The organism is Nostoc sp. DedQUE09 (assembly GCF_034530915.1).
Classification (GTDB): domain Bacteria; phylum Cyanobacteriota; class Cyanobacteriia; order Cyanobacteriales; family Nostocaceae; genus Nostoc.
In genome coordinates this window covers 57,672-115,342 of sequence record NZ_JAVRCE010000010.1, presented here as the reverse complement: position 1 = coordinate 115,342, position 57,671 = coordinate 57,672, and the positions used below count along the sequence as shown (strand labels likewise).

40 protein-coding genes and 1 pseudogene (2 of these 41 cut by a window edge) are annotated in these 57,671 nt (G+C 42.2%); 24 read left to right on the top strand and 17 right to left on the bottom strand.

The features are described from left to right. The 5 genes from RMY27_RS35485 to ssuD form a co-directional block, all read right to left on the bottom strand. Window positions 1–67 carry the 5' end (the start) of a GNAT family N-acetyltransferase gene (locus tag RMY27_RS35485; RefSeq protein WP_416212321.1) on the bottom strand. 116 nt of this gene lie to the left of the window's left edge, so 67 of the gene's 183 nt are visible here — the first part of the coding sequence; the start codon lies at window positions 65–67; the stop codon falls past the left edge of the window. A 3-nt stretch (window positions 68–70) separates the two neighbouring features. Further along, entirely contained in the window at window positions 71–388 is a 318-nt protein-coding gene (locus tag RMY27_RS09130; RefSeq protein ID WP_322662419.1) for a GNAT family N-acetyltransferase, read from the bottom strand. 246 nt (window positions 389–634) lie between these two features. Beyond that, the gene (locus RMY27_RS09125) at window positions 635–1,405 is read right to left on the bottom strand and encodes an ATP-binding cassette domain-containing protein (protein WP_322662417.1); all 771 of its coding nucleotides are present in this window, start codon (window positions 1,403–1,405) and stop codon (window positions 635–637) included. Window positions 1,406–1,685: 280 nt separating this feature from the next. After that, a complete protein-coding gene (gene ssuC / locus RMY27_RS09120) occupies window positions 1,686–2,516 on the bottom strand; it encodes an aliphatic sulfonate ABC transporter permease SsuC (protein WP_322662415.1) in 831 nt (276 codons plus the stop codon). Between the two features lie 91 nt (window positions 2,517–2,607). Beyond that, a complete protein-coding gene (ssuD, locus tag RMY27_RS09115; RefSeq protein ID WP_322662413.1) occupies window positions 2,608–3,756 on the bottom strand; it encodes an FMNH2-dependent alkanesulfonate monooxygenase in 1,149 nt (382 codons plus the stop codon). A 1,281-nt stretch (window positions 3,757–5,037) separates the two neighbouring features. Between ssuD and RMY27_RS09110 the strand changes: the two genes are divergently transcribed. The 13 genes from RMY27_RS09110 to RMY27_RS09050 all read left to right on the top strand — a co-directional run bounded on the left by RMY27_RS09110 (window position 5,038) and on the right by RMY27_RS09050 (window position 23,107). Further along, window positions 5,038–6,858: an iron uptake porin gene (locus tag RMY27_RS09110; protein ID WP_322662411.1), complete on the top strand. Its 1,821-nt coding sequence runs from the start codon at window positions 5,038–5,040 to the stop codon at window positions 6,856–6,858. Window positions 6,859–7,601: 743 nt separating this feature from the next. Beyond that, window positions 7,602–9,227: an FAD-binding protein gene (locus tag RMY27_RS09105; RefSeq protein ID WP_322662409.1), complete on the top strand. Its 1,626-nt coding sequence runs from the start codon at window positions 7,602–7,604 to the stop codon at window positions 9,225–9,227. Next, entirely contained in the window at window positions 9,224–9,553 is a 330-nt protein-coding gene (locus tag RMY27_RS09100) for a 4Fe-4S binding protein (protein WP_322662407.1), read from the top strand. The genes RMY27_RS09105 and RMY27_RS09100 overlap by 4 nt, the downstream gene beginning before the upstream one ends. A gap of 19 nt (window positions 9,554–9,572) precedes the next feature. Then, window positions 9,573–10,631 (top strand): ABC transporter substrate-binding protein, encoded by a 1,059-nt coding sequence (locus RMY27_RS09095; protein ID WP_322662405.1) that lies wholly within the window; start codon window positions 9,573–9,575, stop codon window positions 10,629–10,631. A gap of 240 nt (window positions 10,632–10,871) precedes the next feature. Then, window positions 10,872–12,356 (top strand): amidohydrolase family protein, encoded by a 1,485-nt coding sequence (locus RMY27_RS09090; protein ID WP_322662403.1) that lies wholly within the window; start codon window positions 10,872–10,874, stop codon window positions 12,354–12,356. Between the two features lie 328 nt (window positions 12,357–12,684). Further along, window positions 12,685–14,166 carry an amidohydrolase family protein gene (locus RMY27_RS09085; RefSeq protein ID WP_322662401.1) on the top strand — a complete coding sequence of 494 codons (1,482 nt, stop codon included), beginning with the start codon at window positions 12,685–12,687 and terminating at the stop codon, window positions 14,164–14,166. 183 nt (window positions 14,167–14,349) lie between these two features. Continuing rightward, the gene (locus RMY27_RS09080) at window positions 14,350–15,552 is read left to right on the top strand and encodes an acyl-CoA dehydrogenase family protein (RefSeq protein ID WP_322662400.1); all 1,203 of its coding nucleotides are present in this window, start codon (window positions 14,350–14,352) and stop codon (window positions 15,550–15,552) included. Between the two features lie 83 nt (window positions 15,553–15,635). Beyond that, window positions 15,636–16,457 carry a class I SAM-dependent methyltransferase gene (locus RMY27_RS09075; protein ID WP_322662398.1) on the top strand — a complete coding sequence of 274 codons (822 nt, stop codon included), beginning with the start codon at window positions 15,636–15,638 and terminating at the stop codon, window positions 16,455–16,457. 460 nt (window positions 16,458–16,917) lie between these two features. Further along, window positions 16,918–17,946: an aliphatic sulfonate ABC transporter substrate-binding protein gene (locus RMY27_RS09070; protein WP_322662396.1), complete on the top strand. Its 1,029-nt coding sequence runs from the start codon at window positions 16,918–16,920 to the stop codon at window positions 17,944–17,946. Window positions 17,947–18,289: 343 nt separating this feature from the next. Next, window positions 18,290–19,396 (top strand): aliphatic sulfonate ABC transporter substrate-binding protein, encoded by a 1,107-nt coding sequence (locus tag RMY27_RS09065; protein WP_322662393.1) that lies wholly within the window; start codon window positions 18,290–18,292, stop codon window positions 19,394–19,396. Window positions 19,397–19,433: 37 nt separating this feature from the next. Next, entirely contained in the window at window positions 19,434–20,297 is an 864-nt protein-coding gene (locus RMY27_RS09060; RefSeq protein WP_322662391.1) for a TauD/TfdA family dioxygenase, read from the top strand. A gap of 289 nt (window positions 20,298–20,586) precedes the next feature. Further along, on the top strand, window positions 20,587–21,777 hold the full coding sequence (locus RMY27_RS09055; protein ID WP_322662389.1) for an aliphatic sulfonate ABC transporter substrate-binding protein: 1,191 nt from the start codon (window positions 20,587–20,589) through the stop codon (window positions 21,775–21,777). A gap of 241 nt (window positions 21,778–22,018) precedes the next feature. Next, complete coding sequence (locus RMY27_RS09050; protein ID WP_322662386.1) at window positions 22,019–23,107, top strand: sulfonate ABC transporter substrate-binding protein; 1,089 nt, start codon at window positions 22,019–22,021, stop codon at window positions 23,105–23,107. 22 nt (window positions 23,108–23,129) lie between these two features. Here RMY27_RS09050 and RMY27_RS09045 read toward each other — a convergent pair whose 3' ends face one another. Then, complete coding sequence (locus RMY27_RS09045; RefSeq protein ID WP_322662384.1) at window positions 23,130–27,917, bottom strand: PAS domain S-box protein; 4,788 nt, start codon at window positions 27,915–27,917, stop codon at window positions 23,130–23,132. Between the two features lie 503 nt (window positions 27,918–28,420). Here RMY27_RS09045 and RMY27_RS09040 point away from each other — a divergent pair. Continuing rightward, window positions 28,421–28,705 (top strand): hypothetical protein, encoded by a 285-nt coding sequence (locus RMY27_RS09040; protein ID WP_322662382.1) that lies wholly within the window; start codon window positions 28,421–28,423, stop codon window positions 28,703–28,705. A 191-nt stretch (window positions 28,706–28,896) separates the two neighbouring features. Beyond that, complete coding sequence (locus tag RMY27_RS09035; protein ID WP_322662380.1) at window positions 28,897–31,104, top strand: CHASE2 domain-containing serine/threonine-protein kinase; 2,208 nt, start codon at window positions 28,897–28,899, stop codon at window positions 31,102–31,104. 129 nt (window positions 31,105–31,233) lie between these two features. Here RMY27_RS09035 and RMY27_RS09030 read toward each other — a convergent pair whose 3' ends face one another. After that, entirely contained in the window at window positions 31,234–32,877 is a 1,644-nt protein-coding gene (locus RMY27_RS09030) for an NB-ARC domain-containing protein (protein WP_322662378.1), read from the bottom strand. A gap of 202 nt (window positions 32,878–33,079) precedes the next feature. Here RMY27_RS09030 and RMY27_RS09025 point away from each other — a divergent pair, with 202 nt between their 5' ends. After that, complete coding sequence (locus tag RMY27_RS09025) at window positions 33,080–33,637, top strand: hypothetical protein (RefSeq protein WP_322662376.1); 558 nt, start codon at window positions 33,080–33,082, stop codon at window positions 33,635–33,637. Window positions 33,638–34,079: 442 nt separating this feature from the next. Here the strand turns inward: RMY27_RS09025 and RMY27_RS09020 are convergent, their stop codons facing one another. Next, window positions 34,080–37,664, bottom strand: a complete 3,585-nt coding sequence (locus RMY27_RS09020; protein ID WP_322662375.1) for an NB-ARC domain-containing protein — start codon at window positions 37,662–37,664, stop codon at window positions 34,080–34,082. Between the two features lie 988 nt (window positions 37,665–38,652). Further along, a complete protein-coding gene (locus tag RMY27_RS09015) occupies window positions 38,653–38,868 on the bottom strand; it encodes a hypothetical protein (RefSeq protein ID WP_322662373.1) in 216 nt (71 codons plus the stop codon). A 343-nt stretch (window positions 38,869–39,211) separates the two neighbouring features. Between RMY27_RS09015 and RMY27_RS09010 the strand changes: the two genes are divergently transcribed. The 4 genes from RMY27_RS09010 to RMY27_RS08995 all read left to right on the top strand — a co-directional run bounded on the left by RMY27_RS09010 (window position 39,212) and on the right by RMY27_RS08995 (window position 43,413). Beyond that, complete coding sequence (locus tag RMY27_RS09010) at window positions 39,212–40,000, top strand: COP23 domain-containing protein (RefSeq protein WP_322662371.1); 789 nt, start codon at window positions 39,212–39,214, stop codon at window positions 39,998–40,000. Window positions 40,001–40,151: 151 nt separating this feature from the next. Then, window positions 40,152–40,994, top strand: a complete 843-nt coding sequence (locus tag RMY27_RS09005) for a serine protease (protein ID WP_322662368.1) — start codon at window positions 40,152–40,154, stop codon at window positions 40,992–40,994. A 34-nt stretch (window positions 40,995–41,028) separates the two neighbouring features. Next, entirely contained in the window at window positions 41,029–42,741 is a 1,713-nt protein-coding gene (locus RMY27_RS09000) for a tetratricopeptide repeat-containing serine protease family protein (RefSeq protein ID WP_322662366.1), read from the top strand. Window positions 42,742–42,762: 21 nt separating this feature from the next. Continuing rightward, window positions 42,763–43,413 (top strand): hypothetical protein, encoded by a 651-nt coding sequence (locus RMY27_RS08995; RefSeq protein WP_322662364.1) that lies wholly within the window; start codon window positions 42,763–42,765, stop codon window positions 43,411–43,413. Window positions 43,414–43,652: 239 nt separating this feature from the next. Here the strand turns inward: RMY27_RS08995 and RMY27_RS08990 are convergent, their stop codons facing one another. From RMY27_RS08990 to RMY27_RS08980, 3 genes are all read right to left on the bottom strand, one after another. Then, the gene (locus tag RMY27_RS08990; RefSeq protein ID WP_322639107.1) at window positions 43,653–44,636 is read right to left on the bottom strand and encodes an RNA polymerase sigma factor, RpoD/SigA family; all 984 of its coding nucleotides are present in this window, start codon (window positions 44,634–44,636) and stop codon (window positions 43,653–43,655) included. A gap of 717 nt (window positions 44,637–45,353) precedes the next feature. Next, window positions 45,354–47,084: an ATP-binding protein gene (locus RMY27_RS08985; RefSeq protein WP_322662477.1), complete on the bottom strand. Its 1,731-nt coding sequence runs from the start codon at window positions 47,082–47,084 to the stop codon at window positions 45,354–45,356. Between the two features lie 93 nt (window positions 47,085–47,177). Continuing rightward, a complete protein-coding gene (locus RMY27_RS08980) occupies window positions 47,178–47,972 on the bottom strand; it encodes a glutathione S-transferase family protein (RefSeq protein WP_322662362.1) in 795 nt (264 codons plus the stop codon). A 741-nt stretch (window positions 47,973–48,713) separates the two neighbouring features. Here RMY27_RS08980 and RMY27_RS08975 point away from each other — a divergent pair. Then, complete coding sequence (locus RMY27_RS08975; RefSeq protein ID WP_322662360.1) at window positions 48,714–49,538, top strand: fasciclin domain-containing protein; 825 nt, start codon at window positions 48,714–48,716, stop codon at window positions 49,536–49,538. Window positions 49,539–49,955: 417 nt separating this feature from the next. Here RMY27_RS08975 and hemL read toward each other — a convergent pair whose 3' ends face one another. Beyond that, entirely contained in the window at window positions 49,956–51,254 is a 1,299-nt protein-coding gene (gene hemL, locus RMY27_RS08970; RefSeq protein ID WP_322662358.1) for a glutamate-1-semialdehyde 2,1-aminomutase, read from the bottom strand. Between the two features lie 229 nt (window positions 51,255–51,483). Between hemL and hisIE the strand changes: the two genes are divergently transcribed. Continuing rightward, on the top strand, window positions 51,484–52,134 hold the full coding sequence (hisIE, locus tag RMY27_RS08965; RefSeq protein WP_322662356.1) for a bifunctional phosphoribosyl-AMP cyclohydrolase/phosphoribosyl-ATP diphosphatase HisIE: 651 nt from the start codon (window positions 51,484–51,486) through the stop codon (window positions 52,132–52,134). A 36-nt stretch (window positions 52,135–52,170) separates the two neighbouring features. Here the strand turns inward: hisIE and RMY27_RS08960 are convergent, their stop codons facing one another. Continuing rightward, on the bottom strand, window positions 52,171–53,442 hold the full coding sequence (locus RMY27_RS08960; RefSeq protein ID WP_322662353.1) for an MFS transporter: 1,272 nt from the start codon (window positions 53,440–53,442) through the stop codon (window positions 52,171–52,173). A 471-nt stretch (window positions 53,443–53,913) separates the two neighbouring features. Between RMY27_RS08960 and RMY27_RS08955 the strand changes: the two are divergent. Continuing rightward, window positions 53,914–54,105 (top strand): annotated as a pseudogene (locus RMY27_RS08955) (DUF2811 domain-containing protein); the annotation flags it as partial. 654 nt (window positions 54,106–54,759) lie between these two features. On the opposite strand, the gene RMY27_RS08950 reads toward RMY27_RS08955, so the two are convergent. Beyond that, complete coding sequence (locus RMY27_RS08950; RefSeq protein WP_194040360.1) at window positions 54,760–55,479, bottom strand: response regulator transcription factor; 720 nt, start codon at window positions 55,477–55,479, stop codon at window positions 54,760–54,762. Between the two features lie 646 nt (window positions 55,480–56,125). Between RMY27_RS08950 and RMY27_RS08945 the strand changes: the two genes are divergently transcribed. Next, window positions 56,126–56,752, top strand: a complete 627-nt coding sequence (locus RMY27_RS08945) for a CPP1-like family protein (RefSeq protein WP_322662351.1) — start codon at window positions 56,126–56,128, stop codon at window positions 56,750–56,752. A 136-nt stretch (window positions 56,753–56,888) separates the two neighbouring features. Here the strand turns inward: RMY27_RS08945 and RMY27_RS08940 are convergent, their stop codons facing one another. Together RMY27_RS08940 and RMY27_RS08935 are read right to left on the bottom strand one after the other, a co-directional pair. Further along, on the bottom strand, window positions 56,889–57,581 hold the full coding sequence (locus tag RMY27_RS08940) for an HAD family hydrolase (RefSeq protein ID WP_322662349.1): 693 nt from the start codon (window positions 57,579–57,581) through the stop codon (window positions 56,889–56,891). 67 nt (window positions 57,582–57,648) lie between these two features. After that, on the bottom strand, window positions 57,649–57,671 hold the final stretch of the coding sequence (locus tag RMY27_RS08935) for a GNAT family N-acetyltransferase (RefSeq protein WP_322662347.1). The gene runs 418 nt beyond the window's last position; 23 of the gene's 441 nt are visible here — the last part of the coding sequence; the start codon falls outside the window, past its right edge; its stop codon occupies window positions 57,649–57,651.

Here is a 57,671-nt window from a genome sequence, read left to right as displayed (position 1 = left end):
AAAAGTTATTTTTAACAATATCAAGTAATAATATTTCTACATTGTTAATAGTTCTTGCCCTTTCAATTAATTAATTTAGTAATAATTTACCTATGCCTTTTCTCCTATACTCTTGTTGAACATACATGCTACTGATATATGCTTTATGTCGGAGTTTTATTCTTAATTCTTGGTTAAATGCAACTATTGCAATTAAATGTTTATCCTCAAAACATCCCAAAATAAAGTTATTATTATCTATTGGAATTCTAGCCCGAAATTCTTCTATCGTCTTAATTACTTCTTCTTGATATGTTGTGCCAAATGAATCTGGATTTTTATCTAAAGCTTCTAATCTGATCCTTCTATAATCTTCTGCATCATACTTGGTTAATTTTTTGACAATCATTAAGATATTTTTTATTTATTTCAATCAAACAATCTAGATTATTATATTTTAGTTTATCTAGATTGTGAATATAGAAAAAATCACCTAGAATAGCAAAGAGGAGATTTAAGAGGTATTTTGATTGTTCATCAATAATTTTTTATTGCTATAAATATCTACTTTTAAAGAGCAAGTTTGAATCTCGAAGTAGCCTATTTACCGCAGCTACCTCAAGTTTAACATTGATTGACTACAAAAAGCTTAATTTCAACTACTCAGCTGTAATAATTGGTTGTTTACCTGAGTACTTTCATTGCTCATTACTCGCTCTAAAACTGCTTCTCTGATATTGATAAATACTTCGCTACTTCTATCCCGCGGGCGTGAAAGTCTCACAGGTAAATCCATAGAAATCTTTCCTTGATCAATCACGATCACTCGGTCTGCCAACGCCACAGCTTCTTCCACATCGTGAGTAACCAAAAACGCAGTAAATCTTCGCTCTTGCCACAAGTTTTCAATCAAATGCTGCATTTCTTGACGAGTTAGAGCATCCAATGCTCCCAAAGGTTCATCTAGCAACAACAAACGGGGCTGACTGGCTAACGCTCTGGCTAATGATACCCGTTGTCGTTGTCCTCCAGACAAAACATAAGGCCACTCATCAGCTCTATCTTTGAGTCCGACTTTATTAAGTACCCATAAAGCTTTTTCACGCCAATTACCTTCTAAGCCCAACCCCACGTTCTGAATAACGCGCTTCCACGGCAGCAAGCGGGGATCTTGAAACATCACTGTTACAGAGCGGCTGAGTCTATGTAATGGTTCTCCATCCAGTAGTATTCCACCTGAAGTTGCTCTATCTAATCCTGACACCAGACGCAATAAAGTACTCTTACCACAACCACTTCGTCCGACAATGGCGACAAATTCACCTGCTTCAACTTCTAAATTCAGCGAGTTTAAAACAGTTTTCTTGTCAAAAGATTTCGTCAAATCCAAAATACTTAGTTGTGTACCCTGTACATTTGAACTCACTTGCAAAACCCCCTTTTGAGAACAATTGGAATGTAATTATTTGATGAAACCTTGAAGAACGCAAACCACACTCAAAATTAATAGAAGTCACCGATTTTAGATTTTGAACCTTGGATTTCTTTCACCCATAAAGGTCAGCCACTTAGGTAGATGGGTTCCTCAGCATAAAGCAAGTGGTATTTATGTGTGAAGCAAAAAAAGATAAAATCGGCAATCTAAAATTGTTAGGCAAAAGTTAAAATCAAGATTTTTTAACCTTTGATTATGGCGAGTTTAGTATTTATGACTTTTGATAATTGGGGTTCCAAGCCAAGAATTTTGTTTCTAATCCTCTGGCGACAGCATCTGCTAATTTACCCAGCAGTGCATAGATTACAATACTCAAAACCACAACATCGGTTTGCATAAACTCACGGGCATTCATTGCCATATAACCAAGACCAGAATCTGCTGCGATCGTTTCTGCGACAATTAGTGTCAACCACATAATCCCCAAGGAAAAGCGGACACCAACGAGAATCGAAGACAAAGCTCCTGGGAAAATTATTTGCCACAGAAGTTGTGGTGTTTTTAATCCGTAGACTTTTCCCATTTCAATCAGTCCAGGGTCAACGCTGCGGATGCCATGAAATGTATTGAGATATAACGGAAAAAATACCCCCATAGACACTAGAAATAATCTAGCTTGATCGCCAATACCAAACCAGAGAATCACTAGCGGAATTAATGCCAAATTAGGGATAGTACGGAGCATTTGCAAGGAACTATCCAATAACTTTTCTGCTACACGGGAAAAGCCATTGAGCAATCCCAAACTGAAGCCAATACTGCCACCAACGATAAAACCAGATATCGCCCGCCCAGCACTAATTCCTATATGTTGGAACAATTCTCCAGTTGATCCTAGTTTAATCGCTGTAGTGATTACACCACTTGGTGCTGGCAAAATCCTGCTGGAAAGTAGACCAGTTCTGGAAGCAAATTCCCAAAGAACTAATACGGTAACAGGCACAATCCAAGGAACTAATTTCTGGAATTGTTGGTTTTCCCACAATCCGTTCAGAAATATTGTATTGTTTTTGCTTTTAGTCTGTTTAAGAGAAATAGTCATGGGATTTGAGATTTTAGATTGTCCACAAGGATAAATCTAGAAGCATCGGTCGCATAATTCGTAATTAAATAGCAAATTACGAATTATTAAGTCATGAAGCACTTGTTAATTGTTTCGCAAATTTTTCATTGGCGAAATTGCCGCCAATGGGGCTCAAAACTGCTGGCGTTAAAGGTGCAGGTTCATTCTGCAAAGGTAAACGTGGAAATAATAATTCAGCGGTGCGATACGCTTCTTCCAAATGGGGATATCCAGAGAAAACGAATGTTTCTATCCCCAAATTGCGATATTCCAGCATCCTAGCGGCAACGGTGTCAGGATCTCCAACTAAGGCCGTACCTGCACCACCCCGCACCAATCCAATCCCTGTCCACAGGTTGGGGCTAATCTCTAAGACTTCTCGACTACCACTATGTAGTTGACTCATACGCCGCTGTCCTTCAGAATCAGAATGAGCTAAGTCTTTCTGAGCTTTAGCGATCGCATCGTCATCGACATACTTAATTAGCTCATTGGCTGCATCCCAAGCAGCTGACTCGGTTTCTCGCACAATTACATGCAAGCGAATCCCAAAACGGACTGTTCTACCTTGTTCAGCCGCCAATTTCCTAACTTCAGCAATCTTTTGGGCCACTTGTTGTGGAGGTTCGCCCCAAGTCAGGTAAACATCTATATGTTTAGCAGCAACCCGCTTGGCAGCAGCAGATGAACCACCAAACCACAAAGGTGGATAGGGTTTTTGAACTGGTGGGAATAGGAGTTTACCACCTTTAATATCCAGGTAATTTCCTTTAAAATCGACTGTTTCCCCACTGACGATACCCCGCCAAACTCTGAGAAATTCATCGGTTAAATCATAGCGATCGTCATGACTAAGATGCAAGCCATCCCCAGCCAGCTGCACCGGATCTCCACCTGTCACTACATTAATTAACAATCTTCCTTTAGAAATTCGGTCAAATGTTGCTGCCATCCGTGCAGCAACACTTGGGGAAGTAATTCCTGGACGAATTGCCACCAGAAATTTCATCTGCTTGGTGACAGAGATGAAAGCGGCGGCGGTTATCCAAGCATCTTCACAAGAACTCCCTGTGGGTAACAATGCGCCCGTGTAGCCTAAACTATCTACAGCTTGGGCAATTTGTTGCAAATAATCAGGTGTGACAACACGAGAGCCAATATCTGTGCCTAAATAGCGTCCGTCATGAGATCCAGTAGGAATAAACCAAAGAATTTGCATTTGTGTCAGGCAGGGTACAAGTATATTTCCTACGGTAGACCGATCGAATTGCCGTAGTTTATAGTCAGCATTTTACAGGAAATTATTTAAAACGCCAGTGATAGATTAACGATTCATAAAGAAAATTGCCTACAAAATTGACGTTTTCACGCACAATCCCGATAATCATGACACTTTTTTTGCAACAATGGCTGTCGTGACGAATACAAGTTTTATGTCAATTAGCCACATTTTTGCGAATTTGAAGTGTTCACTTCTGGTTTCGTGGCTTTATTAAGGGTAAGAACTTCAAACCCTCTCCCCCTGCTTTGAATGGCACGCTTGTTAAGCGTAAATCCCTGGTATTCCTGGATGAAAGGGTGTGGGGTGTAGGGTTGCAGGTTCGGGTGTGGGGAATTAAGAAGATGTTGAACTCCTTGACGCACTCGCATTCAATTGTCTGGAACACCCTACCCCCAACAACCTGCCCTCATGAGGTTTCACATGAATCTTAGTGCCATTCCCGCCTGCTTTCCTGCTCCCCTGCGATCTCAACGTGTAAATTAAGTACTTAACAGCTTAGTCTTGATCGGCATCTTTTTGCCTCCCATTCGCCTTTAACCGGATTGACGATTATTGTGATGGCAATTTTCTGCTTCCGATTTGTGCAATTAGTCAGTGTTGGCATCTTAGGCGAATATATAGGGCGCATCTACAAAGAAAAAGTACTAGGTCTTGCATTGTAACAAGCTCTATGCAAAGATAATTTTACTAAAGTACGGTAAGTCGATAGAATTATCGTGTTTAGATGGTGATTAATGCTGTCAAAATATAGCTGATTAGAAAATAGTGTTTTCAATTAATATTAATTGGTAAATAATCAGTTGAATCTAAATCAAGCTTGAGTCGATGTCAGTAGCCATTGATGAACTTTGTACAGCATAACCCAAAAAACGGATTTTAGGATGTCTCAGAAGTATTAGTTCATGTAGTGTGTGGTTGAGTTTCCCTTGTTGAAAATAGAGAAATCTTTGCTAAAGCAGTTATTGTCTGAATTTAGACGTTTTTAGGATTATTTATAACGTCAGGTTCTTTATTAATTGCGAATTTTGGATTGAAAATTCCAATATTAGTATCGATTTCAATCCCGATCATAATTTTGTGATTTTTTCAGCGGCTAAAGGTTTGCTAAATCTATGTTCTAACTGTTTGCTAGAAATATTAGAGCAATGATTTATCTTGTCTTTTATACCAAATCAAGGGCTAATTTATTCATCTTTAAGGTTGAGGAGTTAAGGAGTAATGTCGAAATTGGGCTGGAATTATAGATCCATAGCGTTGGTACTTTTAGTGCTAGATATTCTAGCTATCCTGGTTTTTCATCCAGCCAAAAGTCAGGCTGAATTACCTAAATCTGATGTATCTACTATTGAAATAGAAAAGAACAAAGAACCAGAAGTAGTTGTCAATCAAACAGTAGACACTTCAATTGCACCAGTCACTGTTAAAAAAGCTCCAAACGAGATCCAAGATCGAGTGATACCTGTATCACAATTGTTGCAAGTTGCACCGCCAACTAAGCAAAAGGCTCCAAATAATGCAGCAGGGCAAGTGACATCCGTCTCGCAACTATCAGATATTAAGCCGACAGATTGGGCATTTCAAGCATTACAGTCTCTAGTTGAGCGCTACGGTGTAATTGCCGGATATACAGATGGTACATTTAAAGGCGATCGCTCCCTAACGCGCTATGAATTTGCAGCTGGGTTAAATGCAGCCTTAGATCGCCTCAATGAACTAATAGCGACTTCGACAACAGATTTAGTCAAACGCGAAGACTTGGATACCATCAAAAAATTACAAGAACAATTTTCTCCAGAACTCGCCCAACTTCGGGGACGCGTAGATACCCTAGAAGCACGAAATGCGCAGTTAGAAGCAACTCAATTTTCCACCACAACCAAACTTATAGGTCGTGCCCAGATTGTTCTTGGTTCACTTCTGGCTGGCAATAACGTCGTTACCAAGAGACAAGCACCTCGCAATCCCACACTTCAAGGCTCAACATCTTTACGACTAAACACCAGTTTTAACGGTAAAGATTCACTAAGCTTGTCACTATCAGGTGGAAATATTGAGTCGTTGGGACAAACAAGAGCTGAAGCCACATTATTAGGAACTTATGAGGGGAGGACTGCTGATAACTCCAGTATTACTTTTGCACGTAACACTATTACCCTCGGTGGTGTTCGCTATCGGTTTCTACCTAATCCAGATACCCAAGTCAACATTTATGCCCTGTCTGATGGAGCTAGTGAGATAGGTCTTTCTGGCCCCGTTAACCCATATTTTGAATCCTCTTCTGCAACTGGTGCTAATGGGATTTCACGATTTTCACGGCGGTCTTTGGTCTATAACTATGGAGATAGCGGCCCAGGAATTGCCATACTCCAGCGATTAGGCAAACAGGTTCAATTCGGGATAGCGTACAGCGCACCAAACGGCGGTAATCCCACACCCAATAATGGCTTTTTTTCAGGCAGGTATTTAGCTCTAGCACAGTTAATTTACTACTCCTCTAATCGAAATTTTCGGGTGGCTGCAACTTATGTCAATACTTATAGCCCAGCGAATACCCGAGGACTAAGTGGAACAAACTTCGGCCCAGCAGTCGGGAGTAACCTGGTAAATAGCACCGTAGCTGGAACAGGAACTGTGGGTAATCTTTATGGTCTACAGGCGTTTTATCAAGTTAGTCCCAAGTTCGCAATTAATGGGTGGATAAGTTATGCATCACACCGCTATTTGGGACGCGGAGATGGTAATGCTATGGATTGGGCAGTAGGGCTAGCATTCCCCGATCTTTTTAGTGAAGGTGCTCTAGGTGGGGTTTTAGTTGGTATGGAGCCGAAACTCACCAGGCTTAGTCAAAATGTAGATTTGGGAGCAGGTGCAGGACAGGCAGACAAAGATACTTCCCTGCACGTTGAGGCATTTTACCAATATAAAATCGGAGATAATATTGAGGTGACGCCAGGTTTGATCTGGATTACTGCACCAGACTCTGATTCCAACAATCCGGATAGTATATATGCTTGGGTTCGTACTGTCTTTAGGTTTTAACCAAGCCCCGTTGGAGCGGGGTGTGGGGTGTAGGCTGCATAGACAGCCCCAACAACCTTCTTCATTCAAGCCCCGTTTTTCACTCTAGTTTGCATTGCTGGGGTTACAAGCCCCTACCAATGCCGTCTTCCCTACACCCTACCCCCTACACCCTGTTTTTAACCTTTGGCACTCCCCGGACTGAATAAAAATTTGCTGACGTTTACAGCAGTTTTCATGTATTTGAACCACACCTGGCGCAAGGCCTTGCACCCCTGCTGCGTGGTCTATTTACCTGAAAATAGCTGTAATCAAAAGTCTGGGGATTCTTGAGTCTTAAGGGAGGCAATGTTAGCGTCACAAGACAAAGCCCAATCCAATTTCGCGTCTTTACTATCTAGACAAAACTGTTTAGAAAAATTTATTAAAATACGGTAAATTTATCGAATTTAAGTATTTTGCAAAAAAAATTGCACAAAAGACGGTACAAAGCAAGTTATTGAGAAAGATAACTCAGTTGATTTTACATAAATTTACGTTTGAAGTTGTTTGGTCAAATACTTGCTTTTTGTCGAAAACTGTGAAAAACTTTATTATGCTAAAAACTACGGTTTATCGATCAAGATAATGTATTTAAACGATATCAAGCTAGTGAGAACCTGTATTAAGGAATTACAATTTCTAGATTTTTAAATATTTATTTTGCAGCATGGATGGGGTGAAGACTTAATGCTTAAGACTTTATAGATGGGGGGAAATGGTAGATGCTGAAGACGTTAACAACCGATTTTGAACTCGCTCTCCAAGCAGATGTGCTTGTGATCGGAGGTGGTCCGGCTGGAACTTGGGCGGCATGGAGTGCTGCATCAAGTGGAGCTAAAGTTGTCCTCGTGGATAAAGGATATTGCGGCACAACTGGATGCGCTGCTGCATCTGGGAATGGTGTGTGGTATGTGCCACCAGATCCAGAAGCACGGGAAACAGCAAAGGCGAGCCGAGAATCGTTGGGTGGGTTTTTAGCCGATCGCAATTGGATGGATCGAGTACTGAATCAGACTTATGAAAACGTCAATCAGTTAGCAGAGTGGGGTTATCCCTTCCCTACCGATGATGAAGGTAAACCCTACCGGCGATCGCTGCAAGGGCCGGAGTATATGCGGCTGATGCGGCGGCAAATTCAACGCGCTGGAGTCAAGATTTTAGACAACAGCCCCGCCTTAGAATTACTGGTTGATAACGATGGTGCTGTTGCTGGTGCAACAGGTGTGAACCGTCAGACTGGTGAGAAATGGAGAGTGCGATCGCAGTCCACAATTATCGCAACTGGTGGCTGTGCGTTTCTCAGTAAAGCGTTAGGATGCAACGTCCTGACGGGGGATGGTTATCTAATGGCGGCAGAAGCAGGAGCCGAGATGTCGGGTATGGAATTTTCTAATGCTTATGGCATCTCTCCCGCCTTTTCTTCAGTCACCAAAACCCTGTTTTATAATTGGGCAACTTTCACCTACGAAGACGGTACTGTAATTCCAGGGGCAAGTTCTCATAGACGTTCAGTAATAGCCCAGACATTACTGCAACAGCCAGTTTACGCCATCATAGACAAAGCGGCGGAATCAATGCAGCCATCTATGCGTTTAGCACAGCCCAACTTCTTTTTACCCTTTGATCGTGCAGGTATCGATCCCTTTACCCAACGTTTTCCTGTTACCCTACGCTTAGAAGGAACTGTACGCGGTACGGGGGGAATTCGGATTGTAGATGAAAGTTGTGCCAGTTCTGTACGGGGACTCTACGCTGCTGGAGATGCAGCTACACGGGAATTGATTTGTGGCGGATTTACTGGCGGTGGTAGTCATAATGCGGCTTGGGCAATATCTTCTGGCTATTGGTCAGGGAAATCGGCTGCTGAATATAGCCGCAGTTTGGGGGAACAGAAAACTCAACGACAAGTTAAGGGTGTTGGAGAAGTAGGATTACAAAGTGGGAGCAATCGCTCTCAAACCTTGGCAACTAATGAAGTGATTCAAGCAGTCCAAGCTGAAGTATTCCCTTACGAAAAGAACTATTTCCGTACAGAACAAGGCTTAACCGAGTCTTTGAGTAAGCTAAATCATCTTTGGCAAGAACTCCGCAATAGCCAGGTAACATCAGATAAAGAGCTAATCCGGGCGCGAGAAGCTACGGCAATGGTAGCCACAGCACGATGGATGTACAGCAGTGCCATTGAACGTAAAGAAACTCGTGGTATGCACAAACATCAAGACTATCCAGAACAAGATGCTAACCAGCAACATCACCTGATTAGTGGCGGATTAGATCGAGTCTGGGTAAAGAGTCAGCCTTTACAGAGTACAGAAAAGTCTTTATCCAAAATAGGAGCAGCAGTGTGATTGAGTTGGTCAGCGAGTCGCGGTGCATAGAATGTAATATCTGCGTGAATATTTGTCCAACCAACGTATTTGACCGTGTACCTGATGCACCGCCAACTATTGCTCGACAGAGCGACTGCCAAACCTGTTATATGTGCGAGTTGTATTGTCCAGTTGATGCTCTTTATGTTGCACCAGAAAGCGATATGAAGACTTTAGTCAACGAAGCAGAATTAGTAGAAGTTGGGCTACTAGGTAGTTATCGTGAAAACGTTGGTTGGGGACATAAACGCACTTCAACAGCCAAAACGGATCAAACATTCCAAATTTTGAAGCAGATGAAATAGTGCGGCGGAGAAAATAGTCATGCTGTTATTTTCAGTAGGAACAGGTTATCTCAGTAAAAATAAATTTACTTCCAGATTATCAACCTCAGTGGCTTGTGTCCTACTGTTAGTAACTACAGGATGTAGCCAAGGCGAAAATAAATCTGCTCAATCCATTGAGGCTGTTAATGTCAATAACACTGTTGCTGCATCCAATAATATTTCTACACTACGTATAGGTTATGTAGGTAGTTTAGAACCTACAGGGCCACTTGGTTGGGCAAAGAAAAAAGGAATTTTAGATCGGGAGTTGCAAAAAGCAGGATTTAAAAATATTACTTTTGCACGATTTCCTAACGGGCCGGATCTAAATGAGGCGCTTGTCGCCGGACAATTAGATGTTGGTTCTTTAGGGGATACACCAGCCATAGTTTTGAGAGCGAGAGGTCAGGAAACGCGACTGCTGCGGATTACTCAATTTAATACAACCGCTTGGTTAGTAGCGAAAAAGAATGGTGCGCGATCGCTTGCTGAACTTAAGGGTCAAAAAATAGCTACCCAAAAAGGTTCCTATATGCATAGATACCTGCTGGGTCTATTAGCTGAAGCTAAAATTGCCAAAGATGTAAAAGTTGTTCACTTAATGACTACTGAGGCAAAAGCAGCTTTAGAACGTGGTGATATAGCGGCTTATGCAACTTCCAGCGATCTAGGGCCTTTTCTGAAATCACAAGGATTTCCAGTGATTGATTCTTCAGCAAATCATCAGGGTTTATCAGGGACATCATTAGTTGTGGCAACCGAGAACTTTTTGGCGAAACAACCTGATTTTCCCCAAAAATTTAACGAAATTCTGACAGAAGCAGCCAAGGATTTAAAAGCTAATTCTGACGAATATTATCAATATCACGCACAAACTACTAAATATCCCCTCGATATCATCAAAATATCGTACCCACTGAAACAAATCTCAGAAGAACCATTACCAGCCGAGGGTGTGAAGCTTTTAGAAGGAACAAAGAAATTTTTAGTCTCGCAGGGTTTAGCAAAGTCAGACTTTAAATTAACAGATTGGGTTGCTAAAGAACAGCCTCGTTAATTTCATCTACGGTTTGCAGGAAGGTTTTATGACTATTGCTGTTGCAGCTAATGTCTACAAGTTTGTGAAGAGGAAGATGATTAGCAAAGCTGATTATCGAGATTTTATCTTTACTAATCTCGCCACATTATATGTAAAGAAAAATTCCAACTCTTCAAAAAAATGCTGTTAAGAAGAAAGTAGACAACCTTCTTAATCAGTACTATCTACCCAATCCAATTGAAAAATCAGGTAGAACCTATGACTATTGCGTTAGAACGTCCCAGAAAAACCAAGTCTGCTCAAATTCGGGAAAAACTTGGTTATCCGATCATCGACACCGATGTACATACCCAAGAGTTTCCCCCAGCATTCTTGGACTATTTAGAGCAAGTTGCTGGAACTGCGATCGCAGAGCGTTTTCAAGAACACTTACCCGGTGCATCTCGCTCTAAATGGTTTAAGGAATCTTGGGATGAACGCCGCACTTACCGCACCGCCCGCCCTCCTTTCTGGACTCGTCCCACTAACGATCCCCTAAATTTAGCTACTGTTAGCTTGCCAAAGTTGTTGCACGAACGCCTGCAAGAAGCAGGGACAGACTTTGCCGTTGTGTACCCCAACTTGGCAACGATGGCTCCACACATCGGGAATGAAGAAATGCGGCGGGCTGTTTGCCGTGCGGCTAATACTTACCACGCTGATATTTTCCGTCCTTATAGCGATCGCTTAACACCAATTGCTGCTATTCCCATGAATACGCCCGACGAGGCGATCGCAGAATTGGAATATGCGGTGAAAGTGCTGGGACTCAAAGCAATTCAAATCCCCGGACATATCCGCCGCCCGATTCCCGCCTTTGAGAAGTATGGCGAAGAAGTAGCCAACGAAGCCATCTGGATTGATACCTTTGGCTTGGATAGTAAGTATGATTACGATCCCTTCTGGGCGAAGTGCGTAGAACTGAAAGTTGTTCCCACCACCCACTCTTCCGGTATGGGCTGGATCAATCGGCGTTCGATTAGCAATTACCAATACAACCATATTGGTCACTTTGCATCGGCTGCGGAAGCACTATGTAAATCTCTGTTTTTTGGTGGTGTAACTCACCGCTTCCCCACACTCAAGTTTGCCTTTTTAGAAGGAGGTGCAGCTTGGGGTGCTAGTTTGTACACCGATTTGATTTGGCATTGGGATACTCGCAATAAAGACCATTTGGTGGAAAATAACAATCCCGCCAATATTGATCGCGAAGAACTGTTAGAACTATATACCCGTTACGGTGGCGAATTAGTACATGGTCGTTTGGATCAACTAGGTAGCGGTTTAGGTTTCCACGCTGAGTTAGTAGCACCGTTAGAACCAGGTGATTTGGATGAATTCGCCGTTGCAGGAGTTACCAAGCCAGAGGATATCCGCGATCGCTTCTTGAATCACTTCTACTTCGGTACAGAATCAGATGATACCCGTGTAGCTCAAGCTTTTAACCGCAAAGCTAATCCTTATGGCGATCGCGTTAAAGCCTTCTTGGGTTCCGATTCTGGTCATTGGGACGTACCTGATATTACTGCGATCGCGGCTAATACATATTCAATGGTAGAACGCAAGATTATCACCGAAGAAGATTTGCAATACTTCCTGTCAATTCATCCCTTGGAGTTGTACACCAGCTTGAATCGTGACTTCTTTAAAGGTACGGCTGTGGAGAAAACAGCAGATGAGTTTTTGGCTAAAGCCGGCCGGTAATTCCATTTTCTCGTTATGTCCCTCAATCTTGATGATCCCCCAGCCCCCCTTAAAAAGCTACCGTGCATACACAAGTCAAATTACCCCCCTTAATCCCCCCGATATATTGGGGGGAAACCGGAAAATCTAGTTCCCTCACGCCACATGCTTCAAGTCGGCAAAGCCGCCCAACGCAGTGGCTCCCCTTTATAAGGGGAGGGTTAGGGTGGGGTAAAACATTGATTAATCAGCTATTTCAGACTTGTGTGTACACCGTAGCCTTAAAAATGGGGGCTAGGGGGGATCTCAAAGATACACAAATCTTTTGAATAATTTAGGGTAAAATATCATGACGATCGCTCTAGACCGCCCACAAAAAACCAGGTCTGCTCAAATTCGAGAAAAACTTGGTTATCCCATCATTGACACCGATGTACATACCCAAGAATTTGAACCGGCAGTCTTGGATTATTTAGAGCAAGTTGGTGGAACTGAAATTGTCGAACGTTTCAAAGAAAATTTACCAGGAGCTTCCCGCTTTAAGTGGTATAAGCAAAGTTGGGAAGAACGTTTTGCTTATCGTACCAATCGCCCTAACTGGTGGGGTCGTCCAACCAAAAATACTTTGAATTTGGCTACCATTAGCTTACCCAAGTTGCTGCACGAACGCTTACAAGAAGCAGGTACAGACTTTGCCGTTGTGTACCCCAACTTGGCAACAATGGCCCCGAATATCGGCAACGAAGAAATGCGGCGGGCTGTTTGTCGGGCAGTTAACACCTACCATGCTGATATTTTCCGCCCTTATAGCGATCGCTTAACACCCATCGCCGCTATCCCACTACACACTCCCGAAGAAGGGATTGAAGAGTTGGAATATGCAGTAAATGTTCTCGGACTCAAAGCAATTCAAATCCCCGGTTACGTCCGTCGTCCAATTCCTGCCTTTGAGAAGTATGGCAAAGAAGTCGCTAACGAAGTGGTTTGGATTGATAACTTTGGTTTAGATAGCCAGTATGATTACGATCCATTCTGGGCGAAGTGCGTAGAACTGAAAGTTGTACCCACAACTCACGCTTCTAGCCAAGGTTGGACAACTCAGCGTTCTGTCACCAACGCCCAGTACAATCACATTAATCACTTCGCCTTTGCAGCCGAAGCATTATGCAAATCGCTGTTCTTTGGTGGAGTTACCCGCCGCTTCCCGCAATTAAAGTTTGCCTTCTTAGAAGGTGGTTCGGCTTGGGGTGCTAGTCTCTACGCTGATATTATTTGGCACTGGGAAACCCGGAACAAACAACATTTGTTGTCAAATAACAATCCTGCGATCATCGATAAAGAAGCACTAGTAGAGTTGTACACCCGCTACGGTGGCGAACTCGTAGATGGACGCTTAGATAAAATTGGTGATGGTTTAGGATTCCACCATCAACTATTAGCTCCAGAAGATCCAGGTGAACTCGACGAATTTGAACTAGCAGGAATAGAGAAGCCAGAAGATGTGCGCGATCGCTTCTTGAATCATTTCTACTTCGGTACAGAATCAGACGATACCCGTGTAAGCCAAGCTTTTAATCGTGCAGCTAATCCCTTTGGGGACAGAGTTAAAGCCTTCTTAGGTTCAGATTCCGGTCACTGGGATGTGCCAGATATCACCGCCGTTACTGCCAACGCCTACTCAATGGCAGAACGCGAAATCATTACCGAAGAAGACCTCCGCTACTTCCTCTCAATCCATCCTTTAGAGTTGTACACCAGTCTCAATCAAGACTTCTTCAAAGGTACAGGTGTTGAGAAAGCCGCAAACGAATATCTGGCGGCTAAGAAATAACTTTCATTAGTCATTAGTCCTTTGCAAATGACCAATGACTAATGACTAACGACAATTGCAACGTTCCATGTTCCATTTCCTCTGTTCACTTGTAGCGTGGGCCTGGCCCACTCTACATTTCTCTTCTAAATTCTGTGTCTGATTGCTGCCTACTGCCGAAACAATACCAAGGATGATTTGATTATGGTGCTAGATATTACAAAACCGAAGGATTACATTGACCTAGCAGCTTCTCTATCCAAGGAACTTGCTCAATCCGCAGTTGAACGCGATGCCAAAGCTGGAGTTCCAGAAGAGGAAATTAATAAACTGCGTGAAAGTGGTTTGTTGTCACTGATTGTACCTAAGCAATATGGTGGAATTGGTGCAACTTGGATTGATGCTTTAAAAATTGTCAGAAAACTGTCAAAAGCAGATGGTTCAATTGGTCAGTTATATGGGAATCACCTAAATTTAACGGCTTTGGGTCACGTTTCTGGTACACCAGCCCAAAAGGAAAAATACTATAGAGAAACTGCTAAGAATAACTTATTTTGGGCAAATGCAATTAATACAAAGGATACTAGGCTGAAAATTAACCCAGAAGGCGAGAATTTTCGGGTTAATGGTGTTAAAAGTTTTGGTACAGGTATTTCTGTTGCAGATTATCGGGTATTCTCTGCTTTAGAAGATGGTGTAGAATTGCCTTTCATATTCATAATTCCCAAAGACAGAGAAGGGTTAGTTTCTAATCAAGATTGGGATAATATTGGGCAACGTCGCACTGATAGCGGCAGTTATACATTTAACAATGTCTTAGTAGAAAAAGATGAGATTTTGGGGCCACCAAATCCCCATGATAGTGCCTTCTCAACTTTTCTTGGGATTATTGCCCAGCTAACAAAAACCAACGTTTATCTAGGAATTACTAAAGGAGCCTTTGCAGCTGCTCGTGAATATACTAAAACTACTACTCAACCGTGGATTACCTCAGGAGTAGATAGTGCAACTCAAGACCCATATATTCTGCATCATTACGGAGACTTTTGGGTTGAAATTCAAGCTGCGATCGCTCTAGCTGACCAAGCAGCCGAGAAGGTGCAAGCAGCATGGGACAAAGATGTAGAACTGACTCATCAAGAAAGAGGAGAAGTTGCGATGCCTGCGGCGAGCTTCGCTAACGCAGTTTCCGCATCTAAGGCATTAGCGACCCGTGTAGGTATAGATATTACCAACCGCATCTTTGAAGTTACAGGAACACGCGCCACAGCAACCAAATATGGATTTGACCGTTACTGGCGGGATTTGCGAACCTTTACCCTGCACGATCCTGTGGATTACAAATTGCGTGCGATCGGTGATTGGGTACTTAACGAGCAGCTACCGATTATCACCCAATATTCTTAGGGCATTGGTTATTTCTCTCTTCACCTTTATCCCCAAAGACGCGATTCATCGCGTCTCTACAAAATCTAAAATCCAAAATTGATATGACTCAACTCAAAACACTTCCTACCTACGACCCAAGTTTATTTGAGGGAGCTGCTGAAGGCTACGCTCAATATAGAACCAAATACCCACCGATTGTATTCGACAAACTAGCCGAAATATTTAATCTCAATGGTCAAGGACGACTCCTTGATTTGGGTACTGGCCCAGGGTTAATTTCCATTCCTCTGCGAACCAAATTTGAAGAAGTTGTGGCGATCGATCCCGATCCAGAAATGATTGCAGAAGCTAAACGGCAAGCAGCAGCAGTCGGAGCAAATAATATTACTTGGTTAGAACAAGGAGCAGAGTTAATCGACTCTAGTTTAGGGAAATTTAAGTTAACCACTATTGGTAGAGCCTTCCACTGGATGGAACGCGAACTAGTGCTTGAACGCCTTTATGAATTGCTAACTGATGATGGTGGACTAGCACTGCTTCAGACTGGTGATAACCCTTGGGAAAGCAATTTACCTTGGAAACAAGCTGCTGTTGGAGTAGTGAAAAAATGGTTAGGTGAAGAACGCCGGACTGGACAACGAGGACAAGGCACTCGTAAGCCAGTCGATCCTCCTCATGAAGTTGTAATTGGCAATTCGGCTTTTGCTCGTCAAGAAAACTATGAAGTGCTATTTGAAAAATCTTGGACTGTCGATAGTTATCTCGGCTACTTATACACAACAGCCTTCTCTTTGAAAATTTTCTATGGCAATAACGCCCCAGCATTTGAAAAGGATCTTAGAGAAGCGCTACTAGCAGTTGAGCCATCTGGACATTTTACAGAAGAACTCAAAGCTACAATTTTAGTCGCTTGGAAGCACTAGCAAAATTGAACATGATTGAAAAATAATTCAGAATCAAAACGCCACAAATTTAAATCTTCCACTAGCACCCTCCTGGAGTGGGGCCTTCTCACTCCACTTCCTAAATTTTTCCCTCTCAATTCTTAAATTCTCAGTTCCTCGAGTCGTTATAGGGTGGGTAATACCCACTCTCTTTTCTATTTTATAAATTCCCAAAAATTATTTTTATTTATTAAAAAAATCTTCTCTATGACACGTAAACATGATAAAAATGATTTTTATAAAACTGGTCAGAGTATCTATAACCAAATCCATTCATACAAGCCCAATCCCCTTGTAGAGACGCGATAAATCACGTCTTAGATTTATCGCATTTTGAAAACCCAATTGTCTAATTTTTAAATCTGAATTACCAATAAAATTCAGCCCAACAAAATAAAAAATAAAAATATCCACTTACTTCGATAAATTACATTGAATCATGTTCATAAGCTACAGAAAGTCATGGTTGCCTGCGAATATAGCTCGTTATTTTTTGCTGGCGTTTACGACCTTCCTGTTAGTTACAGGCTGTAGCTCTCCAAGCACTCAAAGCAATACTCCCCAAGTTGAGCCAACTACTGCAAGCTCAAAAAAACTAGAGGTTATCAATATTGGCCATCAGAGTGGTACACCAGGTCTGAACCTACTCAAAGCTCAGGGCTATTTGGAAAAGCGCTTTGCTGCTGACGGTATTGCTATCAAGTGGATAGAATTTCGAGGCGGCCCGCCAATGATGGAAGCAATGGCTGCAAATAGTGTTGATATTGGCAACGTTGGGAATCTACCACCAATTTTTGCTCAAGCTGGTGATAACCCCATTGTTTATGTTGCTGCAACCGGCTCCAACGCAGGCGCTCAAGCAGTTATTGTTCGTAAGGATTCACCAATCAAAACTCTTACTGAACTCAAGGGTAAGAAAGTTGCTATCCAAAAAGGAACAGCTCTACAATATTTGCTTTTAAAAGCTATAGCAAGTGCTGGATTAACTCTCAATGATATTCAACCTGTTTATTTGACTATTCCAGAAAGTCAGGTTGCTTTTGAAAGCGCTAGGGTTGATGTTTTACCTACTAGCGATCCGTTTTATGCTCGAAAAGAGCGAGCAAATGAAATACGAGTTCTAGCCAAAGGTTCTGATGTCGCTCCCCAAAGAGCCTACTATATCGCTACACGCAATTTTGCTGAAAATCACCCCGACTTAGTAAAGATAATTTTAGAAGAACAAAGAAAAGTAGAAGAATGGGCTAAAGCTAACCCCAATGAAGTTGCTAATTTGTTAGCAGCGCAAACTAGACAAGAACCGGGAGTCTGGAAATGGGCTTTAGAAAGGCGACCTATCTTAGGGGTGTTTGATATAACTGATGAATTTGTCGCTGAACAACAGCAGGTAGTTGAACTTTTTTACAGTCAAAAGCTGATTCCTAAAACTTTTCAAATTAAAGATGCAGTATGGAAACATAAGAGTTAATTTATTACAAGATAAGTCATAATGCAGAATGCAATCAGTTGGGATTTTAGACCCAGCACTGGATTATTTCTTCGATGTAGTTGAGAAGGATTTTACAGGTTGCTATAGCTGTTTATAATCAACAGTGTCGTGCAAAATTATTATTTACTTATAATAGCTTCGCATAATTAAGGGTAATCATGATAATAGCTTGATGTAAATTAATGGCATTATTTTATAGTAGAAAAGTATTTAATTAGTCTAATTTTCAACTATATTAATAAACAAGAGTTTTTTTGGTTATTTAGACCGCAATTAATCATAATTGTTCTGACCACCGATCAAGGAATAAATAAAACAACCCATGCCAGCTTCAAAAGGAAAGTTTGAATTCAGGAAAAACCAGAGAGCAACGCGTCGTTCGTTGTTGTTTGCTTTGGGCTACTGCTTAATGCTATCGACAGTCTTATCGAGTTGTGGCGAAGCCAAAAATAACACTCAGCAGTCATCAGCTTCCCCTGAGTCTGTAGGTGCATCTAGCACTACACAGAAGTCAACTGAGAAGCAAGTAGTACGGATTGTACGTTCAAAACAACTTTCAGCTTTAGCAGTTTTAGAAAAACAGGGTTCCTTGGAAAAGCGATTAGAGCCTCTGGGTTTTAAAGTACAGTGGGCTGAGTTTGCGGCTGGGCCACAACAGCTAGAAGCCCTAAATGCCAATGGACTGGATATCGCATCCACAGCCGAATCGCCTCCTATCTTTTCACAAGCAGCCGGAGCGCCTCTTGTTTATCTAGCTACTACACGCCCTAGTGGTAAAGCTATTTCACTTTTAGTTCCTGTAAACTCTCCGGTTAAAAGTGTTACTGATTTGAAGGGTAAAAAAGTAGCTTTTCAGAAAGCTTCTATCGGTCACTACTTATTAGTTAAAGCGTTAGAAGATGCAGGACTAAAACTGAGCGATGTCCAATCAGTTTTTTTAGCGCCACCAGATGCAAATGCGGCATTTAGTCAGAACAAGGTAGATGCTTGGTATATTTGGGAGCCATTCGCTACCAGAAATGTACAAAAGAAAATAGCTCGTGTTTTAGCAGATGGTGGGAAGTTGCGGGATACTGGCAACTTTTATTCAACTTCACGCCAATTTTATCAGGCTCATCCTGATGTTATCAAAGTGTTTCTAGAGGAGTTAGAAAAGGCGGAAATTTGGACTAAGGATCATCCCAAAGAAGTTGCACAATTACTTGCTCCTGTAACTCAGTTAGATCCACCAACTCTAGAAATAATGCATAAGAAATATGACTATGGACTACGGCCAATCACTGATAAAACTATTACCAAGCAACAGGAAGTTGCAGACAAGTGGTACAGCTTAGGACTTATTCCCAAGAAGGTAAATGTTAGAGACGGTTTTTTGACACCTGAAGAGTACGCCAAAATTACTCCTTCAGAGGTTTTAGCGAATAAGTAGTTATCCCCAAGAAGAAACTAAAATTCAGGAGAATATTATGCCTAGCTCGACTTTGACAAAGGTTAAAATTAGGTCTATTGATGCCCCTTTGGGAGCTATAGTTACCGATCTGGATGCCAGTCAACCGATCGCACCTGAAGTCATATTACAACTTAAGGAAGCTCTACGCGATCGCCACATCTTGATCTTCAAAGACCAAAAGCTCTCCGATGAACAACTTTTGAGCTTTTCTTTATACTTTGGCGCACTCTTTGTACCATCTGATGAAACTCCAGTATTGGCTTCTAAACCAGGAGAAACTCCGGTAGTGATTCCGATTTCCAATGTCGATGGTGGCTATACCGGTACTGGAGAACTCACTTTCCATTCCGATCACAAATGGACTCCTACCCCGTCTAGTGGTTCGCTTCTTTATGCGTTGGAAATACCAACTCATGGTGGAGATACCTATTGGTTAAACACCAATTTAGCCTATGAGGCATTAGATGAAGCCACCAAAGAACGGATTGCAGATTTACAGTTGATTACCTACAACCCATTTTTGCGAGATCGGAATGCACCCCGCTCTTTGTATCGTTTGGACAAAACTATTCCTTTAATCAGTCCGATCTTTCCCCATCCTTTAGTTAGAACACATCCAGAGAGTGGTAAAAAGCATCTTTACTTAGATGCTGCTACAGAAGTGGAAATTGTCGGGTTAGAGCCGGAAGAAGGATCTAAACTGATTGAACAGTTAAGACAACATCTAACTCAACCCAAGTTCTACTACGAACACAAATGGTCTGTAGGTGATATTGTCTACTGGGATAATCAAGCTACCTTACATTACCGTCAAGCATTCAATCCAAATGAGCGACGAGTATTAAAGCGGGTTAGCCTTGCAGGTAGTCGTCCCTTTTAGAATTTATAGCTCAGAAGATTAAGCTAATGGGCATTTGATTCTATATATTTTTAAGGCAGTCAAGAGCCAAGAGTTATTCTGGATTCTTGACTGATTAAACTTGTCTAAATATCACAGTATATGCTTATAAATATAAATCGTAAAAACCTTAGTTTTTTATTTAAAACAAGTGTTTATGAATACTTTATCTCAAAACTAACTTTGATAATATCTAAACTGAAGTTGAGAGTTATTAGCACTCGTTAAAACCGCTACAACGGTAATTATTAAATTTAAATAAAAAAGTATTATGGCACTTTTCAAACTTTTGCAAAGTCTCAATTTGTCTATCAATAAGCCGCAACAATCAAAAACAAGCAAGACAAAGACGGTGCGTGAGTATAGCTTAAATACTAAATCTATAGAAGCAAAATATAAAATTGAGCATAAACCTATATCTTTACTGATAGCTGCTTGCTCCCTCACAATACCAATGAGCATAGTTGGTTGCAGCCAAGAAACTAAAACTACTCAAAACGAAGCATCCGCAATTAGTACACAATCTCAAAATAAAACAGTTTCTAATACTCCCCAAAAGCAAGAACTACGAGTTGTTTATTCTAAGCTTGGTTCTCTTGCAGTTATGAGAAAGCAAGGAACTCTAGAAAAAAGTTTGGCAGCAAAGAATTTTACTGTCAAGTGGCTAGAGTTTGCTGCTGGCCCACAAGCTTTAGAAGCGTTAAATGCTGGTTCCCTTGACATTGCAGCTACAGCTGAATCACCACCTATATTTGCTCAAGCCGCAGGTACACCTCTTGTGTATATTGCAACAACTCGATTTAATGGTAGAGCAGTTTCTTTTTTAGTACCAAAAAACTCTCCAATTAAAAGTGTTGCTGACTTTAAGGGCAAAAAAATCTCCTTTCAAAAAGCCTCTATTGCCCATTATGTCTTACTAAAAGCGTTACAGAAAGAGGGACTAAAACTGAGTGATGTAAAATCTCTGTTTTTGCCACCTCCAGATGCAAATGTGGCTTTTAGTCAGGGAGGAATTGATGTTTGGGTAATTTGGGAACCTTACATTACTAGAAATGTCCAAGCAAATCTTGGTCGTGTATTAATAGATGGACAAGGACTTCAAGATATTGGTAGCTTTTATACTACCTCACGGAAATTTGCTAAAGAGCATCCTGAGATTCTCAAAGTTTTTCTAGAGGAGTTTATCAAAGCTGAAGATTGGTCGCAGAAAAATATTGATAAGTTAGCAGAACTTGAGACTGGTGAAGTTGGTATTGATGTACCTACTCTCAAAACAATTCATAGTAAAGCAGTATATGGTCTGTTACCTATCACCGATAAAGTTGTTAACAAACAACAACAAATAGCTGATTTATGGTATGCACAAGGACTTTTACCAAAAAAGGTTAATGTCAAAGATGGAGTACTTACTCCAGAAGAATATGCAGCATTCACACCTGATTCAATTAAATCTAATAAGTAATTGAAGAAGAAGTCAGGAGTCAGAATCAAGATGCTCTCTAAGAGAGGCTGCGCGTAGTTTGCTTCTGCTTGCGAGTACGCATACTTGTTAATGTTGGGCTATCCACCAATATTACAGGATTCAGAATTACTCCTGGCTCCTATTTCGATAATTGGAATCAACTTTAAAAAACTGGAAAATTTAAGTTGTTAGCTGATGTTTTTATATCAGTAGTTCATTACAAACTGAGGTGCAAAAAAAAATGTTTAATGATTTCGTGAAAACTCAGACAACAGTAATCAGTAAGATAGCATTATTTGTAATTCCTGGTTTTGTGGCTTTATCTACTACTTTAATAAGTTGTACATCAACTGTATCTAACACAAATACAGGAAGTGATCCGAAAGCAGAGCCAGCAGGGGCTAAGACTATAACTTTTAAAACAAGGGTACTGCGAATAGGGTATCAAAGTTCTGGTGATTTAGTTAGAGTCAGAGGAGTTTTAGAAAAACGTTTGGAGCCTTTGGGCTTGAAAGTCGAGTGGTCACAATTTGCTCAAGGGCCACAACTTATGGAAGCGATGAATGTAGGCAAAATTGACATTGGCTCAGTTGGAGAAACGCCTCCGATCTTTGCCCAAGCTGCGGGTGCAAGAATTATCTATTTGGCTGGGAGAAGACTTGGCCCTAATTCTGGTAAAGGTAGTGCGATCGCAGTTCCGAAAGATTCTCCAATTAAAAAGTTAGCTGATATCAAAGGTCAAAAAGTAGTCTTTCAAAAAGGTTCTGCTTCTCACTATTTTATCATCCAAGCCTTAAAAGAAGTAGGTTTAAAATATAGTGATATTCAAGTTTTGAGTATGCCCAATGTCGAAGCTCGTGGTGCATTTATTCAGGGTACTATTCCAGTTTGGGTAACTGGCGATCCTCATTTAGCTTTGGTAGAAAAACTCCACGGTGCGCGTGTGCTGAGAGATGCAACAAATATCGGTACTCCAGGCGGATACTATGTAGGAACACGAGAATTTGCTAAGGAAAATCCCGAATTAGTTCGGATCATTTTAGAAGAAATTGATAAAAATGGTCAATGGGCAGAAGCGAATCGTAAAGAAGTAGCTAAACTCATAGCGCCTGTACTCAAAATCGATTTACCCATTCAGGAAGTAATTTCTAGCCGTGCTACTTATCGCTTAAGAGGAATTACTCCAGAACTAATGCAAGCACAGCAAAGTGTTGCTGATTTGTTCTATAACGAAAAAATCTTACCAAAAAAAATTGATGTTAAAGAAGCATTACTCACGCCTCAAGAATATGCAGCTATTACTCCCGAAACACTCGTTAGTGAAAAATAAATTTTGAATTCTGACTCTTTTTTTATTCAGCGATTAAGTTAGCGATCGCATCTACTAACTCGCTTGGCTCTACTGGTTTGGCAATATGCTTGTTAAATCCGGCTCTTAGTACCTGTTGGGCGTTCATTTCTCCAGCATAGGCGGTAAGTGCGATCGCGCGAATTTTTCCTCCCTGTTCTGCTGGCAGTGTTCTCAACTGTCGCATGAACATACATCCATCCACTTCTGGCATTCCAATATCACTTAAAAGTATATCTGGCAAGGATTGGGCTAAAGTGGCTAAGGCTTCATTGGCTGATGTTACTGCTGTCACATTTGCCTCATACTGCTCTAGTAAGAAGACAATAAATTCTCGCGTATCTGTATCATCATCCACTACTAAAATTTTGACCCCATTCAAATTTGAAGATGGCTCAGAATTGCTACTATCTTGTTTAATCTCTAATTGATTTTGAATTAACGGTAATCTTACAGTAAAAGTTGCCCCCCGATCTTCGCCCTCACTTTCTACTTGGACTGTTCCACCATGCAGTTCGACTAAGTGACGGACGATCGCTAATCCTAACCCCAACCCACCAAATTTTCTGGTGGTGCTGCTGTTCTCTTGGCGAAAATATTCAAACACGTAAGGCAGAAAATTGGGGTCGATACCTTTGCCTGTGTCGCTAACTTGAATCAGTGCTGAGTTATGAGTGCTGAGTGCTGAGTTGAAATTAGAACATGATGATAGTCGAATATCAACCCGTCCGCCTTCTGGTGTAAATTTAACTGCATTTGAGAGCAGGTTCCAAACGATTTGCTGCAATCGGTTGGAGTCTCCCAAAACTTGTCCCAAATTTGGTTCCAGGCTGATGTGCATCTCAATTGACTTAGCTTCTGCTGATAGCCGCACTGTCTCCATTGCTGCGGAAATCACAGATGTTAGATCGACTGGGTAAATATTCAAGCTGATTTTACCTTGTAAAATCCGGGAAATATCCAGTAAGTCTTCAATCAGTTGAGCCTGTAACTTCGCATTTCGCTCAATAGTCTTCAGCGCTTGAGGAATTGTCTTTTCATCAAGCTTTTTGGTCTGGAGTAGCTTTGACCAACCTAAAATTGGGTTGAGTGGCGATCGCAATTCATGAGAAAGTACTGCCAGGAACTCGTCTTTAATCCGGTTGGCGTTTTCTGCTGCTTTCCGGGCGGTTTGCTCTGCCTCGTATAAACGGGCACGTTCCATAGCTTGAGCGCACTGCTGTGCTAGGGCCAGCATAAAGGCTTGGTCATCTTGATTAAACTGCTGAATTTCGGTAAAAGCTAGAGACATTCCACCTATAGCTCGTCCCTCGATGAGCAATGGAATCGAAATCCAAGCGCCGTAGTTGGACTGAGCATATTCCTTGGCAAGATTTGAGTAACGAGCAATTCTTGTTTCGGTTGGCTCTTGCCAAATAGGCTGTTTAGTTCTTACTGCTTCTGCCAGTGGCGCGGATGCATTAATCGAGAATCGACGCCATGAATCTACTATTTCTTGTTGCCCGCCAACAGTTCGGACAAGTTCTAATTCAGTGCCGCTTTGAGTCAGTAGTGCGACAAAAACAGAACTAGCTCCCAAAGCTGCTATACCTTGCTCTACAATTACTTCAACAACTTGTGTCGCAGTTAAAGATTCAGAAAGGGCAGCGGTAATTGCTTGCAGACGGGTAGTGCGAGATGCTGCGTGTAAAGCCGCCTGTTGAGATTGCTGTGCTTCTCTGTAGAGTCGGGCATTATCAACTGCGATCGCCGCTCGGCTAGCTAACTCTTCAGCTAACATCAGGCTTTTGGTATCGTAGAAACGACCTGAAGAAGATACCAAAGTCATCGCTCCCAACACCCGTCCCCGAACGATTAGCGGTACGCTCATACCAGATGTTGGATTTAGTTCTTGCAGGACTTTGAAGTGACTGGCGTTGTGGGTTAACCCTTGCATCTGTTCATCAGAAATAAAATGAGTAATTTGTGATTTGCCTGTCCGTATTACCTTCGCAACACCTGCTGTTTGTGCCAAATCAGGCGGATAATTTTGTAACTGTTCTACCAATTCTTGTTTCTCTGGATTGGCATGGGCTGTTGCAACCCGACGGACTAATTGATTGTCACAAATAATATCAACTAAGCACCAATCAGCAATTTCCGGCACTGCCAAACGCGCCAAACCTGCTAGGGTTATTTCGTAGTCTAATGATGCAGCCAAAATCCCACTAGCTTCTGCTAAGAAACGCTGCTCCTCTTCCACTTGTTTACGCTTAGTGATATCTCGCGAAGACGCTTGCATCTCTAAAATTTCTTGAGTTTGGCGATCGCGAATAGCTCGAATAGTTGCTTCCAACCAGATATAATGTCCGTCTTTGTGACGAGCGCGGTGAGTAACGGTATAAATATCTGGTAAATCGGCATTGACTGGGTAATTCTTGGCAATTTCTGCCAAATCGTCTGGGTGAACTAACTCCTGGCTGTGATGACCTACTAGTTCCTCTGGTTGATATCCCAGTACTGTGTAACAAGCTGGTGAAATGTACAGAAGAGTTCCATCTACTGTGTGGCGGGAAATAATATCAGTTGAATTCTCAGCCAGCAGCCGAAAACACGCTTCACTCTCGCGCAGTTTTGCCTCTGCCTGCTTGCGTACATTAATGTTACGGAAATAAAGTGATAACCCTGTGGCTGAAGGATAGGCGCGAACCGCAAACCATGCATCAAAGGGTGGGTAATAATCTTCAAGCTCAAGCGGCATTCCTAGAGCAACTGCGCTTTGATAAAGTTGACCAAAGCTAGTATTAGCCAGTTCTGGAAACTCTGACCATAAATTTTTTCCCAGCAGATCCTCGCAGGAACGCCCTAAAGTTCTGCTTCCCTCATGATTGAGATATGTGAAGCGCCATTCACTATCAAAGGCAAGAAAACCGTCAGTGATGCTCTCTAAAATTTGGGTAACTTGCTCTTTGGCAGTTTCAGCCTCAACACGAGCCGCTTGCTCCCGCTCAAATAACTGTTCGCGCTCGGCTTCTGCTTGCTTGCGCTCCGTGATTTCTTGGCAGATTGCGCCCACCCAAGTAATATCACCTGGTAGTTTAATCGGATAATAATTTACCGACCAGTGCCGCTGCTTTCCAGGTGCGGCGGGTGTCTCTCCACTGGCCTCTTGGGCAATAGATTCTCCCGTGTTGATCGCATGGTGTAAAGCTTCCATCACCGCAGGATCTACCCCTGGTAGCACTTGAGCAACGGTCTTACCGATATGCGCTGCTTGGGGAAGACCGTTCATCTCAGCTAAAGCGTCATTCAAGCGAACGTATCTCAATTTCTCATCCCATAGACCAATACCTACAGGGGCGTTATTGAAGAGGGTATCAAGCAGAACGTTAGCTTCAACCAAGCGAGTCTGTTCGGTTTTCAGTAGCGCCAGCAATTGTTCGCGTTCCGCCTCAGCTTGCTTGCGTTCGCTGATATCCATGCACATTCCTACCCATTCCTGGACTTCGCCTATTTCGTCAAGTATAGGCACACCGCGTATAGCCATGTCACGGTATTCCCCGTCATGCCGCAGAACGCGATATTCGGCAACTGCAACGCTACGTCCAAAAAAGGCTTGTCTCCAAATAGCAGCTACAGATGTCCGGTCATCTGGGTGTAATGCATCAACCCAACCCCATCCTTTGTATTGTTCGAGACTTTGCCCAGTGAACGCCTCCCAAGTCGGAATCTCGTCAACAACGTTGCCCCAAGGCCCGGCGCTCCAAACGATGGATGCGCTTGCTTCTGCCAGTGAGCGGTAGCGTGCTTCACTATGACGAAGATTTTCTTCTACTTGCTGCTGTCCATCTAAATATTGCCGCAAATCTGTAACCTCTCGAACTTTTAGGTTATCAATTAAATCTTTAACAATGGTAGAATTTTCCTCTCCAATCGAGACACCTGGAATTTCAAAAATCTGACGATATTTTTTCTCACTTTCTTGCAGTAATGATGAACTTCGCTGCTGCTCGATGAACTGACCAATTTGAGTGGCGATCGCACTCATCATTTGGAGTAAATTGGTGTCAGGTTCTAAAATTTGAGCGCTGAAAAATTCGATCGCGCCTAAGATTTTATTACCCAGGCGAATCGGAAATCCGATGGCGGCGGCAAAAAAATTCTCGTTTTGGGCGGGTTCTGAAATCCAAACAGGTTGAGCACTTGCCCAAATCCGATCGGCTAAACCTTCACTAAAAGCAATTGTCTGCTGGTTAAATGGTTCTTTCTCCAAATCAGATGAATACCAAGTACTCATGCGGTGTAGAACATTAGCTTCATCGTCTACACTCCAGATTATTCCAGCTTGCCATCCTAAACTTTCGCACAAGGATTGTAGAATAGCTGGAACCGCATTCACAAGCGTAGTTGCCTCAGAGAGGACATGAGCGATCGCATACTGTGCACTTAGAAGCTGTTGGCTGCGTTTGCGCTCAGTAATATCTGTAATTAAGATTGATACACCACTTTCTGAGGGATAAACGCGGTTTTCCAACCAGCGATGCCATTTTGGATAGAAATACTCAAAATTTACTGTAACTTGTTCAGTAACAGCCCGGTGCAGTTGAGTGTAAAGTAAATTATTAACTGTGTCAGGAAACTCCCAAATACTCTTGCCTAAAAAATCTTCCTTATTTATGTTAGCTAATTCAGCTAGCTTGCCATTAACGTAGGTGTAGCGCCATTCACGATCCAATATGACAAAAGCATCGCTGATCTTAGCTAAGACCTGTTCAACGTCTTGGGTGATAGTTGCTGGAACTTCAGCAGTCACAGTTTCTGCTCCTCATTTTGAAAGTATTTGGCTAAAAGCACCTTACCTGGTTCTCTCATTTGGTATAGTAGCTTTTCAATTTGTTTTATAACCAGTGGCGAAGGTCGTGTCCGTCCGTTTTACCATCGGTTTATAGTGTGGAACGAAACCCCTAACATCGTTACCAGTTTTACTTGTGATAGTTTGAGGCACTACCGAGTCTCACGAACCAACTGTGCAATCCTTGGCTGTTTGATTAGATATAGCAGATGCTATAACTTTGACTCCATCTGTCTACAGCTATAGACCTTAGACTTCTTGGCATTTGTCGGGAAAAGGGAAAGGGGGAAAGGGTAAAGGTTTTGTATTTTCCCTTCCCCTTTAACCTTTAGCCTTTTCCCACAAGAGTGCAAAAAGTACTTTTACAAGAAGTCTCTTGTAAATTGGTGATTATGTACTACATCAACTATCATGCAAGCTATTTAAGCTAGTAATAGAATTGTTTTAATTCAGGGGATAAGAATATGAAGGTTTGGCTTGCCTGTTTTTTAGTGCTGTTTGCCTTAGCGGAACTGTTTGATTGGTTGCAAGAATTTAATCTGCCATTACCTATCTATATTTTGGGTGGCGCTTTTTTAGCTGTTGCTTCTAACTATGATAAGATTGTTGGCTCCTATTTTGCCGATTCCAGCATTGAAGCATCACTTGAACAACCTCAGTTAGATTCACTAACTCCATCTACTAATCCGATTTCTTTCCCAGTTACCAGTTCTGTTGAAGATGTTCAAACATCTCAAACAGATGATTAGTACTTGTCTGATTCTATGGTTGACGCTGGGCGTAAGCTTGCTTTCAAAGTAGGAATACGTCAAAGCATTTAAATAGCAAGTTAATTGCTACATTAATAGGAGCTTCAGGTTAACTAGCTTTTAACCTAGATTCCAAAAATTGACTTCTGCGCCTGCAACATCTACCCAATTCAGGCTACCGCCTCAACGCCGTGATTAGTGGACTATTAGAAAAACTCCGTATACCTTTTGTGAAAGTTCAGGATTCCCGTGAAACTTCTAAGAGCAAAAGCTGGCTGCAAATTATTTTTGTTACCAGTGTAGGAGTGACCGCCTTTATCTGGGGAGTTCGGGAACTCAAATGGTTACAGCCTTGGGAGTTAAGAGTTTATGACCAGATGTTGCGATCGCGTCCGGCAGAAGCACCCGATCGACGGATTTTGCTAGTTAAAATTACTGATAAAGATATCAAACGTGAGAAATGGCCTCTATCAGATCGGAGAATCAATCAGCTATTAAAGAAAATAGAGTCTTATCAACCGCGAATTGTTGGTTTATATCTTTTCCGGCCAGAAGACAATAATTTGGCGGCTAATCTCCAAAATCAAGATAACATTGTCACTACCTGTTTGTTCAGCAGCTTGGATAGAGATGAAATTCCCCCGCCGCCGAATGTCCCTATAGATAATGTTGGGTTTAGCGATGTAGTTGCTGATCATGAAAACGACCAAATTCTCCGCCGTACCTTATTATTTGCCAACTCTACAGACAAGAAATGTACAACATCATTTGCATTCGGTGCATTAATTGCAATTAATTATCTCGATAAACAAGGCATTAAATACGATTTCACTCAAAAAGGAGATTTTCTGTTAGGTAAAACCTTATTTGTGCCTTTACAACCTAATTCTGCTGGCTATCAACATTTGGATGCTGCTGGCTATCAAATATTATTAAATTATCGTCACCCCAATAGCCTCGCCGACCAAGTAACCCTTACAGATGTTCTTAGTGACCAAGTTAACCCCAGTTTATTCAAAGACCGTCTGGTAATTATTGGTACCACAGCGGCTAATATCCCTCCAGGTGGCTTTTATACACCCTACAGCACTTTGCCAGATCAACCAGCTAGAATGCCTGCTCTGTTTATTCATGCACAGATAGCAAGTCAACTCATCAGTACAGTGTTGGATGGGCGACCCTTGATTTGGTATTGGCCCGACTGGGCGGAATTTATTTGGGTATGGGGCTGGTCGCTATTAGGTGGTGTTTTAGCATGGCGGTGGCAAAATCCGCTGCTTTTGCTAGTGGTGGGAACGATAACTCTATTTGGCTTAGTAGTAATCTGCGTTGCTTTATTTTTACAAGCTGGATGGGTGCCATTAATCCCTCCTGCTCTTGCTTTGGTGATTAGTAGTATCTGTGTGATTGCTTATACTAGCTACCAAAATCAGCGGCAAACTCAGGTGATTGTTCTGCAAGTTGAAAAACAACAAGAAGCGATCGCTCAATTAAATGTACTCTTAGAAGATAAAACAGCAATTCCCGACTCGTCTGTTGACTTTCTTCCCCCAATTGATTCACCAGAAACAAAATCAGGTGATTTGCTTTTGAGTGGACGCTACAAAATCTCTAAAACTCTTGGTGCAGGTGGATTTGGTCGCACTTATTTAGCACAGGATACTCAACGACCGGGTAATCCTACTTGTGTAGTTAAAAAGTTAATGCCAGCCCGCCAAGATGCACGATTTTTGCAAGTCGCCCGCAGATTGTTTCATAGTGAAGCTGAAATTTTAGAAATTTTGGGTAAACATCATCAGATTCCTGAACTACTTGCTTATTTTGAAGATAACCAAGAATTTTATTTAATCCAACAATATATTGAGGGACATACCCTAAGCGAAGAATTACCACCCGTACAAAATGTCCAAAACGAATCATTTGTGATGGAAATGCTCAAACAAGTTTTAGAAGTTCTAGAATTTGTTCATCAACATCGAGTGATTCATCGGGATCTTAAACCGACTAATATTATTAGATGCGCTCAAAATAATCGCTTGGTATTGATTGACTTTGGTGCTGTCAAATTGATGCAACCGCCGAGTAGTGAGCAAACAGAATTAGCCACAGTAGCCATTGGGACACGGGGTTATGCACCTCCAGAACAATTTGCCGGTCATCCCCGCTTATGCAGTGATATTTATGCTTTAGGAATGATTGCTATTCAAGCCATCACTGGGATACCACCGCAAGAACTTCATCCAGATCCAGAAACGGGTAATGTGATGTGGCAGCAAACAGTGCAAGTGAGTGAAGAATTAGCGGCAATTTTAGATAAAATGGTTTGCTATCATTTTAGCGATCGCTATCAATCAGCCACCGCAGTTTTACAAGATTTAAAACGTTTTTCAACTAAGTAATTATGATGTCCGGCTAATTAGTTATAATTCCCTTTCTCTATGCAGAAAGCCCAAAAACCCCTCCCCTCTGCACCTCTGCCCCTCTGCCCCTCTACGGTCTTAATGATAAATCTTTAACCGGACATGATATTATCTGGGCGAAGCCAGAATGGGATGGGATTGCTTCTGACTGTTTGAGCCTGCCTTGTTCCTGCGCCATCTTATCTGCTTATCCCATTCCCCATGCCTAAAAACTTCATCCTCTTGTAGATAGGGTTTTTCATTTTGGAGCTTTCTAACTAGTCTGCCAAGTTTATCCTCAAGCCGATCAGCAGAGCCAAGGGTTATTCGGAGTTGATTTAGAATAGGTCTTACAATCAGATGAATTTGACTATCGTGGATGTAGTCTTTTGCCTGGGCTTGCATCGAAGCATAGGTCAGCAGATATTGCGGTGATTCTGTGACGATTTCCTCGCAGACTTGCTCAATCAAGCACTTTATCACATATTCCATTACCATAGGTTGCTGTGTGAATCCTCCAGTATTGCTTTCTATCAAGCTACGCCAGCGTAAAGATTCGAGGACTGAGATTAACTTAGGCTTAGGCAATATTGGTGTAAAAGCTGTCTGCAATTCTGTCGATGAAAGCTTGCCCCGATTAATTGCCAGCCAGTACATCACTTGCTGCTCAGACGTGGAGAGTCTTTTGAATTGTTGTTCTAGAAGATTGCCAATGCCCTGAAATACGGTTGTGCCTTCAGCAAAGAAGCAGGCGATGTTACCTTCATGTAAGTCCCGAATGGAAGTGGCGGCAATTTTCAAAGCTAGGGGATTACCACCGTAACATTCAACCAGTTGGCGGGTTTCGTCCTCAGAGCCTGATAGCCCTTTGAGTTTCAGAATTGTTTGCCCGGCTGCAACTTCTAATCCTGATAAAGCAAGGGTACGGACTGGCAAAGCATCACCTTCCAAGGCGGCGATTTCATTAGGTTTTTCTCGGCTGGTGAGCAGGACACAGCTTTGATGCCCAGTCTCTCCCAATCGCCATAGGAGTTCACCGTAGGATTCGTAGCCCTCACGGTAACAGCCTGTACCTTGCTGCAATAATGTGTCGAAATTATCCAGAATCAGCAAGCATCGAGATTTGCGGAAATACTCGATTAAACAAGTAATTTGCTCATGGGGGGAAGCAGGCAATGTGGTAACTTGTTGATGAGAAAGGATTTTGATGCACTCCGTCACCTTGTCGTCAAAACAAGGTGCGTGTCGGAGCGATCGCCAAATCACATATTCAAATTCTCCCTGCAATTGTTCTGCTAGCTTCACCGATAGCGCGGTTTTGCCCACACCACCCATACCTAATAGTGTGACTACACGAGCGCGTTGTTTACCGCCGCAGGCATCTCTCACAATCCATTGGCTGAGGGTTTCTAATTCTGTAGTACGTCCATAGAACTGGGAAACGTCGATTGCTTCACCCCAATTTGTATAGTTCGTAAAGGGTTGAAAGTTTAAGGTTGAGGAGGTGTTTATGTCCTTTTGTCGCTGTGCAATACGCATCAACACTCCTTGCAGGTTATTTTTGGTAACTTTTTCGCCCAAAGCTTGAGAGAGCGATCGCCATAATTCCGAGCCAACATCTTTGATGTGACCGGGGTCATAAGTGACTGCTCGCGCCATTTCGAGATAAGTTTTTCCTTCCCAAGCGTAGCGAAATACAATCTCTTGCGCTCTCGTTAAGCGTCCTCGTTCCAATAATTGCTCAACTATCGCGATCGCTTCTTCAACCGTCATTTCTTTCGGTAGTAATACAGGCTCACTACAATATTCACACCAGAAACTTGATTTTTGGTCAAAAGTTTACGTAAATCTACGAAAAAGAACCCGACCTTTTCCCGACCTTTTCCGACCGACAAGCTTGATACTAGCCCTTTAGAATCTATGTAAGATCAAAGCGATCGAGAATCTAACTAAATTATTTGTTGAGGTCAAAGACATGGCTTATTACTATTACGGCACAAGCGGAAATGATTATCTAAACTACACTGGTTCAGACAGTGTTTTTGCCTATGCTTATGAGGGAAATGATACTATCTATGGCAATACTAACGACGATTACCTCTATGGCTATAGTGGCAATGACTACCTATATGGTTGGACAGGTAATGATGTCTTATACGGAGACTCTGGTAGTGACAACTTATATGGTGGAGGTGGTAACGATACTTTATACGGTTCTAGCTCAACTGCCTACGACGGTTATGAATATGATACCTTAAATGGTGGCGATGGCTACGATAGGTTTGTTTTAGGTACATCCTATGATGGAAACTATTATCAGGGAGGTGGCTACGCTACGATACAAGACTACAATCCTACGAATGACTATATCCAACTGAAAGGAAGTGCAAGTTCTTTTTATCTTGGTACTGCAAATTATGAAGGAACTAGTGACCTTGATACACTCATATATCAGAATGATGGTGACTTGTTAGCAGTAGTTCAAGATCGGACTGATATACAGTTAACCAGCTATTATGTCAGCTTTGTTTAGTCCTACTACAGTTGGGAAATAACTCTACAGTTCCAAATCTTTGATGACTTTAGAGCAACGCAATTTCAGCTCGCTCCTCAGCTTTATTTATCTGAATTTACACTCTTGTATTTACAACCAAGGAAGTTAAAACTCCACTTGTGAGAGGAGCATTTAAATTGCGGAAATTTGATAACTCTCATTCTCTAACCCAGTTTTTTAAGAGGTTATTTGAAAAGCATTATTGCTTACATCTGAACCTCAAAAACCTAACCCCCATTCACTAGTAAGGAATGGGGGTTTCAAATTCAAAGGCTTTTGAATACAAAGCAATACAGTTCAGTTAAGGATAATTGGTCTTTCAAGACGCGATAAATCACATCTCTACATGAGGGTTTTGTTGCTCATTTTGAACTGTATTGAGATATAAAGCGTTTACTCCTGAATTCAGAATTCTGCTGTATCAATTCACTTCTAATGCACCCAAAGCTTTTAAAGTTGCTACCTCTGCCTCAGTCAACCCTTTCACCCCAGTAATAATCATGCCTTCATACGGGCGGGCTGGTCTTAACGTTTGCCGACATTGCCCCGTAGTAATATCCCAACAGTTGATTGTTTCATCCCAACTACTACTGAGAAGAGTTTGAGCATCTGGGACTAGACTAAGCGACCACACCCAATTGAAATGATTCTGTAGTGTAGCAAGGCAGTCTCCAGTAAGTGTATTCCAAATTTTGATCGTGCGATCGCCACTACTGCTAATCATGCGATCGCCATTATCGACGAACAGAATACAAAGTATCTGGCTGGTATGCCCAGAAAATGTACGCAGACAAACCCCTGTGTCAATGTCCCACAGTCGTACCAAGGAGTCATCACCACCAGTAGCAACATATTGACTATCTGGACTCACTGCAACTGCCCAAACACGGTTTGAGTCTGCCTCCCAACTATGAAGACAGGTTCTTGTTTCAATATCCCAGCGTTTAACTATCTTTTCATAGCCACTGCTGAAGAGAGTTTTTCCATCAGGGCTAAAGGCGATCGCCAACACAGAACCAGGATGACCTTGCAATGTTTGCCAACATTCACCAGAACGCACATCCCATATCTTGATTGTATGGTCGTAGCTAGCACTAGCAAGAAAATTACTGTCTGGACTAAAAGCAACTGCCCAGACCCAACTATCGTGACCATGCAAAGTTTTAAAGCATTGCCCTGTATGGGGACTCCAAAGCTTAATAGTCCGATCTGCACTGGCGCTGGCCAGCAACTGTCCATTGGGACTGAAGGCGACAGAGAAAATTCGATTGCTATGTCCATGTAATACACGAAACGGCTGGAGGTCAAGCTTTAAGTGTTCCGGGGCATTGACATCCCAGAGTTTGATTGTCTGGTCTTCGTGTCCACTAGCAAGTAAGTTTTGCTGCCAACTGTATGCGATCCCATAAACAGCATTACTGTGTCCTTGGAAGGTTTTAGTACACTGTCCTGTCTGAAGTTCCCAGACTCTAGCTGCGTGGTCATCTCCACCACTAGCAATTAAGTGTCCTTGAGGGTGAAAAGCAACTGACCAAATTCGATTTGTATGCTTTTCCAGTGTATCCAGACATTTCCCTGTGTTTATATCCCAAATCTTCACAGTTTGGTCATAGCTGCCACTTAAAAACTGTTCACCCTTGGGGCTAAACGCTACCGAGGTTACAACCCCTGCGTGTCCCTGCAAGGTCATCAAACACATCCCGGTATGTAAATCCCACGCTTTCACGGTTTGATCGAAACTGCCGCTTGCTAATATTTGCCCTTCTGGACTGAAAGCGATCGCTTTTATCCAGTGCTGATGCCCTTCTAAGTTTTGCACACAGCATCCAGTTACTAAATCCCACAGCTTGATTGTGTTATCTTCACCAGCCGTTGCTAAAATTTGATCTGCGGGATGAAAAGCTACACTCCACACACAAGCATGATGTCCTTCTAGAGTTTGCACACATTTGCTTGTAGCTAGATGCCAGACTTTAACTGTGTAGTCATAGCTAGTACTAGCAAGGAATTGACCGTCAGGACTCCATGCGATCGCTGTGACAATGCTAGTGTGACCGCATAGCGTTTTAAAACATTCTCCTGTGGTAATGTCCCAAAGTTTAATTGTATGATCCTGACCACAACTAGCTAAAACTGAATGCACAGGGCTAAAAGCAATATTCCAGACCCAACTGTTGTGTTCTTTACAGCTAAATAGTTGTTTACTATTGGTAACATCCCAAACATTAATTTCACCATTTGTATCACTGGTAGCAAGACAGCACCCATCTGAACTAAAGGCAACGCTAGTAATGCCGCCAAAGGTCGCAGCAAAAACACAATCTTGAAAGTTGGTTTGGCTAAAGTTCACCCGATGTAAGTTGAGCAAGCGTAAATCGCAGTTACGGATAGTGAGATGCGAAAAATCATACCCTGTCAAATCAGTTTCTAATTGTGTCAGTAAATTCAGCAGATTACCGCCACCATACCCAACTGGATCTATGGCTTCATTTTGGAGCTTTCTCACTAGTTTGCCAAGTTTATACTCAAGCCGATCAGCAGAGCCAAGGGTTATTTGTAGCTGATTTAGGATAGGCCGCACAATCAGGTGAATTTGACTATCGCGGATGTAGTCTTTGGCCTGGGCTTGCATCAAAGCATGAGTCAGCAGATATTGCGGTGATTCTGTGACTATTTCCTGGCAGACTTGTTCTATTAAGCAGTCTGTGACGTATTCCATCACCACAGGTTGCTGTGTGAATCCTCCAGTATTGCTTTCTATCAAGCTACACCAGCGTAAAGATTCGAGGACTGAGATTAACTTAGGCTTAGGTAATGTTGGTGTGAAGGCTGTTTGCAGTTCTGTCGAGGAAAGTTTCTCCCGATTAATTGCTAGCCAGTACATAACTTGCTGCTCCAAGGTGGAGAGTCTTTTGAATTGCTGCTCTAGAAGATTGGCAATGCCCTTAAATACGGTTGTGCCTTCAGAAAAGAAATTGGCGATATTGCCTTCATATAAGTCCTGAATGGAGGTAGCGGCAATTTTCAAAGCTAGGGGATTACCACGGTAACACTCAACTAGTTGGCGGGTTTCTTCTTCGGAACCTGATAGACCTTTGAGTGTCAAAATTGTTTGTCCGGCTGCAACTTCTAATCCTGATAAAGCAAGGGTACGAACTGGCAAAGCATCACCTTCCAAGGCGGCGATTTCATTAGGTTTTTCTCGGCTGGTGAGCAGGACACAGCTTTGATGCCCAGTCTCTCCCAATCGCCATAGGAGTTCACCGTAGGATTCGTAGCCCTCACGGTAACAGCCTGTACCTTGCTGCAATAATGTGTCGAAATTATCCAGAATCAGCAAGCATCGAGATTTGCGGAGGTACTCGATTAAACAAGTAATTTGCTCATAGGGGGAAGCAGGCAATGTAGTAACTTGCTGATGAGAAAGGATTTTGATGTAGTCTGTAACCTTGTTATAGAAAAAGGGTGCGTGCCGAAGCGATCGCCAAATCACATATTCAAATTCTCCCTGCAATTGTTCTGCTAACTTCACCGAGAGCGCGGTTTTACCAATACCACCCATACCTAACAGTGTGACTACACGAGCGTGTTGTTTACCGCCGCAAGCATCTCTTACAATCCATTGGCTGAGGGTTTCTAATTCTGTAGTACGTCCATAGAATTGGGAAACGTCGATTGCTTCTCCCCAGTTTGTGTAGTTCTTGAATGGTTGAAAGTTTAAGGTTAAGGAGGCATTTATGTTTATGCCCTTTTGTCGCTCTAAAGTTCGCTTCAGTACTCCTTGCAGGTTATTTTTGGTAACTTTTTCTCCTAAAGCTTGAGAGAGCGAGCGCCATAATTCCGAACCAATATCTTTGATGTAACCACAATCGTAATCAGACTCTACAGACATATCTAAGTACGTCTGTCCTGCCCAAGATTCACGAAATACAATCTCTTGAACTTTTGTTAAGTGTCCGCGTTTTAATAATTGCTCAACTAGTGCGATCGCCTCTTCAACCGTCATTTATTTTCGTAACAATACTAAGTTAACTACGATATTCGCACCATAAGCTTTATTTATTAAAAAAGTTTGCGTAAATCTACCAAGAAGATCCGACTTTTTTCCGACCTTTTCTGACCATCGAACTTTATACCAGGCAGTAGAGTATTTGGATAAGCAGTATTCATATCCCCAACTTCTTACAGGGGATATAGGAGAAGCAAAACAAAGTAAGCAATAGGAATGAACAAACAATTAGGAATTGGTTTGACTTTGGCTGCATGAAGTTTTGGAATGATTATAGCTTATTAATTATTTGCAAACACAAAAATGCTCATGTCTAAATGAACCCGTTTCATAATGAGAATTTCTGTTGCCGTTATCCAGCTTAATTTGAGAATCCAATATTATGTTAAAGATCATCCGACGAGAGTTTGTGACTGCTGCATTATTCTTAACAGTTCCAATTGGCGCAATTCTTACTGGTGTTGATATCAAACCTGCATTTGCCGATTGCAATCCCTTTGGCTGTTCACCATCTAGTGTTGCTGAATGTAATCCTTTCGGCTGTCCTAATGGACCACTAGGCCAAGCCTGTACGCCCTTTGGTTGTCCACAATCACCACAACCGATTAGCGCTAGTGACGATCAAATACCTGGACGTAGACGTTTAATTAGATGTATAAGAATATTGCGGCGTGAAGAAGTTGTTGGTAGGAGAGAGGCTGATAATGTTTGTGAATCTTTAATAAGATCTGAAAGGATCTATGATTGTGTTCAAGAATTAAGGAGTATATCAAGACGAGAATTAAGGAGGCGTGAAGCTAGCAATATTTGCGAAAGAATATTGTAATATAATCGCCGAGCCTTTAGTGTGCTTTAACGGAATATAACGCACCTTTTTTATCTCATCCCAAAAAGCAACTTAAACAGTTTTATGCGTTTTGAATAATGCGTTAACTTATTTGCTGGTTGGGTGGATTAAAGCGAAATCCAACAGTATATTCTCTTACTACACGATAAGTTTATGCGATCGCACTTGCCAATATACGCTGATTTTGTGCGATCGCCATAATTTCGAGTTGAGATGAAATAGCTGAGAGCGATCTCTTTCTCGAACTAATAACTTAGCAATCTCTAACTTTTTCCAACCTACCCAAAAAGGTAATTGAAGTGTAACAGCCAGCTTTAGTCCTGTTACTAAGAAGATCCGACCTTTTCCAACCATCAAACCTGATACTAGGCAATATAGTATTTAGATCAACAGTCATTTTGATTGATATCTAATTGTTCTGATAAATTTTCAATTGGATTATTAGCCATTTAAGAAATACTTAATTATTTATAGCCTTTTACCAACAGTGTATTTGCTATTTATTTACTAATTAGTTTTCTTTTTGTAAAGCTTTAACCTAAGCTAAATTAAAACGATCAAAAATTTATTTGTTATGGCAAGTTGATCTAGCCTAACAAGAGAAGAGTTACTGAACAATACTTTGTTTGTTCCGCAGTATCAGATGGTTTCAGGAACAATGAGTAACAACAATTCAATTTCAGTTAGGAATGTATTTATGAAAATCAAGTTAGTAACTCAGTTTTTGATGAGTGCGATCGCGCTTTCTGGTGCTGCGGTGTCTCCAGCAATGGCACAGTATCAAGGGCAATATCAACAGCCACCAGTATCAGGTCAATACCAACAACCAATACCAGGGCAATATCAACAGCCACCAGTATCAGGGCAATACCAACAACCAATACCAGGGCAATACCCACAGCCATCTGCCTCCACCTCCTTTATATGCGGTCAAGTGGGATCTGACCCAGCCACCCTTGTCCAAGCAAACGGTCGGATTTTGTCATCGCCTCTAATTATTTGGCAGACGGCAAGTAATGATATGTCACCCCAACAACGGTGTCAGATGGTTTCTCAGCGAATGACAGCGACAGTAGCGCAAAATGGTGGCAAATTGAGTAACTTGCTGCTGACGACTGGTAAGGTCAATGGTTTCAGCGTAATTTGTTTTGTGAACGCTGCCGAAAGTTGCAACCCTAACAATGTGATTATGACCCTGCTTAGAGGGGAAAATGCCCGTAATCCCGGCAATGTCCTAGCCCGGATTGTCAGGTTTGGTCAACGAGGTAAAGGTGCCAATGTAGTTGAAGCCGGTGGCTTTGTAGGCGGTGTAGGTGGTGAGGAAGAAATTATTCCCACTGCTGTGGGCTTAGAAGAAGCGGTTAATCAATTAGCTAACGAATCTGGCGGGATGCCTGCTGCTCCCAATCCAGGAAATTATCCAGCCCCAAATCCAGGAAACTATACTCCAACTCCAGGTGCGGGGACGGGTGGCGGTCCTATTTAGCTTTAGCAATTCCTGTAGAGACGTTAAAGAAAACGTCTCTACATACAGGTTCGCAAAATCTTCTGCTTCTCAAATGGCTGTAGAAAGTAACAAAGTTGGTTTACGTAGGCGTAGCGCGCCACAGGCATCGCTCCTTTTAAGTCCAATCTGGATGTGGGTTGTTCAGTTGGCAGTGTTTACTGTGTTTTCTGCTTCCCCATTAGTATCGCCTTCTGCCGCAGCTAACCCAGGTTTCAGGGATACTGACCTGCAATTGGAGCAAATTTCCCAGACGATCGCTCAATTTCCAGAAACGGCTGCTACTCTTCCTGATTCAGTGTCAGCGATCGCTAAATTAGTAACAGTGAGAATTTTAGGCGAGCAAGGGACTGGTTCGGGAGTCATTATCGGGCATCAAGGACAAACCTATACAGTACTCACAAATGCTCATGTTGTGGCCGAAGTCGGAGGCAATGGCTACACCATCTTAACGGCGGATGGTAAGCCCCATAAGGGTGTTGGGCTGCACTCTGCTCAATTGGGGAATGACGATTTAGCCTTGGTGCAATTTAGCAGCGATCGCCTTTACAAAGTCGTAGCGATCGGCAACTCTCACATTCTATCTGTTGGTGAAATTGTTTATGCTTCAGGATTTCCCAGTTGGCGCATCATTAATGCAAACACCCTTGCTGATACTCGCGATTGGGGATTACAAGCCTTTGAATTAACTCAAGGCTATATTGGGATGCTGCCAAACCAACCTTTGCAACAAGGGTATCAACTTGGCTATACCAATCAGATTGAACCCGGAATGAGCGGGGGCCCAGTTTTAGATCGATATGGTCGCTTAATTGCGATTAATGGCGGCTTGAAATATCCTCTCCAAGGCATCATCGCCTTTATTTTTGCCGATGGCACAATGCCAAGCCAAGCTTTATTTGAGCAAATGGAAACTTTGAGTTGGGCTATTCCAACTGCTAGATTTCAAAAATTGTTTGGGCAACCTGCTAAATAATTTCAGGGTAGTTATTAACTATTTTTTACTATATATGAACCTCAACTTTTTTCGCTCTAATTTTCCTTATGCAGTAATCAGTGGAACTGCCAGTGTTGCTGCAATAGTCATCGTTCAATCGGCAGCTTTTGCTGTAAAATCTCCTCAAGAAATTGCCCAGTATGCTAACACCATTACTGTGCAAGTAAACAGACCGGCTGGAGTTGGTGTCGGTCTAGCTAGTGATGGTTCTGGGTTTATTATCAAGCGCGAGGGAAGCACTTATACCGTCCTTACTTGCAATCATGTGGTTAATCCATCTGGCGGGCCTAAGCCAGCTAGCATTCGCACTAGCGATGGAGTCTCTCATCCGATTAACCCTACAAGTGTTAAAAGTTTAGGAACTAACGTTAAAGGAAGTAACGATCTAGCCTTGTTTAGTTTTAGTAGTGATAAAGAATATCCAGTAGCCGAATTAAAAAGCCCTAATCAAACAAGGCTGGGCAGTAAAATGTTTGTTTTTGGTTATCCAGTTAACAATGATTTAAACAGAATTGCTGAAAACCGGGTTCATGATTTCCAAGCAGGAACGATTTGGGAATCCAAGGATGCGACTTTGAGCGATGGTGGCTACTCGTTGCAATACGCAGCTCAAACAGCAGGCGGTATGAGTGGAGGGCCAGTATTTGATATTGATGGTAAAGTGATTGGAGTTCATGGTAAAGCTGACACAGCAACGGAAGTCAAGGAACTCCAGTCAGGGCAACAAATATCAGCTGGGCTAAAAGCTGGAGTTAGTGCAGCAGTTCCGATTGAAAAGGCGATCGCTTTATCTGGGCAGGTTGGACTCACTGGGTTGAAAATAGATAGTTCCCCCAGTACGGATAAACCCCAAGAACGGATGCAAAATCCCCAAGCTTCGAGCGATTTCTTAGCACGGGGGCTGTCCCTGCAAAGTAATAGCACAGCAGCGATCAATGATTTTAGCCAAGCGATCGCTCTCGATCCTAAAAGTAGCATTGCTTATTACAATCGCGCCAATGCTCGCTACAAGATGGGGGATAAAGAAGGTGCGGTGGCCGATTATAATGAGGCGATTCGCTTCAACCCCAATAATGCGATCGCTTATTACAACAGAGGGGTAGTGCGATATTATCTGGGCGATAAGCAAGGTGCAGTTGCAGATTTTACCGCCGTCTTGCGTTTCGATCCTTACGATGTATCGGCTTACTACAGCCGAGGATCTATCCTCCGCAACTTGAAAGATGCTCAAGGTGCTTTTGCCGATTTTGACCAAGTTGTTCGGCTTGCACCTAACGTGCCTCATTCTTACTTCAATCGGGCGCTAGCTCGTGCCATGTTTAACGATCGCCAAGGTACTCTTGCCGATTTTACTCAAGCGATCGCTCTCGATCCCAAGTTTTCTAGAGCCTACATCAGCCGTTCGCTGACATTGCGCCGTTTGGGACAATTACCCGCAGCGATTCAGGATTTAAACACAGTGCTGAGTTACGAGCCAAATAATAGCATTGCTATTTACCAACGCGGCTTGTTCCGGCGCGATGCAGGCGATCGTCAAGGTGCGTTTGAAGATTTACAAAGAGCTGTAAATTTATTCCAGCAAGCCAACGATACTGCGAGTTACCAAAAAGCAATATACGTTCTCCAACGCTTACAGTCATCACCCGTTATTTCCCCTCCTAATCAACCAAATAACGGACAACCTGGTGGTGAACCTGCTCCAGATGTCATAAATGAACCTATCTAGGAATGAGTGTAGAGATGTTTTATGGAACGTCTCTACACTTATCTAATGAAATTTATCCAGAAAGCACACCAAAAAGTTATGAAAACTGGGCGCTTTAAACTAAACTTTACCAAACTGATTCAATTCGGTACGACAGTCTACACGTTTACTTTTTTATCAGTAATTGATATTGCCGGGGCTATGCCAATACCGATGCCTACGGCGGTAAACTACGCTCAATCCCTTCCGCCATCGGGTTTTTCTCCTTACCCAGCCTCCAAAATATCTCCTCTAGATGGGATTTGGAAACTTCAGTGGCGCATGAATGGGAAATCTTTTGATGGACTCCTGACTTTAATGGGAAATTCTGGCACAATGACCGTTAATGTGCGCTATTCCAATGGTCAGAATGATGTCGTCCAACAAAGAATGGTGGTTCAGTCTTCTGGCGATCAATTTATTTTATCTGGACAAGATCCCGTCTATGCAGGTACGAATATGCCGATTGTCTCCTATATTGCCGACACTTTTTTGATCGAGCAAGCAGCCAATTTGGAAGGTTGGAGGGCTAGAAGTTGTGATAGCACTGAACGGTGTTCACGAGTAACGATGCAGTATGTTGATCCTGCCTACCCGGCATCTGTACCGAATCGGACACCTGCCGAGATGCCCACAAAATGGGATTCATTATAATAAATTTTTGATAATTGCTCAACTCCTTTGATAAGAGGTAGAGATAGAGATTAGCTGAAGAATGTAAATTGAGACTACATAATTGCCGCAATCTTAAGTTCCAATTGTTGCCGTTATTCTTCTGTCGCTATAGAAATCGCCCGCCAATTTTTCCTAGTTTTCAGCAAAAAAATCGCCCCCTAAATTCAGGAGGCGCATCACTAAGGTTCTGTAGAGACGCGAACTTCGCGTCTCTTGTTTTAGCTAGCAACGTATTCTTTGACATTGGCACGACGGCGACGCAGATGAGCCAAAGCTTGATGCTCTAACTGACGAACGCGTTCGCGGCTGAGATTCAGTCTCTCACCGACTTTCGCCAATGACATTTCATTACCATCTTCTAAACCAAAGCGTAAAGCTACAACTTCTCGCTGTTGCGGGGTTAGTTCTGCTAGCAGGTTGTTCAAGTCTTGGCGTAAGAATTCCTGGTTTGTGTAATACTCTGGTGATGGACCATCATCTTCGAGCATTTCTTGCAACTCAGTATCCTGGTTCTCACCAACTCGCACATCCAAAGAAACTGGTTGACGAGCCATATTCAGGTACTCGCGAATCTGAGCAGGTTCTAATTCTAGTGCTTTGGCAATTTCGGCTGGAGTCGGCGATCGCCCCAAGCTTTGAGCTAACTCGCGCTGCACTTTTTTGATTTTGTTCAGTTTCTCGGTAATGTGGATCGGTAAGCGAATAGTCCGACCTTGTTGAGCGATCGCACGAGTAATTGCTTGACGAATCCACCAGTAAGCGTAAGTCGAGAACTTATAACCCCTCATCGGGTCAAATTTCTCCACGCCCCGCTCTAATCCTAGTGTTCCTTCCTGGATTAAATCCAGAAACTCCATATTTCGCTTTTGATACTTTTTAGCAATAGCAACAACCAAGCGCAAATTCGCTTCGATCATTTTTTGCTTTGCGCGCTTACCTTGTGCCACCGTTTGTTGCACATCGGTTTCCGATTGTTTAACGTGATCGGCCCACTCTGAAATATCCGGTTCGCGTTGCAACTTCTTCGCCAAAGCTTCCTTGGCGTCGATCAGCGTCATCATTTGTTGCACTTGCTTCCCAAAGACAATTTCTTGTTCGCGGGTTAGCAGTGGTACACGACCAATTTCTCGCAGATAGGTTCGCACCATATCAGCCGTGAATTTGGTGTTGAGGTTTTCCGTTTGGGTATTGACAGTAGGCATTGGTGCGATGTCCTCTACTTCGTAAAGATAATGTATGTTTTATTACTAAAATGGAGGGGGAAAAGTAGTACATTTATCACGAGATGTAGGGAGCTACCAAAAGAAATTAATTGATACAGCCGTTGTTAAGACGGTCAGCCCCCAATGATAGGTTCCCCTACCTTCCCTAAATTTTCAATCTTTTATAAGCACGCTGGTTATTTTTGAGAATTATTCTCTTGGACAGTTAGTAACACCGAGTGGTAAATCCGAAGTCGGTATGAGTTCTACTTAACTTATGATACGATAAATCAGGCAAATAGTAAACTATCTTAAGATAAAACCTATCATTATAATTCAAAAGCAGTCGTTATAGAAGAAATTTTAAATTTCCTTGAAATTACTGACTATATCTATAGTGACGCCAAAAACCCCTCTTCTGTTGCCAAAAACTAGCCGGATAACCGAACTTTATTTGCTCTCACAATGGAGGGATGTCACGAATTCGTCATTTGTCATTGGTCATCGGTCACTTGTACTGAGCGTAGTCGTAAAGCCTGCGGCATAGCTACGCTTAGGGCGCAGCCTCTCCAAGAGTTGTATTTGTCATTAGTCACTTGTATCGAGCATCTCAACTTCGCTCGAAGGAGCCGGAGCCGAGGTAAGTCGCTGGCGCAGCCTCTCCAAGAGTTGTATTGGTCATTTGCAAAGGACAAGGGACAACTGACAAATGACAATCTAAAATCCAAGGTCAGCTTTGGCTAGTTCCGCGGCGGCGAATACTTCTGCGTCAGGTTTTTCTTCCCAGGCAGGCTCACCAATTTCTGCGTAAAAAGTTGCGTCGTAAGGTCGGGTACGTACTACTACTGGCATAGGAACAGCATGACCCAATATTAAAGCTTGTTGTTTCGAGTCTAGCTTTGCCAATACCGATCGCAGTCCGCTACCACCAGATACACCTGTAAAAATCGCGTCAATGTCTTTTTCATCATTCAGCAAAGCGGTAATGCGAGTCCCAATTTGCGACATAACTTCATTATCTATGCCTGATGGACGTTGATCAACTACCAAAAGTGTGACAAAATACTTCCGCAGTTCGCGGGCAATAGTCCCAAAGATAGTACTTTGGACGATAGCCGGGTCAAGGAAACGGTGCGCCTCTTCAATGGTAATCATCAATGGCGTTGGGCGATCGCTAGGGTTTTTGCTTTGCAGGAATTTATCTGCTTTCTTGACGTAATGCTCGTGAATACGTCGGGTGATCATATTTGTCACCAACATATAAGAGAGCATATTAGACTGGGAACCAAATTCTATCACAACATTCTTCCCAGATTCCAGGCATTGCACAATTTTACTAATGTAATTCTGGGGGCAAACTGCTCGCATATACTTCAAGCTATCCATCCGCAAGAGTTTGCGCTGCAATGCCATAATCGAGCCTTTGTGTCCGCGCTTCTCGTCGCAAAACACCTCGATTTCTTCGTTAGTCATATTCAACAACTGGACAATCCAAGACTTGCCAAATTCGCTATACAGAATATTGGCGTTATCTAAGGCTGCGTCAGAGAGTCCTAAATCTCGGCTACATAACTTAATATCTTCAACTTCTATTTGCTCGTAACTCAAATAAAGTTCTTGAGCATCACGCACACCACGACGCTTTGTTGATTCCGGGTCGAGGGTATAAACTTCCACTTTACTAGGAAAAAGTTGCTTTAAACCTTTAACCGTATTGACGTTCTTACCTTCTGCAACGGCTTCCCACCCATACTCAGAGTGCATATCAAAAATCAAGTTTACTGCCGCATTTTTACGGATAACGCCAGCTAAAAGCAGCCGCGTTAGAAAGGATTTCCCAGTACCAGATTTACCAAAAACCCCATTACTCCGTTCTACAAAGCGGTTTAAATCGATGCAAACGGGCACATCCATATCCAAAGGTTTCCCAATGGAAAAGTTGCGCCTTTGGGTGTCATCTTCCCAACCAAATACCCGGCGAAAATCGTCAACACTTGCTTCGTAAACTTGACTAAAGTGGCTAGGAATAGTTTTAACAGGCAACAATTCTATCGTCGTGCTGGTTTGTGGCATAAATGAAGCCAAACCCGTCACCGATGGGAGGAAAGGATTTGCCGATTTGCCATTTGTTGGGGAGAAAGATTCTTCAGTTTCGGGAGTGAACATCAACATCGGCGCGAGGTTGATAGTACCGTAAGTACCACTTCCGGCTAAAACATCTCGTAAAAAAGTGTCTTCCCAACTGGGGGGATTAGCAATAATTCGGGCATTAGCAGCTCCTAATGCTACATCTGTCAGCATACAAAAAAAACGCGATCGCATCCCTTGCACAACAAGAAACTTGCCCACCCGCATATCTTCTACAGAAATGTCAGGATGCAATCGTACTTCTAAACCTTCAGTTAGAGAACCTTGAATGACCGAACCTAATGGCTGTGCCGAATTCATCTGATTAGTCATTTGTCATTTGTCATTTGTCATTGGTCATTGGTCATTTGTTTTTTCTCCATCCCCTATGCCCAATTCCCCATGTCCAATTATCTAATCAATCTGAATCGAGGTTGGCGCACTTCCTGTTGATGGAGTGGTACTAATTAACGGTTTGCGGAATTGGGCGTAAAGGCGATCGCGCCAGGTGAAGAATGGTTCATAATCTATATTCTCGGCAAAGATTGGCAATCCTTTACCTCTGATAGAAGCTGGTAAATCCAGATAGGGCCCAGAGGGGAACTTGAGTAATATCGATAATCCAGCCACCGCTAAGTCAGCTAAAGTCGGCTCATCTCCTGTTAAATAAGGACTATCTGCCAATAATAACGTCAAGGCTTCCAAGTCTTGTTTTAGGGATGCGATCGCTGACTGTATCACATCTGGGCTGTAACCTACGCCAAAACCCAACACTGACAGTAAGTCACTAGGTACTCCTTGAACCAGACTTTTAAATATATCTGGTGTTGAGGTGGGTAATAAAGACTTACGGAAATTTTGATCTTGACTTACGGCTGCAAATAGTGCTTTGCGACCTTTGATGCCTATGGACTCATCCGCCCATTCTTCTATTAATAAGGTTAAACCCCGTTGTTTAGGATTTTGCGGTATTATGGGGCGATCGGGATACTCTAAGTCTAAATACTTAGCTATTTCCGTAGAATCCGCAATATATTTATTACGATCCTTTAATACAGGCACTTGTCTTTGACCAGTCAGCCGGAACAGTTCCACTTGTCCAATTCCAGGCGTAACCTCTATTTTGCGGTAATCTAGTCCTTTAAAATCTAGAATTAGGCGCACTTTCTCTGAGTATTGAGAGAGTTCCCATTGGTATAATTCCAGCATGTGTTCTATCTCTTGTAACTGGTCAACTTATTAACTTTACAATTGTATCTTTAGTTTAAGTAATTTTGATTGGTATTAGTTGGTTAGCTGTCTATTTAATTGACATTAGGGTTTAACCGATGCCTGATTTTTGGCAAAATTTATTGATTAAAAAAATATTGTTTTCTGATTGATTAAAATATAAATAACTAAGTAATTTAATTCAGTATATATAAATAAATAAAGCTAACTCCTCATTCGTGGCCCTTCAACACTTACTTCAATTTTTGTCAGGGTTAGCCTACGTTAAAATATTTCGGTAATTAATTTCTGTGTTTTTGCTGAATAATTAATGGTTAATTCTAAAATATAGCCTTCTTCTCTATGTAATTCAGGATTTATGAATCAACTATTATTTCCCGTACAACTCTGTATCTAAATTGTCTTTTTAAGTATAATTTTTTCTGAAGCTCATTGTAACTCATAACTTGTAGAGGTAAGATTTTCACACTTTCTGAGAATTTTCGCTACACGAGTGGGATTTTTAAATTTTCATGTGATAGAGAAAATTTGCTCAATTTACATGAAATATATGGTAGATATATTGCATACTTAACAGCGTGAATCGAGGTTAAATATTTTACCTTACTAGCACAAACTCTTCTATAGAAAAATCTTACTTCCCTCTTGAGTTAGATTTTGTGCATAGCAAAATGTTATAAATCTTTATGTAATGTGTGGACAAAAAGAAAAACAAAATTTATGAAGACAAATTACAGCAAATTGCTGACCACGTTGGCAGGCATAGCAGGATTTACTAGTTTCAGCGTCCTCATTACTTTACCATCTGATGCGAAAGAGGTACTAAATCCTAACCCCAGTATTTTCAACGAAGCTCCTTATAACCAAGGTCAACGCCTTCAAGCAAACAATCAATACACACCTGCTGAAGCCGTTTCCCAAATAGAAAAGGGCAATGCCAAACGCAAACCAGTAGCACAGAGAAGTGGTGCAACGTTAAATCCCAAACCAAGTATTTTCAACGAGCCTCCCTATAACCGTGGTGGTGGTAGTGTTACACCTACTGAACCTACACCCATCACCCCAGGTACTCCACCCACTGAGACACCGACCACAACTCCACCAGCACCAGGGGCAAGCAGCAATCAAGGCAAAAACTTGTTAGCCTTGGCAGAGTCAAACGCTTCCTTTACCACCTTGACCAAGGCTTTGAAAGCAGCAGGATTGACCGGAGCTTTACAAGGCAAAGATAACTTAACTATTTTCGCACCCACTGATGCAGCTTTTGCTAAGTTGCCAGCAGATGCTTTGCAAGAATTGTTAAAGCCAGATAACAAAGAAGTATTGCTCAAGATTTTAACTTACCATGTAGTGACTGGTAAGGTACTGTCCACTGATTTAAAGTCTGGCGAAGTTAAAAGCCTTGAAGGTGGCGCAATCAACGTTAAAGTTGATCCGGCTACCGGTGTAACTGTCAATGATGCTAAAGTGACACAGGCAGATATCACAGGTAGCAACGGTGTAATCCATGCAATCGATCAGGTAATTTTGCCTCCTGACTTGTAGTTTTTAGATACCGTATAGCCTGTAGTAGGCCAGGTTTGTATCAAGTATTAATAGGAAAAATCCCGTTCAGATGATAATTTTGGACGGTTTTTTTGTCATAAGCAATGTTTTAAATTTTTTAGAAATTTAAATGTCAGGTGGGTTAGCGCGGAAAGTACCGCCCATCAACAATAGACTTCTTGGCATTTGTCGGGGTAAAGGGGAAGGTGGGGCCCCCTCTGGGGATAAGGGGCAGGGGAAAAGGGTAAAGAAACTCAAAATCCTTTCCCTTTAACCTTTTTCCTTTTCCCTCTCTTGCAAAAATATATTTTTGCAAGAGGTCTAATCTAATAATGCCGTACTTTCAGCTAACACAATGCCAGTTTCTGAATGGAGGAAGTTTCTGCTCCTAACTCCACTACCTGGATTAGGTTCGGATTACAGACTAGACATTACATCCCGTGCAACTGCTAAAGTCTGCTCAATGTCTTCTTCAGTGTGAGCAAAAGACGTAAACCCAGCTTCAAATTGAGAGGGTGCTAAGTAAACACCGCGCTCTAACATCCCGCGATGGAAGCGTCCGAATTTGGCTGTATCAGACTTTTTCGCATCTTCGTAGTTATGAACTGGGCCAGCGGTAAAGAATAAGCCGAACATGGCGCTGATTTGACCGCCGCAAGCTGCATGACCAGTTTCTTTGGCAATTTGCAGCAAACCATCTGCTAGCTTTTTAGTAATTCGCTCAAGAGACTCGTAAGTACCTGGCTTTTGCAGCAATTCTAAAGTCTTAATCCCAGCAGTCATCGCTAAGGGATTACCAGAAAGAGTCCCAGCTTGATATACGGGACCGGCAGGTGCAACCATTGACATAATATCTCGGCGGCCACCATAAGCCCCTACTGGCAAACCACCACCAATTACCTTACCCAAGGTTGTTAAATCGGGAGTGACGCCAAATTTTTCTTGAGCGCCACCGTAAGCAATGCGGAAGCCTGTCATCACTTCGTCAAATACTAATAACGCTCCATACTCGTGAGTTAGTTCCCGTAATCCTTCAAGGAAACCAGCGTCAGGCGCAATAAATCCAGCATTGCCGACAACTGGCTCAAGAATGACACCAGCAATCTCGTCGCGGTTTTCTTCAAATAAAGCTTTGACTGCTTCTAGGTCATTGAAAGGTGCAGTTAGAGTGGTACTAGTTGCTGATTTAGGAACTCCTGGTGAGTCTGGTAAGCCAAGTGTGGCAACACCAGAACCTGCCTTCACTAAAAACGTATCGGCGTGTCCGTGATAGCAACCTTCAAATTTGATGATTTTGTCTCGGTTGGTGAAAGCCCGCATCAGTCGCAAAACTCCCATACAGGCTTCAGTTCCAGAGTTGACAAATCTGACCATTTCGATGCTAGGAACGGCATCAATGACCATTTCTGCCAAAACATTTTCTAGGGCTGAGGGAGCGCCGAAACTGGTGCCTTTTTCTAAAGCTTCATGCAATGCTGCAATTACTTCTGGATGAGCATGACCGCAAATAGCTGGGCCCCATGTGCCTACATAGTCTATGTATTTATTGCCATCTACATCCCAAATATACGCGCCTTTGACACGATCAAAAACGATGGGTTGTCCGCCCACAGATTTAAAGGCACGAACTGGAGAACTGACTCCTCCGGGCATGAGATTTTGAGCAGCGGCGAAGACTTCTTGTGATTTTGTTGTTTTAATTGTGGTATTTACCAAAGTTCTCTCCTAACAGTGGGCAATAAAAAGCTCTATCTTAGGATAGGGTCAAACACTGCTTAGAATTTCTATCCTATAAAATTAGCGGAACCAAAAAAATAACATTATGTTATGCAAGTCCAATGAAGACTTGACTTTAGATATTTAATTAAAAAAAATATACCAGCTGCCCTATTCTGAATGGTATCGTGAATCCATAAATTATTCTCATTAGAGCAAACTAGCTGGTATGTCTTCTAACGATTCGCGATCGCTGCATTACACTATCCCGGTTGAGAAAATCCGCTACGATGAACGGGGTCTGGTGCCTGCAATTGTCCAAGACTATCTAGATGGTACTGTCCTGATGATGGCGTGGATGAATCAGGAGTCGTTACAAAAGACTTTAGAAACTGAAGAAACTTGGTTTTGGAGCCGTTCCCGACAAGAATTGTGGCACAAGGGGGCAACTTCTGGGCATATCCAAAAGGTGCAGAGTATCCGTTATGACTGTGATAGTGATGCGCTGCTTATCGGGGTAGAACAATTAGGAGATGTTGCCTGCCATACTGGAGAGCGCAGTTGCTTTCACCAAATAGAAGGAAAAATTGTTGCGCCACCAGGAGATACATTGTCGCAATTGTTTCAAATAATATGCGATCGCCGCGATAATCCTACTGAAAGCTCTTATACCTGTCAACTATTCGCAGGTGGCGATAACAAAATTTTGAAAAAGATTGGTGAGGAAACTGCTGAGGTGGTAATGGCTTTTAAGGATAATGAAGCAGATGCGATCGCAGGTGAAGTGGCTGATTTGCTATATCATACTTTGGTTGCCCTAGCTCACCATCAAGTGGATTTGAAATCGGTATATCGCAAGCTCCAAGAACGTCGTCAATAGAGCAAAAAACAAGTCATCTTACCGTGGGGAGTTATGTTACTCAGTCAAAATTCGATTGAGATACTGTAAAATTACCACAGCGATCGCTACACTCAAAATGAAGCCTAGCCAGTAACTATTAGTAATAATTTGTGGTTGGTCTAATGCCCATCCACCCAAAGGATGACCAATAAAAGAGCCAACAGCCCAGCATAAAGCGTTGATAGAAAAATAAACGCCGCGTTGATTTTTCGGGGCTAACTCAGTCACTAAAGAAGCAGCAGATGGGGTGTAAGAGACAATCGCCATAGCAAATACTCCCAATGCCAATATTACCCAAAGCAGATGATGAGATGGGACTGTAGTGCTAAACCAAATTAGTCCGAAACCAATTGCCCAGAAAATGGCGGAAACAGTGAGCGCGAGTGTGTGAGAGCAGCGTTTTAAAATGCTGGTGACAGGCAACTGAGAAATAATTGCGAACACTAGATGCCAAGCAAATAGTCCGCTAATGGTAGTTTCAGTAAATCCCTTGGCGGTACTTTCGACAAGGACAAAGTTTTTGAAGTAAAGCGGCAAGGTGCTGTGGATTTGAGAAATATAGATTGTGAAAAATATATTAACCGCGATGTAGACTAAAAAACGCCTATCTCTTAATACTGCCATCCAAGAAACAAAAAGTTCTGTTTTTTCAGATTCCTCTATCTGGTGTTCAGTTTCACTAATCCCTAAATAGACAACTCCAAAAAACACCATAAAAGAGATGGCATCAATCACAAATAACCAGCGATAACTCCCAATTATCGCAATCAAAAACCCAGCCAGCAGAATTCCGATCGCTAACCCAAGATTATCAGCTAGTCTGGCGATCGCAAAAGTTTCGCGGCGATTGTCAATTTGGCTAGCGTCAGCAACCACAGCTTCAGCCGCAGGCCAATAGAAACCTATGCCTAAACCGCTAATCAAGCTACCGATTACCAAAGACGTGAAATTATCGGTTGCAGCTAAAACTAGAGAAGCAATTGCTGAAATCGCCGTCGCTAGCAACAAAGTGCGGCGGCGTCCCCAATATTCAGAATCAGCCAAAGAACCACCCGCAATCCGCCCTACAATGCCGGAAATCGAGGCGCTACCCAAGGCTACCCCAACACTGGTTGCAGATAAACCAAGTTGATTAACAAAAAAGATGGGCGCATAAAACAGGGTACAGCCGGTACCAACTTCTGAGAGAAATCTACCAATTGCGAAAATCCAGACCTGGGGATGTATCGAGGGCAACCACGATGATAACTGCGATTGAGAAGCTAATTTCATGAGCTTAAATGTCATAGGTTGATGACATTTTTGTAATTCTTATCATTGGCTACTATTTTCCTCACTCATTCCACAGGGTTTCCACAGGGATTTTAGCAGTTTTCCACAGGTGCTATACGAGCTAATAGGCTTCTTGCTGTCTTACTGGGGATTGTTGATTACAAGTAGCAAAGAAGTTTAAAGACTGAGTTTTTGTAAAGTAAAGTAACAAAAAACTGGCTGAAATATTGATTATTTCGTTCGCATTTATTTTTTATACAATCGTTTTTAACATTTCGCAGCATTGACAAACCCACCCCCTCTTGGCGCACAATGATGCGGCTTGCTTTTATAAACCGTTCAATCGGCTGGCATCAAATGTGTAAAATATATTACTATCAAATGCAAGTGCAGATTGTCGGGATAGCGAAAGAGCGTGTAAAGCCCTAAATCGGTTTACCGCAAGCAAATTGTCCCTCTTGATTATCCTCATAGGAGGAAAATCTTATGAAATCAACGGTTAGCATCTTTACAGAAATTCCTGAAACACTCCACGAATCCTTAAAAAACTACTTAGAAACCCATCCTGATTGGGATGAAAACAGAGTGTTGACGGCGGCGCTATCATTGTTTTTACTCCAAAATGGAGATAGCGATCGCCGTGCTGCACGAGTCTATCTGGAAACTTTGTTTCACCACTCCTCAGTAGAAATGCCCTGTACCGACTCACCAGCAACAGCTAATTTACTAGACACTCCATAGGTACTGCTATGAAGGGCGTTATTCCCCTGTAAATGGGGCACGGCATACCGTGCCCCATTTACGGGATTTTAAGCTAATAGCGATCGGCAATATTACAATAAAAAAGATCGGTAAATTCCGATCGATAAAAAAGTTCTAATAGTTTCTCTTATTGCCAAAATTAGTTGGTAATAGAGCGGAATTTACCTTTGTTCTCAGTCTCCAACTGGAAATATCTATTTTGAGGCTGCCGCTTACCTGGCTTACAGCAACAGCTCAATGAGCAGCATTTCCAGACAGAGGCTAGAAACGGGCTTTTAAGGGGACTTTAGCTTCATTTGACTACCAATGCACAGCTATATACCCTATGAACTCCAATCTCAGCACCGTTATATCTACCAAAACGGTTAGATACCAAGAAATATTTTCCAGTGGACTCTCTCCCCTGCCCACTATTTTAAATAGATAAATAAATATCTCAAATAACTGTTTGGCGTGTATTTGAGGAATATCTACTTATTTTAATTGTCTAAATTTGTCTTTTACTAAAGAAATTCACTAATGGCTCCCCAAGAGTTAACAGTCAAGAGTTTTTAACTCTAGACTATAAACTCAGGACTTGCCTTCCAACTGCTGGGGGTGAGCAGCAGATTCAAACTTATAGCCTACGCCACGTACAGTTTGAATTAATGCTGGCTGACTAGCATCAATTTCAATCTTCTTGCGAATTTGGCCGATATGAACATCTACAACCCGCTGGTCGCCGACATATTCATAATCCCACACTTCTTGGATTAGTTCTGCCCGCCGCCAAACTCGGCCTGGATGACTAGCTAAAAAATGCAACAAGTCAAATTCCAGAGCAGTTAAGGGTACTGGTTGGTTATTAAGTGCTACCTCCCGTCGCACTGGGTCAATCATAAGTTTTTCAAATACCAAGCGTTTCTGCTCGGCAGTAGTTATCACTCGCTGACGCCTCAAAATAGCTCCGACTCTAACTTCTAGCTCTCCTAGTCCAAAAGGCTTGGTGAGATAGTCATCAGCACCTTTAGCAAAACCGCGAATCTTATCAGCTTCGTCAGCACGGCTAGTCAACATCAAAACAAAAACACCATTACGACTTTGCATCTCTTGGCAGAGGTTAAACCCTGTGACATCTGGTAAATTCACATCTAGAATCACCAAATCAGGGTTAAATTGCTCAAATAGATTTAAGGCTGTCTTTCCGTCTTCGGCAGCCTCCACCTGATAGTTCTGCTTAATCAAAAAGCGTTGGATTAAATTCCGAACCGCAGGGTCGTCGTCAACTACAAGAATCTTGGCAGGAGCCATGACCATTACTTTGCACAAAAATTCGTAAGATTAACAAGAGAGTTGCGTAAAAACGCAGTTGCCACTTTAGGACTAACTAAGAATCTACATGGCTACGGTATGACAATCCCGATTGTTCTAAAATAAATACTCTAATCAGGATTGTGGGCAATAAGAAGGCGAAACTTCTGTTAGCCAACAGTATATAAGCGCTCTGACTTGAACTGCAACCGTTCTTGATAGCAAGGCACCTTCTCGATCCTTGTTAGGTGGTAACTTAAAACGTTTCAATTTTAAATCGATATGTGGATATATACCACAAGCGATTATTCAGTATAATTAAAAAAAACTATTTTAGGGCACAGTAAGTTGCCAAATTTGAAACATTAAAGTTGATTTTTTCATAAAAACCATGACTTTTAGGTACTCTCCGTTCAAATTCTAGATTAGAGCCAGAATTAGACAACGACATGAGGGTATACACGGAGTTATAGTGATATGTTAAAGTGACTATAGTTGAAATTACAAAGTCGATCAAACTAACCCGTGCTACTATCCTGGTAGGGCATATAAATAGATCGAGACTTTAGTTTCGATCAAAATAAAACCTAAAGCTGTTTTTTCGATAAAAGACTGCCGCTGATTGAGGCTGAAGTAACAAACTCCCATGAGCGATCAAAATCCCTACGAAAAACTTGGGGTATCAGAAGAGGCTAGCTTCGATGAAATTCAGGATGCTCGTAATCGCCTATTCGAGCAACATAATGGCGATGCCAAGCATTTAGAAGTGATTGAAGCGGCTTACGATGCGATTTTAATGGATCGCTTACGGATGCGCCAGGAAGGTAAAATCAAAGTCCCTGAGCGAATACGGTTTCCAGAGTTGCGAGTGCAATCGCCTCCTAAAGAAAGTCCAACCCCTCGTGAGCAGTCACCTGCATGGCTGCAACGGATGCTTGATCAGCCAACGCCTGCGGATATACTCTTACCAGGAGCTTGGTTTCTCGGTTTGAGTTCTATTAGCCTGTTCTATCCAGAGGGGGGCGATCAGGTTTTGCAGTTAGCATTGGTGGTTGGCGTAGGCACTAGTATTTACTTTCTCAATCGCAAGGAAGGCAAATTTGGCCGAGCAGTTTTGTTCACCCTGGTCAGTTTAATAATTGGCCTAATCGCTGGGGGATTAGTTGCTAGCTGGCTCCTACCACAAATATCATTTATCAATCTGGAAACTAATCAGTTCTCTACTGTAGTGACGTTTATATTGTTGTGGTTGGTTAGTAGTTTTCTACGTTAAACCACCCCTGTAAGCAGGTTTCTATAAAGAAGACATGGTTTATGTATGTTCTTCTGAGATGAAAAAGTCAGGAGTCAGAATAGCTATTCTGACTCCTATTTTAATTTGCAACCTGAATTGGTTCTACAGAGCCTTTTTAGACAAGGTATTTAGGTTTTAGAACTATATCTACAGCAGCGCTGAAATCCTGAACAATTAAGTCGGGGTGGTAAAGTTCTAGTTGGGTGCGATCGCGAATCCCAGATTCTACAGCCATCACCTTAATACCATAATTTTTCGCAGCAGTGATGTCGGCTTCCGTATCTCCTACCATCCAGGTCTCAGTAGCTGGGGGCAGTTCTTTTAATGCCCTAGCCATTAACAAGGGCTTATCTTCAATATCACGAGTTTTAACATAGTCGTTACTCAAGCAATAACAACGATTTTCTGGGAAAAATCTCGCTAAATCGTGTTTTTTAAAGGCATAATCTAGTTCTCGAACTCGGCGCATAGTCATAACTGCCAAATCAATTCCAGCTTGTTGAATTTTTAACAGTGCATCCACAGCACCAGGTGCGAGAGTGTCATAGTTAAAATAAGGTTCTGTATGCACCGTTTGCCGCCTTAGTTGGGCGAATTCTTGAGCTTGGGCCTCGTCTAACCCAGAATTTAAGGCGATTTGTTTTTCAGGAACACGCGATCGCTTTAACTGCCAAAATTCCGCTTTCGGAAGTTCTTGCACTACTTGATCTGGGCGACGGGTTTTATCTAAGCAGAATTGATAAACACGGTAGTAACGTTCGGAAACATCAATAATTGGGCCGTCGAAGTCAGTAATAAGTCTTAGCATCGGCGGTAAAAGTTAATTTTTATTAAGTTTATCTCAGATGTATAGCTATTTTTTCAGGGTATTAAGTCTAGCTAAAGGTTTTTTGTAAAC

What these genes read in the sequence shown, in the direction of transcription:
- RMY27_RS09105 (WP_322662409.1), top strand. Translation starts at nt 7,602, where the DNA reads ATGCTGAAGACGTTAACAACCGATTTTGAACTCGCTCTCCAAGCAGAT.
- RMY27_RS08950 (WP_194040360.1), bottom strand. Translation starts at nt 55,479, where the DNA reads ATGGCTCCTGCCAAGATTCTTGTAGTTGACGACGACCCTGCGGTTCGG.
- RMY27_RS09060 (WP_322662391.1), top strand. Translation starts at nt 19,434, where the DNA reads ATGCCTAGCTCGACTTTGACAAAGGTTAAAATTAGGTCTATTGATGCC.
- RMY27_RS09000 (WP_322662366.1), top strand. Translation starts at nt 41,029, where the DNA reads ATGAACCTCAACTTTTTTCGCTCTAATTTTCCTTATGCAGTAATCAGT.
- RMY27_RS09130 (WP_322662419.1), bottom strand. Translation starts at nt 388, where the DNA reads ATGATTGTCAAAAAATTAACCAAGTATGATGCAGAAGATTATAGAAGG.
- RMY27_RS09090 (WP_322662403.1), top strand. Translation starts at nt 10,872, where the DNA reads ATGACTATTGCGTTAGAACGTCCCAGAAAAACCAAGTCTGCTCAAATT.
- RMY27_RS08940 (WP_322662349.1), bottom strand. Translation starts at nt 57,581, where the DNA reads ATGCTAAGACTTATTACTGACTTCGACGGCCCAATTATTGATGTTTCC.
- RMY27_RS09030 (WP_322662378.1), bottom strand. Translation starts at nt 32,877, where the DNA reads ATGACGGTTGAAGAAGCGATCGCGATAGTTGAGCAATTATTGGAACGA.
- RMY27_RS09075 (WP_322662398.1), top strand. Translation starts at nt 15,636, where the DNA reads ATGACTCAACTCAAAACACTTCCTACCTACGACCCAAGTTTATTTGAG.
- RMY27_RS08995 (WP_322662364.1), top strand. Translation starts at nt 42,763, where the DNA reads ATGGAACGTCTCTACACTTATCTAATGAAATTTATCCAGAAAGCACAC.
- RMY27_RS08945 (WP_322662351.1), top strand. Translation starts at nt 56,126, where the DNA reads ATGAGCGATCAAAATCCCTACGAAAAACTTGGGGTATCAGAAGAGGCT.
- hisIE (WP_322662356.1), top strand. Translation starts at nt 51,484, where the DNA reads ATGTCTTCTAACGATTCGCGATCGCTGCATTACACTATCCCGGTTGAG.
- RMY27_RS09010 (WP_322662371.1), top strand. Translation starts at nt 39,212, where the DNA reads ATGAAAATCAAGTTAGTAACTCAGTTTTTGATGAGTGCGATCGCGCTT.
- RMY27_RS08975 (WP_322662360.1), top strand. Translation starts at nt 48,714, where the DNA reads ATGAAGACAAATTACAGCAAATTGCTGACCACGTTGGCAGGCATAGCA.
- RMY27_RS09055 (WP_322662389.1), top strand. Translation starts at nt 20,587, where the DNA reads ATGGCACTTTTCAAACTTTTGCAAAGTCTCAATTTGTCTATCAATAAG.
- RMY27_RS09015 (WP_322662373.1), bottom strand. Translation starts at nt 38,868, where the DNA reads ATGGTTGGAAAAGGTCGGATCTTCTTAGTAACAGGACTAAAGCTGGCT.
- RMY27_RS09110 (WP_322662411.1), top strand. Translation starts at nt 5,038, where the DNA reads ATGTCGAAATTGGGCTGGAATTATAGATCCATAGCGTTGGTACTTTTA.
- RMY27_RS09040 (WP_322662382.1), top strand. Translation starts at nt 28,421, where the DNA reads ATGAAGGTTTGGCTTGCCTGTTTTTTAGTGCTGTTTGCCTTAGCGGAA.
- RMY27_RS09095 (WP_322662405.1), top strand. Translation starts at nt 9,573, where the DNA reads ATGCTGTTATTTTCAGTAGGAACAGGTTATCTCAGTAAAAATAAATTT.
- RMY27_RS08980 (WP_322662362.1), bottom strand. Translation starts at nt 47,972, where the DNA reads ATGCTGGAATTATACCAATGGGAACTCTCTCAATACTCAGAGAAAGTG.
- RMY27_RS09065 (WP_322662393.1), top strand. Translation starts at nt 18,290, where the DNA reads ATGCCAGCTTCAAAAGGAAAGTTTGAATTCAGGAAAAACCAGAGAGCA.
- RMY27_RS08960 (WP_322662353.1), bottom strand. Translation starts at nt 53,442, where the DNA reads ATGACATTTAAGCTCATGAAATTAGCTTCTCAATCGCAGTTATCATCG.
- RMY27_RS09020 (WP_322662375.1), bottom strand. Translation starts at nt 37,664, where the DNA reads ATGACGGTTGAAGAGGCGATCGCACTAGTTGAGCAATTATTAAAACGC.
- RMY27_RS08985 (WP_322662477.1), bottom strand. Translation starts at nt 47,084, where the DNA reads ATGAATTCGGCACAGCCATTAGGTTCGGTCATTCAAGGTTCTCTAACT.
- RMY27_RS09005 (WP_322662368.1), top strand. Translation starts at nt 40,152, where the DNA reads ATGTGGGTTGTTCAGTTGGCAGTGTTTACTGTGTTTTCTGCTTCCCCA.
- RMY27_RS09050 (WP_322662386.1), top strand. Translation starts at nt 22,019, where the DNA reads ATGTTTAATGATTTCGTGAAAACTCAGACAACAGTAATCAGTAAGATA.
- RMY27_RS09085 (WP_322662401.1), top strand. Translation starts at nt 12,685, where the DNA reads ATGACGATCGCTCTAGACCGCCCACAAAAAACCAGGTCTGCTCAAATT.
- RMY27_RS08990 (WP_322639107.1), bottom strand. Translation starts at nt 44,636, where the DNA reads ATGCCTACTGTCAATACCCAAACGGAAAACCTCAACACCAAATTCACG.
- ssuC (WP_322662415.1), bottom strand. Translation starts at nt 2,516, where the DNA reads ATGACTATTTCTCTTAAACAGACTAAAAGCAAAAACAATACAATATTT.
- RMY27_RS09080 (WP_322662400.1), top strand. Translation starts at nt 14,350, where the DNA reads ATGGTGCTAGATATTACAAAACCGAAGGATTACATTGACCTAGCAGCT.
- RMY27_RS09025 (WP_322662376.1), top strand. Translation starts at nt 33,080, where the DNA reads ATGGCTTATTACTATTACGGCACAAGCGGAAATGATTATCTAAACTAC.
- RMY27_RS09070 (WP_322662396.1), top strand. Translation starts at nt 16,918, where the DNA reads ATGTTCATAAGCTACAGAAAGTCATGGTTGCCTGCGAATATAGCTCGT.
- ssuD (WP_322662413.1), bottom strand. Translation starts at nt 3,756, where the DNA reads ATGCAAATTCTTTGGTTTATTCCTACTGGATCTCATGACGGACGCTAT.